Below are 56,710 nucleotides of genomic sequence, written 5' to 3'. Positions count from 1 at the left end.
GCCCGGGCCACCGCCGGGAACAGTCCCAGGGCACACAACAGGCTGACGATCAGCGTGAACGCCCGCCGGGGTTTGACGATCGCCGAAGGTGAGGACGCGACTTTCACAGGTGCTCCTTGGGTAGTGGTCACCGTTTGCTCGCGCTCCAGAGCCAGGCGAGGAGCAGTGTGACACGGCACTGTTCACGCTCACAAGCATTCGCCACGGCGCATGAAAGTTACACCTTGGCCGTGTGTTCCACGCTGGGGTTTAGCGGCGGCCACAGGTCCGGTCGGTCATGGGGGTTGACCATCGGCTCCGGCTGAGCCTAGACATGGTGTCAGTTCCGGTGATCCCAGGCGGCACTTCGTCCACCACATTGTGTTAACGCTAACTGTTTCGGAGCCGAGGAGGCTTTCCGCGATGTCCGAGTTCAGCCGTCGCACGATGCTGGGTCTGATCACGGTGAGCGGCTCGGCGGCCGCCGGTCTGCTGCGCGGCGGGACCGCCTGGGCCACCGCCGGGCCGGGCAGCTACACGCCGACCTGGTCGTCGGTCGACCAGCACCCGCCCGCGGCGGAGTGGTTCTGCGACGCCAAGTTCGGCATCTACTTCCACTGGGGCGTCTTCAGCGTCCCCGCGTTCGGCAACGAGTGGTACCCCCGCAACATGTACGTCGCTGGCTCGGCCGAGAACAACCACCACCAGGCCGTGTACGGCGACCCGTCGGCGTGGCCCTACCACAACTTCGTCAACGGGGCCCGCGACAAAGCCGGCAACTTCGTGCAGTTCGCGCCGAAGCTCAAGTCCGCGGGCGGCAACTTCGACCCGGCGGAGTGGGCGCAGCTGTTCGCCGACGCCGGGGCCAAGTTCGCCGGGCCCGTCGCCGAGCACCACGACGGCTTCTCGATGTGGAACAGCGCCGTCAACGAGTGGAACTCGGTCGCCAAGGGGCCGCGGCTGGACCTGGTGCGGCTGCACGCCGACGCGATCCGCGCCCGGGGGCTGAAGTTCATGGTGTCGCTGCACCACGCCTACCACTTCACCGGCTTCTACGACCACGTGCCGGCGCAGTCGGACGCCGGTCTGCGCAAGCTGTACGGCCAGCTGGGCTCGGCGGCGGAGAACCAGCTCTGGTACGACAAGCTGGCCGAGGTCGTCGACGGCTACCAGCCGGATCTCTTGTGGCAGGACTTCAACCTGCCCCGCGTGGACGAGTCCCGGCGGCTGAACTTCCTGTCGTACTACTACAACAAGGCCGTCGCGTGGAACAAGGACGTCGTCGCGACCTACAAGGACGGTTTCGACAACCGGGGCGAGGTCTTCGACTTCGAGCGCGGCGGACCGGGGGACATCCAGAACCCGTACTGGCTGACCGACGACAGCATCTCCAGCTCCAGCTGGTGCTACACGACCGGCATCGGCTACTACTCGATGAAGGCGATGCTGCACGCGCTGATCGACCGCGTCAGCAAGAACGGCACGATGCTGCTCAACATCGCGCCGATGGCCGACGGCACCATCCCGTCCGGGCAGCGGACGATCCTGCTCGGCATCGGCGACTACCTCGGCCGTTTCGGGGAGTCGATCTACGCCACCCGCGCCTGGTCGGCCTACGGCGAAGGCCCGACGCAGATGGGCGGCGGCTCCTTCACCACGCCGCGTGAGGGCACCAACCGCGACATCCGGTTCACCCGGAGCAAGGACAACACCGTCCTGTACGCCACGGTCCTGGGGTGGCCGGGCAGCACGCTGGACGTCGCGACGCTCGGCTCGAGCCGGATCAACCTCGGCTCGCTGAAGACCGTGCAGCTGCTCGGTGCCACGGCCGGGTCCTACACCGACCTGCCCGACCGCACCCAGGACGGCTCCGGGCTGCACGTCCGGCTGCCGTCAGTGCCGTTCAGCGCCCCGGCGTACGTGGTGAAGCTGACCTTCACCGGCCAGATCCCGGCTCCGGGGTCCGGATCGCTCCCCACCGGCTGGGTGCGGATCGCGAACGTCACGACCGGTCTCGTGCTCGACAGCGGCGGGAGCGTCGCGGCCGGGTCGGTGCTGAAGCAGTGGTCCTACGACGGCTCGGCCAATCTCCAGTGGCAGCTGGTCGACCTGGGCAACGGCTACTACCGGATCGTCAACCGCACCAACGGTATGGTCGCCGACAGCGGCGGCCGGACGGGCAACGGCGTCAACGCCGTGCAGACGTCCTGGACCGGGAGCGACAACCAGCAGTGGCGGCTGACCGGGCTCGGGAACGGGCGCTACCAGATCGTCAACCGGGGCACCGGCACCGCACTCGACGGCGCGGGCACCACCACGGCCGGCTCCACGGTCGTCCTGTGGGCGCCGAACACCAGCACCAACAACCAGTGGACCGTCACGGCCGTCTGATCCCCCCCTGCGTCGGAAGAGAGAACCGCCATGCCCGGAGCCTTGTTCCGCAGGGTGCGAACCACGATGGCCGTGGTCGTCGTCCTGGCCGCCGGCGTGGTGGCCGGGGCCGCGCCGGCCCAGGCCGCCACCTCGATCACGATCAACGGCGGATCGGCCGGCCGCACCTTCGACGGCGTCGGCGCGGTCAGCGGCGGCGGGGGCAACAGCCGCCTGCTGATCGACTACCCCGAGCCGCAGCGCGGCCAGATCCTCGACTACCTGTTCAAGCCCGGTTACGGCGCCGCGCTGCAGATCCTCAAGGTGGAGATGGGCGGGGACACCAACTCCACCAGCGGGGCGGAGCCCAGCCACGCCCACTTCCGCGGCGACCTGGACTGCAACCGCGGCTACGAGTGGTGGCTCATGGAGCAGGCCAAGGCGCGCAACCCCGGCATCAAGCTCGTGGGCCTGCCCTGGGGTGCGCCGGGCTGGATCGGCAACGGCACGTTCTTCTCCGACGACCTGACCGGCTACTACCTTTCGTGGCTCGGGTGCGCCAAGCAGCACGGGCTGACGATGGACTACCTCACGACCGTCCAGAACGAGAAGCAGTGGAGCGCCGACTGGACCGTCACCATCCGCAACGCGCTCAACGCCAACGGGTACAGCGCCGTCAAGCTCATCTCCGGTGATTCCTGGCCGGGGGACTGGGGGCCCGCGAGCGCCATCTCGACGAACACGGCGTACCGCAACGCCACCGACGTGCTCAGCGCCCACTACACCTGTGGTTACCTCAGCGCGCAGACGTCGTGCAGTGTCCCGGCCGGCGTCACCAACACCGGCAAGACGCTGTGGTCCAGCGAGAACGGGTCCCAGGACTACAACGACGGCGCCAAGCCGCTGGCCCGCGGCATCAACCGCGTCTACCTCGACGGCAAGATGACCGCCTACCTCAACTGGGACCTCATCGCCGCCACCACGCCGAACATCCCCTGGCCGACCGTCGGGCTGGCGCTGGCCAACCAGCCGTGGTCGGGCTACTACTCGATCGGCAAGGACGCCTGGGCGCTCGCGCACACCACGCAGTTCACCGCGCCCGGCTGGAAGTACCTCGACGCGTCCAGCGGCTACCTCGGCGGCAACCGCGCCAACGGCAGCTACGTCTCGCTGAAGTCGCCGAACAACACCGACTACAGCACGATCATCGAGACCATGGACGCCACCTCGGCCCAGACGCTGAACCTGAACGTCACCGGCGGGCTGTCCACCGGCCAGGTGCACGTGTGGGCGACCAACCTGAACTCGAACAACCCCGCGGACTTCTTCGGGCACACGGCCGACGTCACCCCGTCCGGCGGTGCGTTCTCCCTGACCGCCCAGCCCGGCTACCTCTACACGATCACGACCACCACCGGGCAGGGCAAGGGCACCGCGAGCAGCCCGGCGCAGGGCTCGCTGAACCTGCCCTACAGCGACGACTTCGACGGGTACGCGACGGGCAAGGAAGCCAAGTACCTGATGGACATGGAGGGCGCCTTCGAGACGTCCGCCTGCGGCGCCGGCCGTTCCGGCACGTGCGTGCGCCAGTCCGCTCCGCAGAAGGCGATCCCCTGGAAGAAGACGACCGACCCGTACGCGTTGCTGGGCAACGTGGCCTGGAGCACCTACACGGTCAACGCGGACGTGTTGCTGGAGAAGTCCGGGTACGTCCAGCTGCTCGGCCGGGCCGGCTCCCAGGACACGGGCAACCAGGGCGCGCTGAACGCCTACTACCTGCGGGTCGGTGACACCGGTGCCTGGTCGATCCAGCGCAACAACACCAGCCAGCAGGTCACGACGCTGCGCAGCGGTACGACGACCGCGTTGGGCACCAACCGCTGGCACAAGCTGTCCCTGGGCTTCTCCGGCAGCACCATCACCGCCACCGTCGACGGCGTGGTCGTCGGAACGGTCACCGATACCACCTTCCCGGCGGGCCAGGTCGGGATCGGCACGAGCCAGGGGGAGACCGCGCAGTTCGACAACCTCGCCGTGACCGGCTCGGGCGGCGGGTCGACGTCCGTGCTGCGCAACACCGGCTCGAGCCGGTGCCTCGACGTCCCGAGCGCGTCGCAGACCAACGGTACCCAGGTGACGCTGTGGGACTGCAACGGCGGCGGCAACCAGCAGTGGACCCTCACCTCCGGGAAGCAGCTCCAGGTGTACGGCACGAAGTGCCTCGACGCCGAGGGAGCGAGCACCGCGGCCGGCACCCGGGCGATCATCTGGGACTGCACGGGCGGCACCAACCAGCAGTGGAACGCCAACACCGACGGCACGATCACGGGTGTCCAGTCAGGACTGTGCCTCGGCCCGAGCGGCACCGGGAACAGCGCACCGGTGACCTTGCAGGCTTGTACGGGCAGCAACGCCCAGAAGTGGAACCGAAGCTGACCGCGGCCGGTCGTGAGTGAGAAACAGTGTTCTAACACTGTTTCTCACTCACGACCCCTGGCACGGCGAGAGCATCCCCGACCGGACAAAGGAGTTCGCTCATGACCCCACGATGGAGAAGGTTGCTGCAAACCACAGGTGCCGCGGTGGCGCTCGCCGCGGGCGCGCTGGCCGGCCCGGCCGCACCGGCGCAGGCCGCGACGCAAGGGCCGTGCGACCTCTACGCTGCCGGCGGGACGTCCTGCGTGGCCGCGCATTCCACCACCCGGGCGCTCTACGGCGCTTACAACGGTGCCCTGTACCAAGTCCGGCGGTCGTCCGACAACACGACACGGGACATCGGCGTGCTGAGCGCCGGCGGTGTCGCGAACGCCGCGGCCCAGGATTCGTTCTGCGCGAGCACGACGTGTCTCATCACCGTCATCTACGACCAGTCCGGCCGCGGCAACCACCTCACGCAGGCCCCGCCCGGCGGGTTCTCCGGCCCGGCCGCCGGCGGGTACGACAACCTGGCCAACGCCACCGCCGCCCCGATCACCATCGGCGGCCAGAAGGCCTACGGCGTGTTCGTCGCCCCCGGAACCGGCTACCGCAACAACAACACGAACGGTGTCGCGACCGGTGACCAGCCGGAAGGCATGTACGCGATCTTCGACGGTACGCACTACAACGGCGGCTGCTGCTTCGACTACGGCAACGCCGAGCGCAACAGCCGGGACAACGGCAACGGCACCATGGAGGCCATCTACTTCGGCAACATCAAGGTCTGGGGTTACGGCGCCGGACCGGGCCCCTGGGTCATGTCCGACCTCGAGAACGGCCTCTACTCCGGCGTCAACGCCGGTTACAACGCCAACGACCCCACCGTCAACCACCGCTACCTGACCGCGATCCTCAAGGGTGAGGCCAACCACTGGTCCATCCGCGGCGGCAACGCGCAGTCCGGTGGTCTGTCCACCTTCTACAACGGCTCACGCCCCAACGTGTCCGGCTACAACCCGATGCGCAAGGAAGGCGCGATCATCCTCGGCACCGGGGGCGACAACAGCATCGGCTCCGCGGGCACCTTCTACGAAGGCGTGATGACTTCCGGCTACCCGTCCGACGCCACCGAGAACGCCGTGCAGGCCAACATCACCGCCGCCGCGTACGGCACCGGCGGCAGCGGCACCAGCACCGGTCCGCTGCACGCGGTCGGCGCCGGCAAGTGCCTCGACGTCCCGGGCTCCACCACGACGTCCGGCACCCAGCTGCAGATCTACAGCTGCAGCGGCCAGGCGAACCAGACCTGGACCCGCACGTCGTCGAACCAGCTGACGGCCACCGTCGGCGGGCAGACGCTCTGCCTGGACGCCTCGGGCAACGGGACCAGCGCCGGGACGAAGGTGGTGACCTGGTCCTGCAACGGCCAGGCCAACCAGCAGTGGACCGTCAACTCCAACGGCACGGTCACCGGCGGGCAGTCCGGCCTGTGCCTGGACGTGACGGGTGCGTCGACGGCCAACGGCGCGCTGGTCGAGCTGTGGACCTGCAACGGCGGCAGCAACCAGCAGTGGACGCTGGGCTAGGACCTTCGACGAAGGAACGAGGTTGTCATGACTACCAGCCCATCCCGGTGGCGGACCGCGCTCGCCACCGCGGCGACCGCCGGACTCGCGGCGAGTGCCCTGGTGCTGTTCCCCGGCACCGCCGGCGCGGCGAGCACACTCGGCGCCGCGGCGGCGCAGAGCGGAAGGTACCTCGGCGCCGCGATCTCCACCAGTCACCTCGGCGAAGCGGCGTACGTGAACACGTGGACGTCGGAGTTCAACGGCGTCACCCCGGAAAACGAGATGAAGTGGGCGACGGTCGAGCCGAACCGCAACCAGTTCAACTTCGGGCCCGGGGAGCAGATCGTCAGCCAGGCCAGGAGCAAGGGGATGAAGATCCGCGGGCACACGCTGGTGTGGCACGGGCAGCTGGCCGGGTGGGTGAGCGGGCTGGACGCGAGCAACCTGCGGTCGGCGATGCAGAACCACATCAGCCAGGTGGCCGGTCACTGGAAGGGCCAGCTCTACGCGTGGGACGTCGTCAACGAGGCGTTCGAGGAGAACGGCACCCGCCGGCAGTCGGTGTTCCAGCAGAAGCTCGGTGACGGCTACATCGAGGACGCGTTCCGCGCGGCTCGCACGGCCGACCCGAACGCCAAGCTCTGCTACAACGACTACAACACCGACGGCGTCAACGCGAAGAGCACCGGGATCTACAACATGGTCCGGGACTTCAAGAGCCGGGGCGTGCCGATCGACTGCGTGGGCTTCCAGAGCCACCTCGGCTCGAACTCCAACCTCGGCAGCTACCAGACGAACCTGCAGCGCTTCGCCGACCTCGGCGTCGACGTGCAGATCACCGAGCTGGACGTCGGCGGCTCGGGCTCCGGTCAGGCGAACGTCTACCGGCAGGTCACCCAGGCGTGCACGGCGGTCTCCCGCTGCACCGGCATCACGGTCTGGGGCGTCACGGACAAGTACTCGTGGCGCTCAGGCGACACACCGCTGCTGTTCGACGGCAACTACGGCAAGAAGCAGGCCTACACCGCCGTTCTCGACGTGCTCAACAGCGGCGGCGGGAACGGTGGCAATGGCGCGATCCGCGCCGTGGCCGCGAACCGGTGCCTGGACGTGCCGAGCTCGTCGACCACCCCCGGCACTTCGCTGGGGATCTGGGACTGTCACGGCGGGACGAACCAGCAGTGGACCCGCACGAGCTCCGGGGCGCTGACCGTCTACTCCGGTGACGGGCAGCGGTGCCTGGACACCGCGGGCGGTGGAACCGCCGCCGGGACCGCGGCCGTGATCGCGAACTGCACCGGCGGCAACGGCCAGAAGTGGACGTCGAACTCGAACGGGACGTTCACGAACGGCCAGTCCGGACTGTGCCTGGACGTCAACGGCGCCGCGACCGCCAACGGGACCGCAGTGATCATCTGGACCTGCAACGGCGGAGCCAACCAGCAGTGGACCGGCCCGGCGACCTGATCGCGCCGAAGCCCGGACTCCACGCCTGCATGCCCGGGATGCCGGAGTTCGCTGCGGACTCCGGCACCCCGAGCGGCAACAGCCCGGCAAAGCGAAGGCGGTCGACGCCCGTCACCACCCTTGGGTCGACAACCGCCTTGTCCACAGTGGTCTCCGGTGACCTCATGATGGAGACAAGCCTGATCCGGACAGGTTATGTCCGGTATTCAGGATAGCGTCGTGATCATGACAACGAACACCGTCCAACTGGCCTCCGTCCGCGTGATCACCGACGACCTACCGCAACTCGTCCGCTTCTACGAGGTCCTCACCGGCGCCACCCCGCAGTACCTGACTGACGACTTCGTCGAGCTGGTGACACCGTCCGCGACGTTCGCGCTCAGCACGCCGGAGCGGGTCGCTTTCATCACGGACAACCCACCGCGAGCGGCCGCCAACCGCACCGCCATCGTCGAGTTCGTCGTGGAGGACGTCGAATCCCTGCTTGCCCTCATGAAGACCGAACTCGGCGATGACCTCGACATCGTGCAGGCGCCGACGATGATGCCCTGGGGCAACATGTCCGTTCTGATCCGCGACCCCGAAGGGTCACTCGTCAACCTCTACACGCCGGTCACGCCGCAGGCGCTGCGACTGCAGCAGAACCGGACACCCAAGATGCCACCGCCCACCAGCAAGGCGGACTGACCACAGACGCAGGTCGAGCACAGGTACGACGCGACCTGACGGACCTTGGACGAGGAGTCGCCACGCGTTCCTAGCCCGAGTCGCCGCCGGGTTCGACGATCGCCGCGGCGATCAGTTTCTGTCCCAGCGCGGCAACGACGCCGTGCAGAGCTTTCGGCTGCTCGATGACGAACGGCCGATCGAGAGCGGCCAATCTTCCCGCGACCCATTCCAAACGTTCCGCACGTACGAAAATTCTCAGCCAGTGACCATTTCCGGCGACGCCGGCTACCGGTTCGACCGACGCCAGCGTCTCCGGGAACAACGCTCGCACTTGCATTGCGTCAGCGTCGACGAGCACTGACACCTCGTGTCGCCCGGGACCCGCCGCGAGCGGGCCCACAACCCGCTGCACCGGGTTCAGGTCATCCGGCACCTCGAACGTGCCCTCCAGCAGGCGCAGGCCGGCGATGCGGTCCAGGCGGAACGTCCGCTCCGCCTGGCGCCCGACGTCGTGGCCGGTGAGGTAGAGCAACCCGTGCATGGCAACGATGCCGTGCGGATGAACGGTGCGTAACCGTGCACGTCCGTGCCGCGGCATGTAGTCGAAGGCAACCGGACGCCGGTCCCCCGTCGCCTGCGCCAGCCCGAGAAGCACTCTCGCGCTTGCCTCCTCGCCACCCCCGGTGTGGTCTGCCTCGCCGATCCGACCGCCGGTGAAATTCACGGTGCCGACCACTGCGTCAATCTGTCGTGCCAGGGCCGGGGGCAGTACCCGGCGCACCTTCGAGGTGGCGGCCTCCACGTCACCGATCGAGGCCGGACCAGACCCCGACCGGCCCGTCAGCAGAAGCCCCCAGACGACCGCCAGTGCTTCCTCGTCGGTGAGCATCAACGGAGGCATCCGGTAGTGGCGCGCCAATCGGTAACCGCCGTGACGACCACGCACGGAATCCACCGGAATGCCGAGGTCACGCAGGTGCTCCACGTAGCGGCGCACCGTGCGTCCATCCACGTTCAGCCGCTCGGCCAGCTCAGCAGAGGTCCGGGTGCCACCGGACTGCAACAACTCGAGCAACGTCAACACCCGAGCTGTCGGCCGTGCCACGTCACCCCACGCCATGCTCGGGCTGACGTAGTCCGGCAGGGTGCCGGTCACCGCCGCGGCGCCGTGCGGGTCGACGACGCCGCGCAGCCAGGTGAAGCGGACCACCCCGGTGACGGTGACGCCGAACGGAGCCTCCAGTCGCAGGACCCGCCGGTGCGCCCGCACCGGGCAGGGTTCCTGCGGAGTCGATCAGCACGTTGACGCCATAGCCGCCGGACGCATCCATGGGGGCCCACACCTCATCAGCGAACACCTCCGCGCGCACCATTCGCCCATCCTCGGCCCGAGAGGTCAAATAATCAGGAGACACGCCCTAGGACATCACGCGCCGCCCACCGTGACAGATCACGCGGTCGGTTCTTGCCGTCGTGACCCGCGTCGGGTGGGGGTGCGAGGATTGTCTGCAGCGCCGGACCGATGTGCCGGACGATCGCCTAGGTGTACTGACCCGTGAGGTTAGGGACGCGGGTGGCGGGTGGTTTGCCGCCGAGTGCGGTGTGGCCGCGATGGTGATTGTAGGTATGCAACCACCCCGGATAGGCATCACGTCGCTCAGCCTCTGAGCGGTAAGGGCGTGCGTATGCCCACTCGTCGAGCAGAGTGCGGTTGAACCGCTCGACCTTCCCGTTGGTCTGCGGCCGGTAAGGACGCGTGCGTTTGTGGACGATGTCCGCGCCGCGCAGCGTGTCGCGCCAGAGATGAGACTTGTAGCAGGCCCCGTTGTCGGTCAACACCCGCGCGACAGTGACCCCGGCGGCGGCGAAGAACGCCTGCGCCCGGGCCCAGAACGCGACCGCGGTTTCCTTGGTCTCATCAGGCAGGATCTCGCTGTAAGCCAGCCGGGAGTGATCGTCCACGGCGTTGTGGAGATAGCTGGACCCGATCTTCGGTGCGCCGCGGCGGGAGCGGGCCGTGGCGGTGGCCCTCTTGTTCCGCAGGCCGGTGGCGCGGTCGGTGACGCGGTGCCCTCCACCATCGGGAATGTTGCCCAGCTTTTGATGTCGACGTGCACCAGATCACCCGGGGCGGCGTGTTCGTAGCGGCGGACCGGTGTTGCGGTAGCTCGGTCGAGGTGGGTCAGCCGGGAGCATCGGTAGCGGTCAGGATCCGGTGCACCGTGGAGGGGTTTATCCCGAGCAGGTAGGCGATGCGGGCCGGTCCCCACCGGCGCAAGACCCGGACTTTGATGATCCGCCGCTCGAGCCGGGTGGGGGTCCGGTGCGGGCAGGTCCGGGGCCGTGAGGAGCGGTCGGCCAAGCCGGCTTCACCGTCGGCGCGGTAGCGGTCGACCCAGCGTTTCGCGGTGGTGACCGCGACCTGGAACCGCTCCGCGGCCCGTCTCAGCGGCCAGCCCTCCTCCACGACACAGCGGGCCAGGCGCAGCCTGCCGGTCGGGGTCAGGGGTGCGTTAGCGTGGGTCACGAGGGCCTCCGTTGCTCGGCGTAGACGTCGCAATCCACACCGAACCCGGAGGCCCTCCCTCATTTCAAGATCATCCGATCAAGTGTCGTCCCGTACCCAACCTCCGTGGTCAGTACACCTAGGTCTCCTCTTTGGCGAGTAGGGCCACTTGCACGATCTGCCGGCCGACGACGATGCCGACGAGCATCGAGGCCGCCGGAGCGGCGCGGATCCCCGGTGTCGTGACTGTCCGAAGTGGACTGCCGGGCACCTTCGGACAGGCGCGCTTCGCGGCCCGGTTCAGGGCGATGTCGAGCGCGACGCAGCCGCCGGCACCGTAGCGGCGGCGATCAACGAGTGCGTCCAGCGCCGGCCGCAGACGCGCAGGCGCGGCCGCCGGCGGTTGCGGGCAGCGGTGACGGAGCAGGGCGGGTGCCGGGGAGGTCTTTCAAGCGCGTGTTCCCCTCGAGCCATACGGCAATCGAAGACCGTCGAGGCTCAGCCCACGCGAATTTTCACTGTGTGAGGGTGTACACGTGGGCGCCAACGGCGTGGTACTCGACTGGATCACAACCGTCTTTCGTCCGCTGCATCTGGGGGCTAGCCGGATCGTCGGTACACCGGGCTCAGTCGACCAGCTTGCGCAAGGTGCGCCCGGCCAGGTCGACCACACCGGGCTGGTGTCCGTTGGCGACCAGGTTGATGATCAGGCCATCGACGCCGGGATCGAGGACCCTGGCTTTCAGGTCTGCGGCGACCTGGTCGGGATCACCGACGAACTGACGAGCCGTGACCGCCGCACGCTCTTTGTCGGTGAGCGCGTCGAGGTCGATTCCTCGGCTGCGGAGAAAGGCACGCTGCTGTTCCCTGGCCCGGTCGCCGTTCTCGTCGATCATCACGAAGCCCAGGAAGCTCGTCTCCAACTTGGACCGGTCCCGGCCCGCCTCGGCGCATCGCTGGTCGAGCGCTTCGAGTTTGCGAGGCAGTTCTGCCGGGTCGCAGATGATGTTGAGGTGCTGGGCGAACCGCGCCGCCAGTGCGAAGGTCTTCTTCTCACCGCTGCCACCGAGCATGATCGGCAGGTCGTCGCGAATCCTGGGCTCGTTGATCGCGTTCTCGGTGTGGTACCACTTGCCGTCGAAGGTCGGGCGCTGACCGCGCAGCATCGGTTCGATGATCTGCAGCGCCTCGTCGAGACGTTCAAACCGGTCGGTGAAGGTGCCGAACTCCCAGCCGAACTGCCGGTGTTCCAGTTCGAACCAGCCTGCGCCGATGCCCAGTACCGCACGTCCGCCGCTGACCACGTCCAGCGTGGTGACGTTCTTGGCCAGCATCGGCGGGTTGCGGTACGTGTTTCCGGTGACGAGCGCGGACAGCTGGATCCGCGAGGTGGCGGTGGCCAATCCGCTCAGCGCGGAGTACGCCTCCAGCATCGGTTCGTCCGGCTCGCCGATGCCGGGCAACTGGTAGAAGTGATCCATCACGAACGCGGCGTCGAAGCCGGCATCTTCCGCCTCCCGCACCTGGCGGATCACCGTGGGGAACAGGTCCGTGACCGGCGTCCCGTAGCTGAAGCTGGGAATCTGGTAACCAAGCCGAATGCTCATGGTCCCAACGCTAAACCTTGGAGTGCGCTCCAGGGCAAGCTGCAGGGCGTGGACGTCGGAGGACAGGAGCGTGGCGGCCGGGTCGGAGTGGTCGTGCCGCCGACGATCGCGAGCCGGCCCGGTGCCTTGGTATCCCGCGCGGCGGGCGTCGGCTGCCCGGATGCCGTGGATGGCCTGGTGTCCGAGATGGACTCGGCTCGCGGTCACGCCGACCCGGGCGGACCACGGCCCGAGCCGGCAAGGGCGTGTTCAGAGGGGCGAGCTCCACCCGGGCGCGTCGGCGCCGGGAGCCATGAGGCCGGGTACCTGCCCGAAGTACTCGGCCATGAACGGCTGCTGAACGTGCTTCACGAGCGAAGCTCCGTTCTCCCATTCCTCGTAGATGAGATAGGCCGAGGCGTCCTCGTGCGAGCGGTTGACCGTGTAGTGGACGTTCCCGTCCTCCTGCCGGATCTTCGGCAGGATCGAGCGGATCAGCCCTTCGAACTCGGCTTCCTTCCCCGGGAGGATCCGGGCTTGACCGACCATGGCGACCGGGCCGGTCGCGGTCGCGATCTCGACCGGCAGCGGACCTTCGGTCACGTCGGTGTCACTCATTCGGTGTGCCTTTCGCCAGTGGGCCGTGAAACCTGCTACCAAGAGCCTAACCAGCAGATCTGGGCCGAACAATGACACAATGGAGCGCTGACTTGTCCGTTTGACCCATTCCATCTAGGATGGGGAGCATGGACGTCCTGTCCGAAGTGCTCGCCGCGTCCGGCATCACGGCAAGCTCGGGACTGCGTATCGTCGCAGGCGGCGACTGGGGCATGACGCGACCCGAGTGGACGGACGCCGCGCTCTACGGTGTCGTCTCCGGAGAAGGAGTTCTCTTCACCCGGGAAGACGGCCTACGTCCGTTCGCCGCGGGCGACGTCCTGCTGCTCACCTCCGGTATCGCGCACGTCATCGCCTCCTCCCCGTCCGCCGAGGCCGCGATCTGCGATGGCCGGGCCGTCGCCGAGGCGCAGCACAGCGGTGACTTCATGAGGCTCGGTACCGGCGACGCCACCGTCCAGCTGGTCGCCGCGTCCTATTCCCGCGACATGATCGCGCCGCTGCCGTGGCTTCACCAGCTCCCCGATGTGATCCACATTCGCGCCGAAGCCACCGACGCGCGCACGGTGACGACCATGCACTTGCTCGACCTCGAGCTGACCGAGCCCGGCGCGGGTTCACGGATCATCATCGACCGGCTCGTCGACGTACTCCTGGCCTGCGCGCTGCGATCCTGGGCGAACGGCGACACGGAATGCGAATCAAGCCTGTGGCGCGCCCTCCGCGACCCCGCCGTCGTCTCTGCGGTGGCAGCGATTCACCGTGACCCGTCCCACGCCTGGACCGCCGCCACGCTCGCGAAGGAGGCAGCCGTGTCGCGCACGACGCTCAACCGGCGGTTCGAAGCCGCGACCGGCGACGGTCCCGCCACCTACCTCACGCGCTGGCGGATGCACCTCGCGGCACGCCGTCTCCGCGACAGCGACGACACTGTCGAGCACATAGCCGCCGAAAGCGGATACACGTCGGTCGCGGCCTTCAGCCGCGCGTTCCGCCGGGAACTGAACACACCGCCGGCACAGTTCCGGCGCGACTCCCGCGTCACCTGACTACCTTCTTCGGTGCCGTCGACCTCGAAGCCCGGCCGGTCGCGGTGTCGTGGCAGCCCCAGGCGGCGAGCACCTGGAGGGCGATGTGCCCCAGGCCGCCGACGCCGACCACCGGGACACCGTGGTACCCGCGCACAGCAGCGGGGCGGTTTCAGCGGACGTCAGTGCGACGGTGATCGGCGGGACGTGCCGCCAGTCGCTCGCGCGCACCTGACCGGCGAAGGTGCCACCGGTGCCCGCAGGCGTCGCGCTCCGGCTGCGATATATGGACTTGGTGTTCACGCGGCCGGACGGCAGCCCACTGCACCCGGCCGATGTGACCGACGAGTTCGCTCGGTTGATCTCGCTCGCGGGTTTGCCGCCGATCACGTTGCACGGTCTTCGGCACGGTGCTGCGACCCTGGCATTGGAGGCCGGGGTGGACATCAAGGTGATCCAGCAGTGGCTGACGATGCTGCGCGGAAGCTGGCGGGGGTGATCCCGAGGAGGGCGTTGCACCCGGCGTGCGCTCTCGGGCTCCCCTCGGGCTCCCGACCGACCACAGTGGACAGTCCAGAGGCGGATGAAAAGTTTCCGGAAAACACAAATCCCCAGGCCGAAGAGATCTTCAACCTGGGGAGTGAGGGTGCGCCATCAGGGACTCGAACCCCGAACCCGCTGGTTAAGAGCCAGCTGCTCTGCCAATTGAGCTAATGGCGCCGGTGTCTGCCGGAGGTTTCCCTCGGCGACGTGGAAAAGATTAGCACCAGCCGTCGAGCCTGTTTCAGGGGGGTCCCCTTGTGCGGGTTCGGGCGTTCCCGCCCCGGTGTCCGGGCTGGTCGGGCACACTGGAGCCGGACATGGACGACTAAACAGGCGGGTGGCATGAGGCGTTCGAGCGGCAGGTGGGCGCGGTTGCTGGTGGCCGCGGGGGTGATCGGCCTCACGGTGGCCGGGTGCAGTGGTAGTCCTTCGGGTGAGCCGCAGCAGGTGACAACGTCCGCGTCCGCGCCGAAGCCGGTGCTGAAGGCCGCCGCGCTCACGCTCACTCCGGCCACGGACGCCAGGGACGTCGCGCCCGGTGAGCCCGTGACCGTCGCCGTTGCCGACGGGAAGGTCGGGGATGTGACGCTGACCGGGGCCGACGGGAAGGCCGTCGGCGGGAAGCCTCGGGCGGACGGCGCCGGGTGGGACTCCGCCGAGCCGCTCGGGTACGGCAAGACCTACAAGCTGACCGCGACGGCCACCGGGACCGACGGGAAGCCGGTCACGGCGGAGTCGAGCTTCACGACCGTCAAGCCCGCTCGCCAGCTCGGTGTCTCGGTGAACCTCGTCGAGGGCGAGACCGTCGGCGTCGGGCTGCCGCTGATCTTCACCTTCACGGGCAACGTCGCCGACAAGGCCGCGGCCGAGAAGGCGCTCAAGGTCACCGCCGAGCCGGCCACCGAGGGCGCGTTCCGCTGGTCCGGCGACAAGCAGGTGACCTGGCGGCCGAAGGACTACTGGAAGAGCGGCACCAAGATCAAGGTCGACGCCGCCGTCTACGGCAAGCCGCTCGGCAACGGCAGCTACGGCCGCGAGGACAAGACGATCACCGGCGCCGTGGGCGACAAGCTCGTCGCGGTCGCCGACGGCGGCACCCACCAGATGACGGTCACCGTCAACGACAAGGAGGTCAAGACCATGCCGACCTCCATGGGCAAGCCGGGCCACACCACGCCGGCTGGGACCTACACCGTCATGAGCGAGCACACCGGCTACACGATGGACTCCGGCACCTACGGCGTCCCCGAGGACACCCCCGGCGGCTACCGCACCTTCGTCCAGTACGCCGTCCGCCTGTCCTACAGCGGCATCTTCTACCACTCCGCGCCGTGGTCGGTCCGGCAGCAGGGGCACAGCAACGTCAGCCACGGCTGCCTGAACCTGTCCACCGAGAACACGAAGTGGCTGATGGACACGTCCAAGAAGGGCGACGTCGTCACCGTGCAGAACAGCGGCGGCCCGAAGCTCGAACCCACCGACGGCTGGAGCGTCTGGCAGCTGTCCTGGGACGAGTGGCGGACCGCCGCGAACTAGCGGTTGTCGTACTCCTCGCGGGCCGCGTCGATGTGCGGCAGGTGTTCGATGCTCCACGCCAGCAGCGGCGCGGTGGCCTCCCGCAGGGTGCGGCCCATCGGCGTCAGCTCGTAGCTGACGTGCGGGGGCATGACGGCGACGACCGTGCGGGTCAGGATGCCGTCGCGCTCGAGGTCGCGCAGAGTCACGGTGAGCATCCGCTGGCTGATGCCCTCGACGGACCGCTTGAGCTCGGTGAACCTCCGCGGCCCGTCCTTGAGCATGCGCACGACCAGCAACGCCCACTTGTCCCCGACGATGCCGAGGACTTGCCGGGCCTTGCACGGGTCCTCCATGGTTACCTCCTGAGAACCGGGGCACCATTTAGTGCCGTATTGCCCGGTGCGCGTCGAGTGGATCACGATGGTCTCGGTTACCGAATGGTACCGAGGCACGAGGAGGAACCACTCGACCATGACGACATTTCTGCTGGTACACGGCGCTTGGCACAGCGGACGCAGCTGGGACCGCGTGGTCCCGCTGCTGGAGGCCGCCGGGCACCGGGCGTTCGCGCCGTCCCTGACCGGCTACGGCGACAAGGCGCACCTGCTGACCCCGGACGTCGGGCTCGGCACCCACGTCGACGACATCGCCGGCCTGATCGAAGACGAGCAGCTCGACGACGTCGTGCTCGTCGGCCACAGCTACGCCGGGATGGTCGTCTCGGGTGCGGCCAACCGCGTCCCGGAGCGGATCGCGCACCTGGTCTACCTCGACGCGATGGTGCCCGAAGACGGCGAAACCGCGATCGACGTGATGCCGATCAGCAAGCAGCTCGTCGACGCGGCCGTCGACGGCTGGCGCGTGCCGCCGCTGCCGGAACTGCCGCCGCCGCTCGGCCTGTTCGGGGTGACCGATCCCGACGACGTCGCCTGGCTGCGTTCGATGCTCTCGGACCAGCCGGTGCGGTGCCTGACTGAGCCGGTGCGGCTGGACGACCCGGCCGTGCGGGCGATCCCGCGCACGCACATCCACTGCGTCGCCGGCCGCCCGGAGGGCATCACCCGGCGTCCCGTCCCAGCGGGCGAGCGAGTGCGGGAGCTGCCGACCGGCCACGACTGCATGATCACCATGCCCGCCGAGCTGGCGGGCCTGCTGCTCGAAACGAGCTAGCCCGATTCCCGGACGAGCTTCCGCGCCTCGGCCTCGGTGTCGACCGCGGGGCCCGAGCCCCACAGCGGCTTGTTCGCCGTCTCGCGGCTGAAGTACACCGCGACGGCGCCGATCGCGCCGGCCGCCATCATGTACCAGGCCGGCCAGAAGTCGTGGCCGGTGGACGAGATCAGCGCCTGCATGACCAGCGGCGTCGTGCCGCCGAAGAGCGACACGGAGATGTTGAACGCGATGGACAGCGCGCCGTAGCGGATCGCGGTCGGGAACAGCGCGGGCAGCGTCGCGGGCATCGAGACCTCGAAGCAGAGCAGCAGCAGGCCGAGCCCCATCAGGCCGAGGAAGGTGACGACGAGACCGCCGTCGTGCACCAGCAGCATCAGCGGCCAGGAGAGCACGAGGAAGCCGAGGCAGCCGGCCATCATCACGGGTTTGCGGCCGATCTTGTCGGTGATCCGGCCGCCGACCAGGATGATCAGCATCATCACGACCATCACGACGATGATCAGCAGCAGGCCGTGCGTCGCGTCGAGGTGCAGCTGCTCGGACAGGTACGTCGGCATGTACGACAGCAGCATGTAGTCGGTGACGTTGAACACGAGCACCAGGCCGATGCAGATCAGCAGCGAGGGCCAGTAGTCGGTGAACATCTTCCAGAACGGCTCGCCGGAGCGGCCGCGCTTCTCGGACTCCGCGGCGTGCTTCTGGAACGCCGGGGTCTCTTCGAGCTTGAGCCGCATGTAGAGGCCGATGATGCCGAGCGGGCCGGCGACCAGGAACGGGATCCGCCAGCCCCAGTCGAGCAGCGTCTCGTGCGGGACCCAGGTCTTCATGCCGGTGACGACGGTCGCGCCGAGCACGTAGCCCGAGAGCGTGCCGAACTCGAGCCAGGAGCCCATGAAGCCGCGGCGTTTGTCGGGGGAGTACTCGGCGATGAACGTCGTCGCGCCGCCGTATTCGCCGCCGGTGGAGAAGCCCTGCACCATCCGGGCGAGCACCAGCAGGATCGGCGACCAGACGCCGATGGAGCTGTACGACGGGATCAGCCCGATGCAGAGGGTGCCGATCGCCATCATGATCATGGTGACGGCGAGGACCTTCTGCCGCCCGATCCGGTCGCCGAGCGGCCCGAACACGAGCCCGCCGAGCGGCCGCATCAGGAACGCGGCGGTGAAGGCCCCGAACGTCCCGATCAGCCGTACCCCGGGCGCCACGCTCGCCGGGAAGAACACCTCGGAGATGGTGTCGGCGATGTAGGCGTAGACACCGAAGTCGAACCACTCCATCGCGTTGCCCAGCGCGGCCGCCGCGACGGCCCGCTTGAGCAGCGACTGGTCGACCACGGTGATGTCCTCGTACCGCAGTTTCTTCTTGCGCAGCGTCACCCGTGAACGTTCCACGAGATCACCGTGCACCCCGGTCGAGAGTCCCGCACGTTGAGCCATCCGGTCGTGAGGGTTACCACTGGCAGGCGAAGGCCATCCGGGTGAACACGGATCGCTACACTGGCCGCGCGCCTCTCGCCGCAGGGCGTTTTGCCAGGTTTTCGAGGGGTGTGCTGCTGCTCGTGGTGCCCCGAGGGGGTTACCCGATGTCGACGGTCGTCGTTCCGGAAGCACCGGTCGAGCGCAGGTTGCCGGCGCCGCTCTGGTGGTCCGTGCTCTCCGGCCTGTTGCTGCTGGTGGTGTTCGCGGGCTACACGGTGTGGGCCGGGATCTGGACGTCGACCGGCATCTACCTGGAGGACTTCAAGTCCTACGTGGCCACCGGCCAGGCGGTGCGCGCGGGTGCGCCGCTGTACGAGCCGGGCGTGTCCCACCTGCCGACGATCGGCGGCACGTTCAAGTACACGCCGTTCGCGGCCGGGGTGTTCGTCGCCCTGACGCTGGTGCCGAAGCTGCTCCTGCCGATGCTGGCCCTGCTGGTGAACCTGTTCTCGCTGCTGGCGGTCGTCTGGATCTCGCTGGGGCAGCAGGGTTACGCCCGCGACCACGGCCGGGTCGCGGCGACGGCGGCACTGACGGCGTTGGCGCTGCCCCTGCAGCCGGTGCTGATGAACTTCACGGCGGGCCAGGTGAACCTGGTCCTGCTGGTACTGGTCCTGGCGGACCTCACGGGCCGCAACCGCTGGTGGACAGGCGTCGGCGTAGGAGTCGCGGCGGGCATCAAACTGATCCCAGGCATCTTCGTCATCTACCTACTGGCCACCCGCCGCTTCCGAGCAGCGGCAGTAGCAGTAGGCGCATTCGCCGTAACGGCCCTAGCAGGCTTCGTAGCCCTACCAGGCGACTCAAAAGCATTCTGGGCAGCCAACCTGGCCGACCCGTCAAGGATCACGGGCGACAGCGACGCAATGTCCCCGGAAAACCAGTCGATCCGCGGAGCACTCGCACGCCTACTGGGCATAGCGGACGTCCCAGGCCCCATCTGGATCCCAGTAGCAGGAGTAGTCGCCCTGGCGGCCCTCTGGATAGCAGTCCGAGCCCACCGCGAAGGCCGCGAGCTGCTGGCAGTGAGCGTCATAGGCGCAACAATGGTCCTGGTAACCCCCTGGACCTGGACGCACTACTGGGTCTGGTTCATCCCGTTCTTCGCAATGGCCGCCGGCGGCGCCCTACGCTCCCGCACTTGGTGGCCAGCAGCAATCTTGACACTGACATACCTGCTGACATTCGCCTGGAAGGTAGGAGCAGGACGCTCAAACGTCCCCTTGGTAGGTCTGGTAATCCTCCCGGAGAACTACCCGACAGCAGCCCAGGCGCTAGCCCACACCTTGTACGTCCTCCTGGCCCTGGCCCTACTGGCCTTGGCGGCAGCACGCCCAGCCTGGCTGAACCCGTCAAAAGAAGACTTCATACCCACAACCTGACCCCCCAGGCCAACCACACGAGATGGGGGTCCGGGGGGCACCCCCCGGCGGGGGTGTGGGGGTTCGACCCCCACAGGAAAAGGCAAAACCCCGGCTAGGGTAGGGGCCCGCAAGGGCACCGACCAAGCCGGGGCAACGGGGTGAGCGACGGGTTTCGAACCCGCGACCTCCTGGACCACAACCAGGTGCTCTACCAGCTGAGCTACGCCCACCATCTGAGGCAACCGCGTGCGATCACCTCGATGTCGTAATCGTAGCGGGTGCCCGCGCGTGGTTTTCCAGGGGGTTACCCCTGGTGCTGTTCGCGCACTTCAGCGGCGGCGGCTTTGGCTTCGTCGCTGCTGGGGCCGGGTTGGGCGACGAAGGCGACGCGCCGGTAGTAGTCGAGTTCGCCGATGGATTCCTTGATGTCGGCGAGGGCGCGGTGGGCGAGGCCCTTTTCCGGCTTGGCGTAGTAGATGCGCGGGTACCAGCGGCGGACGAGTTCCTTGATGGAGGAGACGTCGACGAGGCGGTAGTGGAGGTGCGCGTCGAGGGCCGGCATGTCGCGGGTGATGTAGCCGCGGTCGGTGGCGATGGAGTTGCCGGCCAGCGGTGCGGTGCCGGGTTCGGGGATGTACTCGCGGATGTACTCGAGGACGCGGCGCTCGGCTTCTTCGAGGGTCACCGTGGAGCGGCGCACTTCTTCGGTGAGGCCGGAGTGGGCGTGCATCTCGCGGACGATCTCGGGCATGCCGGCGAGTTTTTCCTCGTCGGCGTGGATGACGATGTCCACTCCCTCGCCGAGCACGTTGAGCTCCGCGTCGGTCACGAGGGCGGCGATTTCGATCAACGCGTCCTTGCCGAGGTCGAGCCCCGTCATCTCGCAGTCGATCCAGACTAGGCGGTCGGTCACCTGGTGACCCTAACCCGACACGGGGACAAGAGGTGCGTTACCTGCACGTACGGCGCGTTTACGCTCGCGGGGCCGCCACCGGTGTGGTGCAGGACACAGATCGGGGAGTCGCGAGTGACGGAGCAGGGGACGCCGGCGGGCGAGATCGCCGCCGGTTATGCGAGTGAGGGTGCCGCGCTGGAGCTGGGTGCGGTGGTGATCGACGGGCAGGTGGACGCGGGTGCCGCCGTGCGCCTGCCGTTGGCGACGCTGAACCGGCACGGGCTGGTCGCGGGGGCGACCGGGACGGGCAAGACGAAGACGTTGCAGCTGGTGGCGGAGCAGCTGTCGGCGGCCGGGGTGCCGGTGGTGCTCGCCGACGTGAAGGGTGACCTGTCGGGTCTCGCGGCGGCCGGCGAGGCGAACGACAAGGTGTCGAAGCGCTCGCAGGAGCTGGGTGACGACTGGGCGGGGACGGCGTTCCCGGTGCAGTTCCTGTCGCTGGGGACGGGCGGGAAGGGTGCGCCGATCCGGGCGACGATCACGAGTTTCGGGCCGGTGCTGCTGTCGAAGGTGCTGGGGCTGAACGAGACGCAGGAGTCGACGCTCGGCCTGATCTTCCACTGGGCCGATCAGCGCGGGCTGGCGTTGCTGGACACGAAGGACCTCCGGTCGGTCATCACGCACCTGACCAGCGACGAGGGCAAGGCGGACCTCAAGGGCATCGGCGGCGTCTCGGCCGCGACGGCCGGGGTGATCCTGCGTTCTTTGTCCAATCTGGAGGCCCAAGGCGGGGAGGACTTCTTCGGCGAGCCGGAGCTGGACGTCCACGACCTGATGCGCGCCCGCGACGGCAAGGGCGTCGTCACGCTGCTGGAACTGGACAACCTGCAGGCGAAGCCGGCGTTGTTCTCGACGTTCCTGATGTGGCTGCTGGCCGAGCTGTTCGAGGAGCTGCCGGAGGAGGGCGATCTCGACCAGCCGAAGCTGGTGTTCTTCTTCGACGAGGCGCACCTGCTGTTCAACGACGCGTCGAAGGCGTTCCTGGAGCGCATCGAGCAGACCGTGAAGCTGATCCGGTCGAAGGGCGTCGGCGTGTTCTTCTGCACGCAGCTGCCCACGGACATCCCGAACAACGTCCTCTCCCAGCTGGGCGCGCGGATCCAGCACGCGCTGCGGGCGTTCACCCCGGACGACCAGGCGGCGCTGGCCAAGACGGTCAAGACCTACCCGAAGACGAAGTTCTACGAGCTCGACACGGCGTTGACGTCGCTGGGCATCGGCGAGGCGATCGTCACGGTGCTGTCGGAGCGGGGCGCGCCGACGCCGGTGGCGTGGACGCGGCTGCGGGCGCCGCGGTCGAAGATGGGCTCGATCGGCGCGGAGGCCGTCGCCGCTTCGGTCGCTTCGTCGGATCTGCACGCGAAGTACGCCGAGACGATCGACCGGGAGTCGGCCTACGAGAAGCTGGCCGCGAAGGTGGCCGCGCCTGCGCCCGACGCTCCTGCGCCTGAGTCCGCGCCCGCGCCCGCTCCCAAGAAGGAGAAGGAAGAGCCGGGGTTCGTGGAATCGGCGATGAAGAACCCGGCCGTGAAGTCGTTCATGCGGTCCGCCGCCAGTGCCCTGGGCCGGGAGATCACGCGCGGGCTGTTCGGCAACCGGAAGCGCTGAGAAAACCTGACGTGTCCTGTCAGGTATCGCTGCCAAGCTGGCGCCCATCACCGACGAACAGGGGAAACCAGCCATGACCAGCACCGCCACCGCGTCGTTCGTCCTCGACAAGTGGGAGCCGCAGGCGACCGACGAGGACGCGGGCACGGAGTTCGCCCGGGTGGCGATCACCAAGACGTTCACCGGCGCGGTCGAGGGGACCAGCACGGTCGAGATGCTGACGGCGTCCAACGCGACTTCGCGCGCGTACGTCGCCTTCGAGCGTCTCGCCGTCTCGGTCGACGGCCGCAAGGGCGCGTTCGTCCTGCACCACACGGCCGACGACACCGGCCTGACGTTGAAGATCCTCACCGGCTCCGGCTCGGGTGAGCTGGCCGGGATCTCCGGCACGGCGAGCATCGAGATCGACGAGGAGAAGAACCACACCTTCACGCTCACCTACGAGCTGTAGACAGCGCGAAGGCCGTTTCGAGAGCCCCCGATTGACTCTCGAAACGGCCTTCGCCGTGTTCCCCGCTCCCCGAAGCGGGAGGGACGGGCCGCCCCGAACACGACCCGTCCACGTCTTTCAGTTGTTCACGATCTGGTCGACGATCTTCTTGGCGTCGTTGATCGGGATGGCGAAGCCGATCCCGACGCTGCCCGCGGAGCCGTTCGCCGACGCCGTCGGGCTGTAGAGCGCCGAGTTGATCCCGATCACGTTGCCGTTCGCGTCGACCAGCGCGCCGCCGGAGTTGCCCTGGTTGATCGAGGCGTCCGTCTGGATCGCGGTGTAGCTGGGCGAGTCGCTGGTCTGGTTCGAGGTGCGGTTGAACGGCGACTGCTGCTGCTCCTGCTCGCCCTGGCCGATGTCGGACAGGTTCCGGTTCAGCGCGCTGACGATGCCGGTCGTGACGGTGTTCTGCAGCCCGCCCGGCGAGCCGATCGCGATGACCTCCTGGCCGACGGCGAGCTTGCTCGAGTCCCCGAGGCTGGCGGCCGTCAGGCCGCTGGCGTTCTTCGCCTGGACCACCGCGATGTCCGCCTTGGTGTCCGCGCCGACCACACTGGCCTGGTACTTCGTGCCGTCGGACGTCGTGATGACGACGCTCTGGGCGCCGTCGACGACGTGCGCGTTGGTCAGGATCCGGCCGTCGGCGCTGAGGATGACGCCGGAGCCGATCGCCTCGCCCTGATCGGTGGTGACGTTGATCTGCACGACGCTCGGCGTCACCTTCGCCGCGACGCCGCTGACGTCACCGGACGTGCTGTTGGCGACCGTCTGCCCCGTCGCCGCCGGCGCGCTCACCGACGTCGTGCCGTCCGCCGAGGTCGCGGTCAGCCCGACGATCGCGGCGCCGCCGACGCCCCCGACCAGCGCGGCGCCGAGTGCGGTCGCGCCGACCAGCATCGCGACCCGGCCGCCCCGGCGCGGCTTCTTGAGGGCCTGCGGTGCCGGCGGCTGCGGGGTGAAGAGCGGATTCGGCGCGGCCTGCTGGGGGTAGGCGTACTGCGCGTACGGCCCGTACTGCTGGGTGTGCTGGTGCGGCTGGTGCCCACCGGGTGAGGCGGGGCCGGGCCGACTCTCGTTCTCGGTCATGAACCAAGATTCGCGCCTGTGCTTGTGAACAACCTGTGGAAATCCCTCAGGCTTTGCTGAGAAGAATCAGCTGAGAAAACTCAGGCGGTTCTCAGGCTTTCCGCGCGCCTCAGTCGAAGAACGCCGGAACGTCCAATGCACCTCCCGCCGCTTCGAACTCGTCGTGGACGGCTTTCCGCAGCTCGGCGTCGCCGAGGTAGTCCGCGGCGGTCAGGGCCAGCCCGAGCGCGCCGTCGCGGACGCCCGCGTCACCCGTCTCCGAACCGGCCGCGGCCGCGAACTCCTTGGTGTGCAACGCGACCGTCGGCCCCGAGATCCCGAGCATCGGGTGCAGCGCCGGCATCCGGTAGGAGAGGTTGCCGAGGTCGGTGGACCCGGTGAGCGACTCCGGGACGATGCCGGGTGGCAGCGGCTTGCGGCCGGTGCCGGCCTGGTTGACCGACCAGCGCCCGGCGAGCGTGGTGTTGAACCGGATCGGCAGGTAGGCGGCCTGGGCGTCCCAGATCAGCTCGACTCCGCAGCCGGTCATCGCCGCCGCGCCCTCCGCGATCGACGTCATGCGGGTGGCCAGGTCCCGCAGGGTCTCAGGGTTCTGGGAGCGCAGGTAGAACAGCAGCGCGGCGCGGGCCGGGATGACGTTCGGCCGCGCCCCGCCGTCGCTGAACACGCCGTGCACGCGATCGCTCTGCGGAAGCTGCTGCCGCAGCGCCGAGACGCCCTGGTAGGCCGCGACCGCGGCGTCGAGCGCGTTGCGGCCCATGAACGGCTGGGCCGAGGCGTGCGCGCCGACGCCGTGGAAGACCATCTCCAGCTGACGGCGGCCCAGGAACGGGTGCAGCGCGACGTCGTGGCTGAACGGGTGCAGCATGATCACCGCGTCGACGTCGTCGAAGACACCCGCGCGCGCCAGGATCTCCTTGCCACCACCGCCTTCCTCGGCCGGCGTGCCGATGAGGCTGACGCGCCCACCGAGCCTCTCGGCCACCGCTGCGGCGCCGAGGAAGCCGCCCGCGGCGGTGGTGCAGATGACGTTGTGGCCGCACGCGTGGCCGAGACCGGGCAGTGCGTCGTACTCGGCGAGGACGGCGATGTGCGGGCCGTCCCGCTCGGGCGTGCTCACGCGCAGCGCGGTGTCGAGACCGCCCACGCCGACGGTCGCTTCGTGGCCGTGGCGCGCCAGGAGGTCCGCCAGCGCGCCGACCGAGCGGTGTTCCCCGAACCCCTCCTCGGGGTGGGCGTGCAGATCTTGGCTCAACGCCACCAGATCGGGTGAACTGCGCTCGACCGCTGACGTCACCTCGGCCCGAGTCGCCTCGTCCGCGCCGGTGTGCGGCGAGGACAGCGGCTCGGCCGCCGCCACCGCGTCGGCCGTGGCTTCGACCAGGGAACGGAGGTAGCTGTCGTCGGGCGGGACGGGTTCGGCGTGGGTCATGGGGCGATGCTAACCGCCACCCCCGACAGTTCGCGGCGCTCAGCCCAGCCGGGCCGCCACGATCTGCGTGACCCCGGCGTACCGCTCGGTGGTCTCGGTGAAGCCGCGGGCGCGCAAGCTCGCCGCGATTTCGCCGCGGTCGAACATTTTCTGCCCGCTGACGATCCCGCCGACGGACTCCAGCAGCCGCGCGGGTTGCCGACCGCGGCGTGCGCTGGTGAGCAGCACGATCCGGCCGCCGGGCTTGAGCACGCGCGTGAAGGAGTCCAACGCGGTCTCCGGCTCGGCGAACATGTGGAGCGCGGCGAAGCAGCAGACGGCGTCCACAGTGGACTCTCGCAGGGGGACGCGCACCGCGTCCGCGCGCAGGTAGGCGACGCTGTCCGGGCCACCTTCGGCCACGGCCTTGGTGAGCATCGTGCGCGCGCCGTCGAGGCCGATCGCGAGCCCGGCCGGGCCGACGGCCTGACCGAAGGCGCGGGTGAACCGGCCGGTGCCGCAGGCGACGTCCAGCGCGGTCCGGCCCGGCCTCAGGTCGAGGAGTTTCGTGGCGAGCCGGACCTCGCCCGCCATGCTGGGCCCGGCCGGGCCCTTGAGCGCGCGGCCGAGCGCGGGGCGCCAGTACCGCTCGTAGACCCGCGGGAGCAGGGTGGTGCGCATCAGGCGTTGCGTGATGCCGGTGGACGGGCCGGCCTGGTCCGCCGTGCCCAGCAGGTCGAGGAAGCCGGCGCGGGTTTCCGCCGGGGCCTCCAGCAGCTTCTCGAGCCGGTCGGTGGCGGTGGTCGGCACAGGCGCTCCCGTCGTCCGGATACCGGCAGTATGCCCAAGTCGAGGTCACTCGACCGAGTGAACAACTCCGAGCGCGGGCCTTCGAGGCCCGGAAATTGTCGGTGCCCCTTCCTAACGTCGTCGGCGAGGTGGCGATCCACCGATCACCGACTCCGAGGAGGAGACATGGCGGTTTCCAAGATTTCCGCACCGAGCGGGGAGATCCCGGTCCGCGGCCCGTTCGACCTGGCCGCGGCGGCGAAGTTCCTGACCGGGTTCGCCCCCGCCGGGCGGCCGGAAGCGGACACGGAGCCCGGAGCGCTCCGCGTGGCGTTCCCGGTCGACGGCGCGTGGACGCCGGTGGGAGCGGTACTGAGACAGAGATCGCCGGGCGTGGTCGAAGTGGAGGTCCACGCCCCGGAAGAGCACACGGAAGCCGTCCTGGCGCAGGTCACGCGGATGTGTTCGCTGGACGTCGACGCCACCGGGTTCCCGGAAGCCGGCGGGCGCGATCCGGTCGTCTCGATGCTGCAAGGCCTGCACCCCGGGCTGCGGCCGGTCCTGTTCGCCTCGCCGTACGAGGCGGCGTGCTGGGCGGTGCTGAGCCACCGGATCTGGATGTCGCAAGCGGTGCGCCTGCGCCGCGGCCTCACCGAGCGCCACGGCGTGCAGGTCGACGTGGACGGGGCGAGGCTCTGGTCGTTCCCGGCGCCCGGCGAGCTGGCGAAGCTGGAGTACTTGCCGGGCGCACCGGTGCAGAAGCTGCACCGCCTGCGAGCGATCGCCGGGGCCGCGGCCGAGGGCCTGCTCGACGCGGCGACGTTGCGGGCGATGCCGGCCGACGATGCGCTCAAACAACTGCAGCTGTTGCCAGGCGTGGGCCGGTTCAGCGCGGAGCTGATCCTGATCCGCGGCGCCGGGCACCCGGACGTCTTCCCGCGCGGGGAGAGCCGCCTGCACGAGATCATGCGCGAGGCCTATCACCTCCCGGACGCGGGAGTGGCGGAGCTGACGGAGATCGCGGAGGCCTGGGCGCCGTTCCGGAGCTGGACGTCGTTCCTGTTCCGGGTGGAGGGCGAGGCCCGGATGCGGGAGTCGCGCTGAGCTGAGCCGCGGCTGTCGTGTTGTCCGCGGCACCCTGATCACCATCCCCGCCCGAGCCGAGGAAGGAGGTGCACCAACGAGCCGAACCCATACCGGAAGCCGCGGACCTCGCTCCGGTGGGGACTCACCGTAGCCAGATGTCGCCTGTGGTGAGGTGTCCGGGTGAGCTCGCCCGTTCAACTCGCGCTCGACAGCACGGCCCGTGACGTCCCGGCGGCCCTCCAGGCCGCCGCCGACCCGGCCGCGACCCTGCTGGAGCAGGCCCAGACGCCCGCCGTGATCACGCTGGTCGCCGGGGGTGTGGCGCTGCTGGTGGTGCTCGTCGGCGGCACGATGTGGCGGCGGGCACGCAACGTCGTCACCATCGTGCACGAGGCCGGCCACGGGCTGGCGGCTGTCCTGGTCGGCCGGCGTCTGCAGGGCATCAAGCTGCACTCGGACACCTCGGGCGTCACCGTCTCGCGCGGCAAGCCCGAGGGGCCGGGGATGGCGTTCACCGCGATGGCCGGGTATCTGGCGCCGTCGGTGCTGGGGCTGCTGTTCGCCAGCCTGCTGGGCAACGACCTGGTCGGTACGGTCCTCGTGCTGATCGCGCTGCTGCTGCTCGGCGTGCTGGTGATGGTGCGCAACGCCTACGGGGTGTTCACGGTCGTGGCCAGCGCGGTGGTGCTGGCGCTGGTCGCGTTCGTCGCGCCGGTCGAGGTCCAGGCCCCGTTCGGCTACCTGCTGACGTGGTTCCTGCTCTTCGGCGGCGTCCGGCCGGTGATCGAGCTGCAGACCAAGCGCCGCCGCGGCCAGGCCCGCGACTCCGACGCCGACCAGCTCGGCCGCCTCACAGCGGTCCCGCCGATCCTCTGGGTCCTGGTGTTCGCGGTGGCCACGGTCAGCTGCCTCATCGCCGGCGGCCTGTGGCTGCTGGAGCCCGTGGCCAAGTAGCCACCGGCCTGGCGTGCCGGGCACGGCACGGCGCGGCGTGCCCGGCGCAGCGGCCCAGCGCAGCGGTACGGCTGTGGCCGGTGCTGCCGTGCTCCGGTCCGCTGGGTCGTGGCGCAGTCGAACCGTGGCACGTCCGCACACTGCGCACCTGAGCCTGGCGTCCCCCACTGCGGAGCACACGAACCGTGGCGCACACAAGCCGTGGCGCGCTCGAACGCTGCGCACCTGAGCCGTGGCGCTCCCCACCGTGGCGCGCTCGGGCTGTGGTGCACTCGACCCGTGGCGCCCCCTGGCCGCCGGGCCTGGCCCATGCGGCAAACTGGACTCTCGCTGGTCAGCCGGAGGGAGCCGAACGATGGACGAGGTCGCCAAGGCCGTGGAGGAATGCGCACGGGCTGCGAAGCTGGCCGCGCCGTCGCTTGCCGCCGCCAGTGCGGAGGCCGTCGACGCCGCCCTCGCCGGGATGGCCGAGCGCCTGCTCACGCACCGCGACGAGATCCTCGAGGCGAACCAGGCCGACGTCGAGCGCTCGAAGGCCGAGGGGATGAGCGCCGGTCTGCTCGACCGGCTCACCATCACCCCGGAGCGGCTGACCGGCATGGCCGAGCAGCTGCGGCTGCTCGCCGGCGCGCCGCACCAGGAGCGCTCGGTCGAGGTGTCCACGCTGGACGGCGGGCTGCGGCTGGTCGAGCGGCGCCGTCCGGTGGGCGTGATCGGCGCGAACTACGAGGCGCGCCCGAACGTCACGGTCGACGTGGCGTCGCAGTTGGTCAAGTCGCGCAACGCCGGCGTGCTGCGCACGGGTTCGGCCGCGCTCGGCTCGGCGCAGCGGCTGCGTGAGGTGGTCATCGCGCCGGCGCTGACGGCGGCCGGCATCGACGCCGACTGCGTCCAGCTGGTGCCGCGCGTGGAGCGTGAAGCCGCGTCCGCGCTGGTGCGGCTGCCAGACCTGGTGCCGCTGGTCATCCTGCGCGGCAGCGGGGACAGCACCCGCGCCCTCGCCACCGAGGCCGCGGTCCACGGCGTGCGCACGCTCGCCCACGCCGACGGCGGCGGCGTCCTGTACGTCGACCGCGGCGCGGACGTCACCAAGGCGCGCGACCTGGTCTTCGCCAGCCTCGACCGGCTGGGCGTCTGCAACCGGCTCAACCTGCTGCTGATCCACGAGAACATCCACGACGACGTCTGGCCGGGCATCGCCGACGCGCTGGCCGAGCGCGGAGTGACGCCTTCGCTGGCCCCGCACGAGCACGCGATCGGCTACGAGTGGGCCTTGGACTCCGACCGCGAGGCGACGGTCACGGTCGCCACGGTCGGCGCCCTCGCCGACGCCGTCGAGATCGCGAACGAGCAGACATCGGGCCTGGCCGCGGGCATCGCGACCGAGGACGAGGCCGCCGCCGACGCGTTCTTCGACGGCTACACCGGCACGGGCGTGTTCTGGAACGCCCCGACCCGCCTCCTGGACGGCTTCAAGCTCCTCGCGGTCCCGGAAACGGGCATCAACTTGGACAAGGTCCCCGGCCCCCGCGGCCCGGTGACGTACACGGACCTCTACGTCCGCCAGTACGCCGTCCTGCCCGCCTGACGACGACCCAGCGAAGGACCTGCTCGGCCGCTATGGACGGCGGCCGAGCAGGAGCCCGTCCAGATCCACGGGGCGACAGCACGCGGGGCGGAACCGGAACCGGCAGATCAGAAACCGCAGGCTGACCGCTGTGCTCTTGCCACGGCCGGGATCTCCGGAGTCGGCAAGTGTGGGACCGCGGGCTGACCGTCGTGCCCTTGACCGCGGCCAGGGTCTCCGGAGTCGGCAGGTCCGGGACCGCAGGTTGACCGTCGTGCCCCTGACCACCGCCAGGATCTCGCGGCTGTCGCGCAGCGCGTCGGACTGCCGTGCCGAGGCAGCTCCCGGAGCCGGAATCCTTCGGCTCCGACGCCCGCGGGGATGATTCCGCGAGGGCCGGACAACCGCGTGCCGACACCTGCGGCGCCGGGACCTCGCGCATCGACCCCCGCAGTGCCACCCTCCCCGGCGGTTCGACCCCGTGGTACGAAACCTGTCGCGCTAGCGGCGGCGGCGCAGCTGCCGCACCGGGGCTATGCCGGTCAGTGTGTGCAGGTCGTCCGCTGTGTCGGCCGCGTTGGCGACCAGCTCCGGGCGGTCTTCCAGGTCGTGCAGGTGGCGGAAGATCGCCGTGGGGCCGTCGCCGACCGCGATGACCGCCACCAGGCGGCCCTCCGGGTCGCGGGTGAGGCCGGTCGTCACCGCTATCTCGCGGCCGACCGTGTCGAGCGTGGTGAGCGTCCGCTCTTTCTGCCAGCCTCGCGTGGTCATGTTCCCCTGCTCCGAGTTCGGGTGGTGACACGTCGTAGACGTCCCGATCGCCCGCGGTGTTACGGCCCGGCATACTGGATCGGGTGATCGACCGGCCGCACGTCCTGCTTTCCGCCGCGCAGTCCCTCGACGGCTTCCTCGACGACACCTCGCCCGAACGGCTCGTGCTGTCCACTGAGGACGACTTCGCCGTCGTCGACCGGCTGCGGGCCGAGGCCGACGCCATCCTCGTCGGGGCCGGGACCGTGCGGGCCGACAACCCGCGGCTGCTCGTCCGGTCGCCCGACCTGCGGCGGCGACGCCTGGAGCAGGGGAAGCCCGAACAGCCGGTCAAGGTCACCCTGACCACCCGCGGCCTCGATCCCGGCGCGCAGTTCTTCACCGTCGGGGACACCGAGAAGATCGTCTACGCCCCGCCCGGCGCCGCGGACCAGCTCAAGCACGTCGCCACCGTCGTCGACGCCGGCGATCCGCCCGACTTCGGCCGCGTTCTCGACGACCTCGGCGCGCGCGGCATCAAGAACCTGCTGGTCGAGGGCGGTGGCGGGATCCACACGCGGTTCCTCGCCGAAGGGCTCGCCGACGAGCTGCGGCTGGCGATCGCGCCGTTCTTCGTCGGCCAGCCGGCCGCTCCCCGGTTCGTCGGGCCCGGGCTCTACCCGCGGCCGCTGCGTCTCACCAGCGCCCGCGAGCTGACCGGCATGGCGATCCTCGAGTACCGCGCGGCCGACGAGCCGAGCGGCCGGGACGTCCAGCGGCTCCGGGAGGCCATCGCGCTCGCCGCCGAGTGCCCGCCGAGCCACACCTTCCGGGTCGGGGCCGTCGTCACCGACGTCGACGGCGAGGTCATCGCGACCGGGCACTCCGGGGAGGGCGATCCGCTCAACCACGCCGAGGAAGCGGCCCTCGCCAAGTGTGAAGGCGACCCACGGCTGGCCGGCGCGACCGTGTACAGCTCGCTCGAACCCTGCAGCAACCGCAGCTCGCACCCGCGCAGCTGCACCCAGCTCATCCTCGACGCCGGGATCCCGCGGGTCGTGTTCGCCTGGCGCGAGCCGCCGGTTTTCGTCGACGCCCAGGGCACCGAGCTGCTGCGGCAGGCCGGGCGGCACGTCGTCGAGGTGCCCGCGCTGACCCCGGAGGTCCAGCGCGAGAACACCCACCTGACCTTCTGACGAGCGAAGGCCGCCCCGGGAGAACCCGGGACGGCCTTCAGCCGAACGAGCTCAGCAGGCGCCGTTGTCGGTCCAGACGCCCCATTCGCCGGTCGTGCCCGGCTCTTCGCCCTGCGTCCACCACTTCGCGGTGAACTTGTGGCTGTTGTGCGAGACGGCGTCGTCCTTGACGTAGACCTTCGCCTTGTCCCACGCCGCCGCGGTGCAGGAGCCGCCGCCCGGGGTGGTCGGGGTGGTGGTCGTCGGCGGGGTCGGCGTCGTCTGGGGCGGGGTCGCGCCGGCGAAGCGGACGCTGAACTTCGTGAAGTCCCAGTCGTTCTGCGGCACGTTGCTGCAGACGCCGTTGTCGGTCGTGCCGACGCAGGCGCGGTCGCGGTTGACCGACCAGAACGTGAAGCGGCCCAGGCCGTGGCTGGTCGCGTAGTCGTACACGGTCTGGAAGTCCGCGGTGTAGAACATCTCCGACGCGTCCGACTTGCCGTTCATGCCGGAGAAGCCTTCGTGCGAGTACGCCGTCGCGCTGTCCCAGCCCATGTGCGACATCAGCAGGCCGTGCAGGGCCTCGAGCGCGGACACCTGCGAGGAGCCGCCGTTGAAGCCGCCGTCGAACGGCATGATCGAGAAGTTGTTGGGGGAGAAGCCGATCGACTTCGCCTGGTCGAGCAGCTGCGTGCCGAACCAGCCGGTGCCGGCCGCGGTGCCCGGCATGGTCACCGACACGAACAGGCCGGGGTTGTTGGCCTGCAACGTCTTCGCCGCGCCGAGCTCGTTCGCGATGGCCGCGGTGTTCTCGTACTCCGGCTCTTCGAGGTCGAAGTCGATCGCCTTGAGCGAGTACTTCGAGATGACCTGCTGGTACGCGGCGGCGGTCGCGGCCACGGTCCCGCAGGTCTGACCGAGCTTCGTGCCGCCGTACCCGCCGACGGACACCGAGACGTCACCGCCCGCGCCGCGAATCCGGGAGATCACGCCGGCGACGTTCGTGTCCGAGGAGACCGCGGCCGTGCCGTCCCAGGTCGGGCTGCAGCCGCCGCCGTTGGGCGCCAGGATGAACGCCAGCTGGAACGCCTTGAGCCCGGTCGCGTTCATCACGGTGACCGGGTCGGGAGGATTGTTGCTCACGGGCATCAGATACGGCGCCGCGGCGTACCAGTTGTTGCCCAACGCCGCTGTCGCGGAGGGCGCGCCGATCACGAGACTCACTGCTGTACCGATGAAGGTGGCGGCGGCGAGCCCGACGGCGGCCAGTCTGCTTCTGCGCATGATCTGTCCTCCCGGTGGGGTTCGAGGGTGGTCAGATCATTGGACTAGACCATTTCAAAGTCAAGACGAAGGCGGAGTTACGGGCGAAACCCGAGAAATGTCGCATTCCGAAGACGACGAAAGGCGGTTGCGCCACCGACGCAACCGCCTCCGTCAAAGTCATTCAGCCCAGATCACCCGAAGGCAGGCCCCCACCCTCCACTGGGGGGCGTGCCCTGCTCCAGTCTATCGGTGGGGCACGACGGGAAGCCGTGATCCGGGCGGGAAGACGAGGGTTGTCCACACCCTGATCGAGTGGGGACAACTGCGTCACTCCGACTCCAGGTCGCCCTCCAAGGACAGGTAGACCTCGCGCATTTGGGCCAGTAGCTCGGGGTCCGGCTCCTCCCACAGGCCGCGGTCCGCGGCCTCGTTCAAGCGCTCCACGATTCCGCGTAGCGCCCATGGGTTCGCCTTGCGCAGGAACTCCTGGTTCGTCTCGTCCAGGACGTACGTCTCGGTCAGCTTCTCGTACATCCAGTCGCCGACCACGCCCGCCGTTGCGTCGAAGCCGAAGAGGTAGTCGACCGTGGCCGCCAGCTCGAATGCGCCCTTGTAGCCGTGACGCCTCATGGCCGCCAGCCAGCGGGGGTTCACCACGCGGGCGCGGAACACGCGCGCCGTCTCCTCGCCCAGGGTGCGGGTGCGGACCGCGTCCGGGGTGGTGCTGTCGCCCACGTAGGACGCCGGGGCCGTTCCGGTCAGGGCGCGGACCGTGGCGATCATGCCGCCGTGGTACTGGAAGTAGTCGTCCGAGTCGGCGATGTCGTGCTCGCGGGTGTCGGTGTTCTTGGCCGCCACCACGATCCGCTTGTACGAGCTTTCCATGTCCTCGCGCGCCGGGCGGCCGTCCAGGTCGCGGCCGTACGCGAAACCGCCCCAGACCGCGTACACCTCGGCCAGGTCCTTGTCGTCGCGCCAGTTGCCGGACTCCATCAGCGGCAGCAGGCCGGCGCCGTACGCGCCCGGCTTCGAGCCGAAGATCCGGGTCGTCGCGCGCCGCGTGTCGCCGTGCGTCGCCACGTCGGCGTCGACGTGTGCTCGCACGAAGTTCTCCGCAGGGGGTTCGTCCAGGCCGGCTACCAGCCGGACCGCGTCGTCCATCATCGTGATGACGTGCGGGAACGCGTCGCGGAAGAAGCCGCTGATGCGGATCGTGACGTCGATGCGCGGGCGGCCCAGCTCGGCCAGGGGAATCGCCTCGATGCCGGTGACGCGCCGTGACGCCTCGTCCCACACCGGCTGGACGCCCAGCAGCGCCAGGACCTCCGCGGCGTCGTCGCCGGACGTGCGCATCGCCGACGTGCCCCACACCGACAGCCCGACCGAACGCGGCCAGTCGCCGGTGTCCTCGCGGTAGCGGCGCAGCAGCGAGTCGGCCAGCGCCTGGCCGGTCTCCCAGGCCAGCCGGCTCGGGATGGCCTTCGGGTCGACCGTGTAGAAGTTCCGGCCGGTCGGCAGCACGTTGACCAGCCCGCGCAACGGCGACCCGCTCGGCCCGGCCGGGATGTAGCCGCCGTCCAGCGCGTGCAGGATCGCGTCCAGCTCGCCCGCGGTCGCGGCCAGCCGCGGCACGATCTCGTTCGCCGCGAACTCCAGGATCAGCCGGACCTGCTCGTCCGGGCCGCCCAGCTTGTCGTCGATGATGCCGCGCACCGCCGTGACGTCCCAGGAGCGCCACTCCATCGCCTCGATCAGCGAGCGCGCCGTCTTCTCGATCTTGTCCACTTCGGACGTCGGCGCGTCGGAGTTCTCCTTGAGGCCCAACGCCGACCGCAGCCCGGGGATCGCGCCCTGCTTGCCGCCCCAGATCTGCTGGGCGCGCAGCATCGCGAGCACCAGGTTGACGCGCGCCTCGCCGGTGGGCGCGGCGCCGAGGATGTGCAGGCCGTCGCGGATCTGGGCGTCCTTGACCTCGCACAGCCAGCCGTCGATGTGCAGCAGGAAGTCGTCGAACTCCGCGTCGTGCGGGCGCTGCTCGACGCCGAGGTCGTGGTCCAGCTTCGCGGCCTGGATGAGCGTCCAGATCTGCGCGCGCACCGCGGGCAGCTTGGCCGGGTCCATCGCCGCGATGTTCGCGTGCTCGTCGAGCAGCTGCTCCAGTCGCGCCATGTCGCCGTACGACTCGGCGCGCGCCATCGGCGGGATCAGGTGGTCGACGATCGTCGCGTGCGCCCGCCGTTTCGCCTGCGCGCCCTCGCCCGGGTCGTTGATCAGGAACGGGTAGATCAGCGGCAGGTTCCCTAGCACGGCGTCGGGCGCGCACGACGCCGAGAGCCCGGCCGTCTTGCCCGGCAGCCATTCGAGGGACCCGTGCTTGCCCAGGTGGACGACGGCGTGCGCGCCGAACTCCTCCTCCAGCCAGCGGTAGGCGGCCAGGTAGTGGTGGCTCGGCGGCAGGTCCGGGTTGTGGTAGATCGCGACGGGGTTCTCGCCGAACCCGCGCGGCGGCTGGATCATGATGATGACGTTGCCGCTCTGCAGCGACGCCAGCACGATGTCGCCGTTGTCGACGTACAGCTCGCCGGGCGCCGGACCCCAGTGCCCTTCGACGCCTTCGCGCAGCTCCGCGGGCAGCGCGTCGAACCACTCCTGGTAGCGCGCGGCGGGCACCCGGATCGGGTTGCCGGCCAGCTGCTCCTCGGTGAGCCACTCCGGGTCCTGGCCGCCGGCGGCGATCAGCGCGTGGATCAGGGCGTCACCGTCGGGCTGGTCGGTGCCGGTGGGCTCGACGCCCGGGAACGCGTCCGCGCCCAGGTCGTAGCCCAGATCGCGCATCCGCCGCAGCAGCTCGATGACCGACGCGGGCGTGTCCAGCCCGACCGCGTTGCCGACGCGGGAGTGCTTCGTCGGGTACGCGGACAGCATCAGCGCAATGCGCCGCTCCGGAGCGGGCGTGTGCCGGAGACGCGCGTGCGCCAGGGCGATCTTCGCGACGCGGGACGCGCGCTCGGCGTCCGGGATGTACCGCGGCAGCCCGTCTTCGTCGAGCTCCTTGAACGAGAACGGCACGGTGATCAGCCGGCCGTCGAACTCCGGGACGGCCATCTGGTTGCCCGCGTCCAGCGGGGAGAGGCCTTCGTCGCTCGCCGCCCACGTCTCGCGGTCGCTGGTCAGGCACAGCGCCTGCAGGATCGGGACGTCGAGCGCGGCCATCTCGGCGACGTCCCACGCCTCGTCGTCGCCCCCGGCGCCGACCTCGGACGGCTTCGTGCCGCCCGCCGCGAGCACCGTGACCAGCAGCGCGTCGACCTTGCCCAGCTCGGTCATCATCGCCGGCTCGCGCGTCCGCAGCGACGCCGTGTAGACCGGCAGCGCGCGCCCGCCCGCGGCCTCGATCCGGTCGGCGAGGGTGTGCACGAACGCCGTGTTCCCGGACAGGTGGTGCGCGCGGTAGTAGAGGATCCCGATGACCGGGCCGTCCGTGTGCGAAGGAGGCCGCTCGAGGATGCCCCAGCCGGGCTGCACGGCGGGCGGCTCGAAGCCGTCGCCGGTCAGCAGGAGCGTGTCGGAGAGGAACCGGTGCAGCTGCGTGAGGTTCGCCGGGCCGCCCTGCGCGAGGTAGGCGTGAGCCTCGGCGGCGATGCCCGCCGGGACGTTCGAGAGCTTCATCAGCTCGGCGTCCGGCGTCTGCTCCCCGCCCAGGACGACGACGTGCGCGCCCGAGGAGAGCAGCGTGTCGAGGCCCTCCTGCCAGCTCCGCGGGGTGCCGAGGATGCGGACGACCACGATGCGCACGCCGTCGAGCAGGCCCGGCAGCTCGGCGACGTCGAGCCGCGAGGGGTTCGCCAGCCGGAACTCGCCTTCGCACGAACGCGCGCTGAGCAGATCGGTGTCCGAAGTGGACAGAAGCAGGATCACGAGGTTCCTCCTCGGGGTCCGCGCCCCGGGTAGACGGGCGCGCCGGCCGGAGTTCCTGGCTTCCCGGAGAGCGGGCTCTCCGGTGACAGTGGCGGGACCGCCCCGGACTCTCACCGGGTTCCTCCACCTGCCGACGCGTGGGTATCGGACTCACTCTCCGGTGCGCCCGGGCGTGGCGTCAAGGTGACGTGCACGGCTACCGGGTCGGTAGCCTGGTGGCCGGGCTACAGGATCGGGGTAGGGCCACGGTGGATTCCTTCCTCCACGACTTCACCGACGCGCAGTCGAGCCGCCACCCGTACCGCGTGCCGACCGCGGCGGAACTCCGGACCGCCGAAACGGGGTTCGCCGCGTTCCTCGACCGGCGGCCGCACAACCTCGCCGAGCTGGGATTTTCCGTCGAGGACGACACCCTGGTCGTGCAGGAGCCCGGCACCGAACGCGCGTGGGGGCTCTACGTCGTCGACCGGTCCGCGCCGCCCTCGCTGGTCGTCGAGGTACCGCACGCCTCCTCCGACCTGCGGACCGAACGGCTCGGCCTGGCCCTCTTCCGGGAGACGCCCGGGGCCGTGCTCGTGGTCGGGGGCGCGCACCGCCGCCGGGAGGACCCCGCGCACGAGACCCGCAGCGTCTTCCACGTCGTGACGACGCTGCTCGCCCGGCGCGGCCTGCCGCAGGTGCAGCTCCACGGCTTCGGCGACGCCACCCTGACCTCGGCCGACGTCGTGCTCTCGGCCGGCGCGGCCGAGGCCGGCGACGCGGCCCGCCGGGCGGCGGACCGGCTCACCGCCGACGGCTTCCGCGTCTGCCGGGCCTGGGCCGAGCCCTGCCGGGGCCTGGCCGGCACCACGAACGTGCAGAGCCAGGCCGCCGCGGGCACGCCGTTCCTGCACGTCGAGCTCAGCCGCACGGTCCGCGAGACCCGCCGCGCCGACGTCGTCCGCGCGCTGGTGGACGCCGACCTCCGCAAGCCTTAGGCGGACCGCTCTCCCAGCCGCGGGAACGGCTTCGTCGAGAACAGGACCTCGACGTTGACCTCGAAGAAGTCCGCGATCCGCAGGGCCAGGTAGAGGCTCGGGCTGTACTCGCCGCGCTCGAGGTAGCCGATCGTCTGGTAGTGCACGCCCAGCGCGTCGGCCAGCTCGCGGCGCGAGATCGACCGCTCCGCGCGCAGCATCGCGATCCGGTTGTAGACGACCTCGCTCATGACTCACCCCACACGCTGCATGGCCTTCTCCCGCCTTTCGGCCACCGACGAACCCGACTCGCGCCGCGCCATGCGGCGGAGCAGGACCGGGGCCAGGGCCAATCCGATCACGGACCACGCGACGAGCACGGCGAGGGTCGGCAGCGGCCGCCACGAATGGCCGATCTCGGCGACGACCGCGCTGTCCGGCAGCAACGCCGAGCGCATGCCGAGCCCCAGCCAGTACATCGGGAACACCTGCGCGATGCCCTGGACCCAGACCGGCAGCGCGATCACCGGGTAGAAGATCCCGGAGATCGCGCCCAGCCCCATGACCGGCAGCACGATCAGCCCCGTCGACCGCGGGCTGCTGATCAGCGAACCCAGCGCCGCCCCGATCGGCAGGGTCGCGAACAGCCCGAGCACCAGCACGCCCAGCAGGTGCAGGTAGGACCAGAGGCCGTCGGGCGCCAGCGACGGGTACAGGAACAGGCACGGGATCAGGACCACCAGCAGCGACGCCCCCTGCCCGAGCGACAGCGTCGTGGTCTTCCCGATCAGGTAGCCGAGCATGCCGTTCGGTGTCGCCTTCGCCCGCAGCAGCGTGCCGTCCTCGCGGTCGATGACCAGGTAGCTCGCCGCGCCGGTGAGCCCGGTGAACACGATCCCGGCGCCGAGCACGCCGGGCACGGTCGCCGCGCCGAGGGAGAACCCGGTGCCGGGCACCGTGGCGTCGCGCATGAAGAACACCACGCCGAGGAAGAGCGCGGCGAAGACGATCTGGCCGAAGACGTCCTCGCGGTTGGTCCAGGTCTGCTTGAACTCGATCCAGCCGCGGGCCAGCCCGGCCCGCACCGCGACGGTGTTCATCGCGCACCCGCTTCCTGGAGGCCGAGTTCCGTCTCGCCGTCGGTTTCGGCGCGGTGGACGAGTGTCATGTAGGTGTCCTCCAGCGACGCGCGGCGGACTTCGAGGTCCGCCACCGCCTCGCCGTGCTGCTTGAACAGGTCGTGGACGTACTTCGTGGCCTCGGTCGTCGAGTGGACGAAGTGCCGGCCGTCGATCGTCCAGCGGACCTCGGCCTCGCCGGCGATCTGCCGGCTCAGCGCGTCGGCCGAGCCGTCGGCGATGATCCGGCCGCCGTTGAGGATGAGGATCCGGTCGGCCAGCTTCTCGGCTTCGTCGAGGTCGTGCGTGGTCAGCAGGATCGTGGTGTCGAGCTCGTCGGACAGCCGGTGCACCAGGTCGTGGAACTCGCGCCGGGCCTCCGGGTCGAAGCCCGCGGTGGGCTCGTCGAGGAAGAGCAGCTCCGGACGGCCGACGATGCCGATCGCGACGTCGAGCCGCCGCCGCTGGCCACCCGAGAGGCTCTTGATCTTCTTGTGCGCGTGGTCGGTGAGCCCGACCGCCGCGATCAGCTCGTCGGCGTCCCACGGCCGCGTGCACGCCGGTGTCGAGTACGGCGCGTAGTACCGGCCGAGGTGGGCGAGCAGTTCGCGGACGCGCCACTTCCCGTGGTCGCGCCAGGACTGGAGCACGACCCCCAGGCGTGCCCGCCAGTCCTCGCCGCCGTGGGCCGGGTCGACGCCCAGCACGCTCACCTCGCCGGCCGACCGCATCCGGAAGCCCTCGAGGATCTCGATCGTCGTGGTCTTGCCCGCGCCGTTCGGCCCGAGCAGGCACACGACCTCGCCCCGGTACGCCTCGAACCCGACGCCGTGCAGGACGTCGTTCGCGCCGTAGCGCATCCGCAGCCCGCTCGCGCGGACCACGGGATCCGCTGGATCTCTCATGACCTGACCCCCATCCGACTGATGCGATCGAATGTAGCACACCTGCTACATTCGGTCGGACTTGTGGGGTATCCGGAACTTGACCGGCGGTCATCCGGTTCGCGGTGCATGGGAACTTGGCTGGGGCTGGCCCTTCCGGGCGGCGTGGTGATCCTGCTGGTCATGGCCGCGATCGAGCTGCGGCCGCGCAAGAGCGGCTCGCGGTTCAAGGCGCGGCTGTCCGCGACCTACGTCGAAGAGACCACCGCGTTCCTCTACGGCACCAAGCGGCGTGAGCTGGAACACCGGGAAACGATGTCCATGCTCGTCGAGCAGGACGCCGACGGCGCGCCTCCCCGGCGTGACGTGGACCTGGACGCCGGAACGGCCGTGCTGCGCCCGCGTCCGGCCGCGGAGGAGCCCGCGAACCGCGAGTTACAGTGACCTCATGCCGACCCCCGCGCGTGTGCGAGCCGACGCGTGCCCCGGTGTTTTCGCCACCCACGACGCCGCGGACGGCCCGTTGGCGCGGGTCCGGCTGCCCGGGGGTGCGGTTTCCGCCGTGCAGCTGCGGGCGCTGGCCGACTGCGCCGAAGCGTGCGGCGACGGCGACCTCCACCTCACCTCGCGCGGCAACGTCCAGCTGCGCGGGGTGACCCGGCCCGGCCTCGCGGGCCGGCTGGCCGACGCGGGCCTGCTGCCGTCGCCGTCGCACGAGCGGGTCCGGAACGTCCTGGCCTCGCCGCTGAGCGGCCTGACCGGCGGGCTCGCCGACGTCCGCGGGCTGGCGGCCGCGCTCGACGCCGTCCTGTGCGCGACGCCGGAGCTGGCGTCGCTGCCCGGGCGGTTCCTCTTCGCGTTCGACGACGGACGCGGTGACGTCGCCGGCGAAGGCGCCGACGTCTGCTGGCGCGCGACCGGCCCCTCCGAAGGAACCCTGCTGCTCGCGGGCGGCGACACCGGGCGTCGGGTGACTCGCGCTGACGCCGTCTCGACGCTGATCGACGTCGCGCTGGAGTTCCTCCGGGTGCGCGGATCCGCCTGGCGCGTCGCCGAGCTCGACGACCCGGCGTGGCGCGGGGCGCCGGTGCCGCCGGTGCCGCGGGTCGACGTCCAGGTCCCGGTCGGGATGCTCTCCGCGTCCGCCGCGGGGGTGGTCCCGCGGTTCGGGCAGCTGTCGGCCGCGCAGGCCCGCGCGCTGGCTTCCTGCGGGCAGGCACTGGTCACGCCGTGGAAGTCCGTGGTGCTGCCGGACGCGCCCGCCGACGTCTTCGAACGGCTCGGCTTCGGCGGCGAGCCGCTGGGCACGAGCGCGTGCATCGGCCGTCCGGGCTGCGCGAAGTCGCGCGCCGACGTCCGCGCCGACGCCGTGTTCCGGCCCGGGCTGCGCGCGCACTTCTCGGGTTGTGAGCGGCGGTGCGGGAAGCCGTCGCAGTCCACTGTGGACGTTGTCGCCGAAGCGGGCGGCTACCGGGTCGACGGCCGGTGGGTGCCGTTCGAAGAGCTGAAAGGAACGCTGTGATCGACTACCTGCGGGACGGTGCCGAAATCTACCGGCACTCGTTCGCCACGATCCGCGAGGAAGCGGACCTGGCGATCCTGCCCGACGACGTGGCCGGCCTGGCGGTCCGGATGATCCACGCCTGCGGCATGGTCGATCTGGTCGACGACGTGCGGTACACCCTCGACGTCGTCGAGTCCGGCCGCGCCGCGCTGGAGGCGGGCGCGCCGATCCTGTGCGACGCGCAGATGATCGCCAGCGGCGTCACCCGGCGTCGCCTCCCCGCGGGCAACGAAGTCGTCTGCACGCTGTCGGACCCCAGCGTGCCCGGCCTCGCCGAGCGGATGGGTACGACGCGCTCGGCCGCGGCGCTGGAACTGTGGCGCGACAGGCTGCCGGGTTCGGTCGTGGCGATCGGCAACGCGCCGACCGCGCTGTTCCGCCTGCTGGAGATCCTGGACGAAGGCGTCGGCGCGCCCGCGGCGATCATCGGCGTGCCGGTCGGGTTCGTCGGCGCGGCGGAGTCCAAAGTGGAGCTGGCGAAGCGGGCACCCGCGCCGTACCTGGTGGTGCACGGACGGCGTGGCGGCAGCGCGATGGCCGTCGCCGCGATCAACGCGTTGGCGAGCACCGAAGAATGACCGGCACGCTGTACGGCGTCGGGCTCGGTCCCGGCGACCCGGAACTCATGACGGTCAAGGCCGCGCGGCTGATCTCGGAAGCCGCGGTGATCGCCTACCACAGCGCGCGGCACGGCCGGAGCATCGCGCGGTCGGTGGCCGAGCCGTACTTGCGTGAGGGACAGATCGAGGAGAAGCTCGTCTACCCGGTCACGACCGAGACCACGGACCATCCCGGCGGCTACGAAGGCGCGATCGCGGACTTCTACGAGCTGAGCGCGAAGCGGCTCGCCGAGCACCTGGACGCGGGCCGCGACGTCGTCGTGCTCTGCGAAGGCGACCCGTTCTTCTACGGCTCGTACATGTACATGCACGAACGGCTTTCCGGCCGGTTCGCCGCTGTGGTCGTGCCGGGGGTGACGTCGGTGAGCGCGGCGTCGTCGGTGCTCGGCCGCCCGCTGGTCCAGCGCGACGAGGTCCTGACGATCCTGCCGGGCACGCTGCCCGCGCCGGAACTGGCCCGGCGTCTCGCGGACACCGACGCGGCGGCGGTGGTGAAGCTGGGACGCACGTTCGGTTCGGTGCGGGAGGCGCTGGCGGAGGCCGGGAAGCTCGACGACGCGTTCTACATCGAGCGCGCGACGTGGGGGGAGCAGCGGATTTCGCCGTTGGCGGACGTCGATCCTTCGACGGTGCCGTACTTCTCGCTGGCGTTGCTGCCTTCGCCGGCTTACGCGTCTCGGCAGGCTCCTGCGGTTTCGCCGGTTCCTTCGACGGCCGCCGGTGAGGTCGTCGTGGTCGGTCTGGGTCCCGCCGGTCCGGAGTGGCTGACGCCGGAGGCCTTGGCCGAGCTGGAGGCGGCGGAACACATCGTCGGGTACGGCCCGTACGTCGCGCGGGTGCCGCAGAAGGCCGGGCAGCAGCGGCACGCTTCCGGCAACCGGGTCGAGGCGGACCGGGCGGTCGAGGCGTTGTCGTTGGCCGCTTCCGGCGCGCGCGTGGCCGTGGTTTCCTCGGGTGACCCGGGGGTGTTCGCGATGGCGTCGGCGGTGCTGGAGCAGGTGTCTTCGGGCCACGGCGCGGGCGTCCGGGTCCGGATCGTCCCGGGCGTGACGGCGGCCCAGGCGGCGGCGTCCCGGGTCGGCGCGCCGCTGGGGCACGACTACTGCGTGCTCTCGCTGTCGGATCGGTTGAAGCCGTGGGAGATCATCGAGAAGCGCTTGGACGCGGCGGGTGCGGCGGATCTGGTGCTGGCGCTGTACAACCCGGCTTCGCGCACCCGGACGACCCAGCTCGCGGACGCCCGCTCTGTCTTGCTGCGGCACCGCTCGCCGTCGACTCCGGTGGTGGTGGCCCGCGACGTCGGCGGTCCGGAGGAAGACGTCCGCATCACGACGCTGGGTGACCTGAATCCGTCCACTGTGGACATGCGCTGCCTGCTGATCGTCGGCTCCTCCCGCACCCGAGCGGAGAACGGCATCGTCTGGACGCCGCGCAGCTACTGAAGTCCGTGAATGCCACATTGAGAGACCTAGTGTCCCTCGATGTGGCATTCACGGACAACGTCAGCGGGTGGGGTCCTTGCCGTTCGGCTGGCTCGGGCCTGGGCCCGGGGACCACCAGCCGGGGACGGTTTTCTCGCCGTGGATCACCGTCGGGGCGATGCCTTCGGTGAACGGCTCGATCTGCAGCAGCTGGCCCCACGACTGGCTCGGCTGGCCGATCAGGTAGCTGGGGACCTCCGGCTCTTCGGCCAGCTCCTCGAGCCAGCCGATCGGGCCGCCGTTGGTCGAGGACGCCCACTCCGCCTCGTCCGCCAGGCCGCCCGCCGTGATGCGGTACTCCGGGACCTGCGAGATCCCGTCGTGGGACATCACCGGCTGGGCGCACGGGTACACGAACGACGCCGGCCAGTCGATGTACACCGGCTTCGAGCCGATCTTGTCCGTCAACGTCGTGAACGTCGGGACGCGCGGGGCCGACGCCGCGATCCAGCCGTCCTCCGTGAGGTCGTTGTCGACGATGTTGATGCGCAGCGCGTTCGTCTCCTGCGGGAGGTCGCGCAGGTTGATGCGGGTGTCGTTCCAGCCACCCGTGCCCCCGCCCGGCGGGAGCACGAACTGGCTGCGCAGGATCTTCACGCCCTCGGGGGTGTTGACGCCGTAGTCGAGGCTGACCGACGTCGGCCGGCGGGACGCGCCCGCCGTCGCCACCACGACCTGGCCGTCCGCGGGTTTCTCCGTCAGCGCGTACCAGTCGCTGCGCAGGCGGCCCGCGCGCGTCTCGGGGTCGAGGTAGCTCGACCACATCGGCACGTTCTCCGGCGTGAACCCGTGCGGCGGCTCCGCCAGGGGGTCCTTGTCGTCGACCGAGCGGGTGTGGAAGCCGGTCTGGACGCGGCCGTTGTCGCGGTCGGGGTTGGGCAGCGGCGAGTTCTCCGGCGGCTTGGTCTCGTCGGGGACCGTCCGCTGCTCGGACTGCGGGTGCAGGATGCTCGTCGCCGCGTCGCGCTCCACCATGACGTGGTCGGAGAGGTTGCAGCTCTTGCCGAACAGGTGCCCGACGTTCGCCGCGCCCAGGCTGTAGCTGCCGGCCTGGTTGTGGATCGCCCACGCCATCGTGACGAACTCGCCGCCCGCCACCAGGCCGCAGACCACCACCAGCGACAGCGAGCCGAGCCGCAGCGCGCGCAACCGGCCCTCCTGCACCGGTGGCGCGGCGGTGGGCCGGTGCGCGCGGACGTTTTCGACGAACGCGTATATCCCCGCGATCGCGGCCGCCACCAGCAGGATCGTGGACAGCGGGATGCCGCCGATCGACGGCGCCACGTTCGTCCACTGGACGCCGAGGCGCGAGACGAACCAGTACGTGTTCGGCCCGGTCGCGGCCAGCGCGCCGACGACCAGCAGCCCGGCCAGGAACGCGGCGCGGTTGCGTTTGGACCGCAGCACGGTCGAACTGGTCGCGAGCGCCGTCAACGCCGCCATCGACGCTCCGACCGCCGCGAACGCGCCGAAGTGGTGGGTCCACTTCGTCGGCGTCAGGGCCAGGAGCAGGAAGAACAGCGCCGTCGTGCCGATCAGGCGGCGCGCGGGGCCGAGCGACGCGCCCTGGATGCGGCCGCGGCGCAGCAGCATCACCAGGCAGGTGGCGGTGCACAGCACGATCAGCAGCACCGGGAACCGGCGTGGCGCCGAGCCGTCCGGCAGGTCGGCGAACAGCAGCTGGTAGCGCGCGAGCTCCTGGAACCACGACAGGTTCGGGCCGACCTGGGTGCGGATCCGGGTCGCCTCCTGGACCGTCGCGAACGTCTGGTCGGCGAACACCACGACCAGCACCAGCAGCCCCGCCGCGGCGACCGGCGCGAGCACCGGCAGCCAGCCGTTCTCGTTGGCGCGCTGGCGGATCAGCTTGAACAGCGGACGCGCGGCGACCAGGTACGGCGCCACCGCGATCAGCCCGGTCGGCGTCGCGGCCAGGGTGAACCCGGCCGCGGTCAGGCCGAGGCACAGCGGCAGCAGCCGCCGCGTCACCAGGGTGCGTTCGACGGCGCAGATCGCCAGCAGCGAGCCGAGCGCGGCGACCGGTTCGGGCCGGACGCCGTTGTTGTAGGGCATCCACCAGACCAGGAACACCGTCGCCGCGGCCCAGCTGGCCGGGCGGCTGGTGCGGACCTGGGCGCCCAGGCGCGGCATGACCTCGCGGCTGATCAGCAGCCAGCACAGCACGCCGAGCAGGAACGACGGCAGCCGGATCCACGGCGGCACCACGCTGACGTGCGCCATCAGCTCGAACACGTGGTAGAACCAGCCGAACGGCGCCTCGGCGACGCCGAACCAGCGGTGGTAGTTCGTCAGGAACCCGGTCTGCTCGGTGACCCGGGCCATGGTCAGGATGTAGCCGTCGTCCGAGGTCACGGGCCCGATGAAGACCCACGCGCCGAGCGCGGCGATCACCGTGGCGTCCCGCATCGTCAGCCGCCACCAGCCGACCGGCGCCCAGCGCGGGGCGCGGCGGGCGAAGCCCGAGTCGCGGCGCCAGACCGCGATCATGCAGCCGATCAGCGACAGCACGGCCAGCACGCCGACGGTGATCTTCAGCGCGGTCGGCGACGTCTGGTACCGCGTGTCCGGCACGACCGAGACGTGCAGCCCGGCGATCGGGTCCTTGCTCGAGTTGATCGAGGAGTAGATGCCGACCACGCGCGGGCGGACGTCGCCGTCGGCGTGGAACACCGGCGTCCCGGCGACGGCCAAGGTCATCTGCTTCGCGTCGACGTCCAGCTCGACGTCGCACTTCTCGGCCGGCAGCGGTTGCTGGGCGATCTGCTGGCCCTGGCTGGAGGCGATCAGCACCCCGTTGTCGACGCGCAGCTGCATCCCGACGCCCTTGCCGGACTTCGGGTCGGTGCGGCCGTCGGGCACGGTGGCGAACAGGAGGCCGGGGCCGTTCGTGCGGGCGTCGACCGAACGGACGGCCGCGCACGGCAGCTCGGCGCGCAGGTCCTGGGCCCAATACCCGGTCAAGGGCGCGTTGACGGAGCGGGTGTCGCTGCCGGTCGGCCAGACGACCTCCGCCGTGTCCTGCACCACCGGCAGGAAGGGGAAAGCCAGCGCGCACAGGGCCGAGAGCAACCCCAGCGCTACGGCAATCAGACGCATCGGCGCAACGCTAACGGGTCAGACCGAGGCGGTTCACCCAGACCCCGGGTCACGCGGCGTGAACCGCCCGTGGTGTATCGCCCCGGCCAGGGGACGGCGGCTGCGCCACCCGTGGCGTTCCAGGTCGGGCACGGTTTCGAGCCGGCTGACCGGGCCGGTGCACAGCCACGCGACGGGCCGCACGCCGTCCGGGATGCCGAGCAGTTCGCGCAGGAACGGCTCGCGGTAGAAGCTCACCCAGCCGACGCCGAGACCTTCGGCGGTCGCGGCCAGCCAGAGGTTCTGGATGGCCAGACAGACCGAGTACAGGCCGGCGTCGGCGATGGCGTGCCGGCCGAGCACGTCGGGCGCGCCGCGCGCGGCGTCGTAGGTGACGACGATGCCGAGGCTCGACTCGAGGATGCCCTCGACCTTGATGTTCGCGAAGGTGCCGGCGCGCCCTTCGCTGAGCTGTCCGGCGAAGACGTCCCGCTCCTCGTGGACGTGCTTCGCGAACCGCTCGCGGGTCGCGTGGTCGTCGACCAGCACGAAGTCCCACGGCTGGCTGAGCCCGACGCTGGGCGCGGAGTGCGCGGCTTCGAGGATCCGCATCAGCGTCGCCTCGGGGATCGGCTCGCCGGTGAACTCGCCGCGGACGTCGCGGCGCTTGCGCAGGACTTCGTAGAACTCTTCGATCATCGGTTCAGCACCCATTCGACGGCCTCGGGCCCGGTCTCGGCGGTCTCGGTCACCGGCCTCGGCGGTCGCCGGACCAGCAGCACGGGCACGCCAAGCTCGCGGGCGGCTGTGAGTTTGGCACTGGTCAGGTCGCCACCGGAATCCTTCGTGACGAGGACGTCAACACTGTGGCGGGCGAGCAGTTCGCGCTCGCTGTCCACTTCGTACGGTCCGCGCGCGAGGAGCAGTTCGTGGTGCCGGGGCAGCGGCGGTTCGGGCGGGTCGACGCAGCGGATCAGGAACCAGAGGTCGTCGAGGTGTGCGAAGGCGGGCAGTCCTTGGCGGCCGCTGGTGAGGAAGACGCGTTTCCCCAGTTCAGGGAGTTTCCTGGCGGCGTCGGGGAGGTCGTCCGCCCAGTGCCAGACGTCGTTTTCACCGGCTTCCCAGCCGGGCCGGGCGAGCCGCAGCAGCGGGATCTTCGTGAGTTCGGCCGCCTTCGCCGCGTTGGCACCGATGCGCTCGGCGAAGGGGTGCGTCGCGTCCACGACAGCGCGTACGTCGTTCTCGCGCAGCCAGACCGCGAGACCCTCCGCGCCGCCGAAGCCGCCTACGCGCACTTCGCCGACCGGGAGCCGTGGCCGCGCGACGCGTCCCGCCAGGGAAGACACGACGCGCACTCCGCGGTCTGTCAGGTCCGAAGCGAGCTTCCGCGCTTCGCCTGTCCCGCCGAGGATGAGGATCACGAAGGACGTCCGTAGCCGACGGCTTCCCGCCAGCGGTCGAGCGTCCGCATGTTGGCCAGCGTCTCCGCCCAGGTCAGCTCGGGCGCCTGCCGGTCACCGACGTGCGCGGCGACGTGATCCGCTTCGCGTGCGAAGAGCCCCTGACTCGCTTCGATCTCGATGAACTGGGGTTCTCCGCTGAGCGGGGTGAGGACGATCTGCGACGTCACGGGCTTGCGCAGCGCGTGGATCCACGCCGGCCGCGGCACGTGCAGCTGTCCTCGGCTGCCGTAGACGTGGATGCCGTCCTCCTGCGCGAGCCGGAACCCGCACGAGAGCCGCGCGAGGATGTCGCCGGGCAGCCGTAGGAGGCCGGTCGCGTACTCGTCGACGCCGGTCGCGGACAGCTTCGCCATCCCCGTCACCTCTTCCGGCTCCACGACGTCGACGCCGAGCGCCGCCTGCGCGACCAGCCGCGCCAGCGACGTGCAGTAGCAGCCGACGTCGAGGATCCCGCCGCCGCCGAGCGCGAGGTCGCCGAGCCGGGCCACCTCGCCGCCTTCACCGTCTTCGCTGGCGTAGCTGAAGGTGACGTCGACCGCGCGCACCTCACCGATCGCGCCGGACGAGATCAGCTCGGCCAGCCGCCGCGTCTGCGGGTGCAGCCGGTACATGAACGCCTCCATCAGGAAGACGTCCTGCCTGCGGGCCGCGGCGATGACGTCCTCGGCGTCGGCGGCGGTGACGGTCAGGGGTTTCTCGCACAGCACGTGCTTGCCCGCTTCGGCCGCCGCGATCGCCCATTCCCGGTGCATCGGGTGCGGCGTCGAGACGTACACCGCGTCGACCTCCGGGTCGGCGAGGAGGTCTTGGTAGCTGCCGTAGGCCTTCGGGATCTCGAAGCGCGTCGCGAACTCGCGCGCCCGGTCGGCGGACCGCGCGGCGACGGCGGTCAGCACGCCGTGCTTGCTCTCGTCGACGCCCGCGGCGAACTCGGCGGCGATGGTCCCGGCGGCCAGCAGGCCCCAGCGCAGGTGCGTCACAACGACTCCGGTTGGTTCGCCCGGTCGCGGGCACTGGAATAGAGGAAGCTGTCCGGAAACCCGGCCGCGGCGAGCACCCGGCCGACGAAGATGGTCGCCGCCCGCGTCATCCCGGCCGCGCGGACCAGCTGCGGGAGTTCGCCGAGCACCCCGCGCACGACGGTTTCGCCGGGCTGGCTCGCGAGCGCCACGACGGCGACCGGGCAGTCGGCGCCGTAGTGCGGGGCGAGTTCGCCGGTGACCCGTTCGACGTGGTTGATCGCCAGGTGCAGCGCGAGGGTCGCCCCGGTGGCGGCGAACGCGGCCAGCGTCTCGCCCGGCGGCATCGCGGTCGAGCGGGCCTGCACGCGTGTGATGATCAGGCTCTGCCCGACCTCCGGCACGGTCAGCTCCCGCCCGAGCACCGCAGCCGACGCGGCGAAGGCGGGCACGCCGGGCACGATCTCGTACGGCACGCCGGCGGCGTCGAGGCGCCGTGCTTGCTCGGCGACGGCGCTGTAGAGCGACGGGTCGCCGGAGCACAACCGGACGACATCGTGCCCGGCCCGGTGCCCTTGGACCAGCTTCTCGACGATCTCCGCCAGGCTGAGGTTCGCCGTGTCCACCAGCTCCGCGGACGGCGGGCAGTACGCGAGCAGGTCGGTGGGCGTCATGCTGCCGGGGTAGAGGCAGCCGCCGCAGCGAGCCAGCAGGTCACGCCCGCGCACGGTGATCAGGTCCGCGGCCCCGGGCCCGGCACCGACGAAGTACACGGTCATCGGCTGCTCTCCAGAGTGCGGGCCGCGGTGGCGTGGCCGGACGGTCGCCGTGCGCCGCAGGTGCGGACCGAGGCGGCGTGGCCCGACGGTCGCCATGCGCTGTGGGCACGGACCGAGGCGCCGCGGCCGGACGGTCGCAGTGCGCCGTGGGCACGGACCGAGATGGCTTGGCCGGTCGGTTGCCGTCGCCCGCGGCTGCGGGTCGCGACGGCGTGGCCGGTCGGTTGCCATGCGCCGTGGGCACGGGCCGCGGTGGCGTGGCCAGACGTTCGCCGTGCGCCGCGGGTGCGGGCCACGGCCGCGGCTGCCGCCGTGGCACGGCCGGTCATCGGCTGCTCCACTGCGTCACGGTCCGCGCCGGCGTCCAGCCGGTGAACCCGCCCAGCGGGGCAGCCCGCTCGACCGCGATCCGCAGCAGCTCACCACCGTGCTGCTCGTACGCCCGGGCCAGGACCTGCTCGGCCTCCAGGGTGACTCCGTGCGCCACCACTCGCGCGCCCGTGGTCAGGCACGCGTCCAGTACACCCGGCACCGTGACGCCGCCTCCGATGAAGACGGCGTCCGGCGCGGGCAGCGCGCTCAGCGCGTCGGGTGCTTCTCCGGTCACCACCTCCAGTTCCGGTACTCCCAGGTCGACCGCGTTGCGGCCGATCCGCTCGGCGCGTTCGGGATCACGCTCGATCGCGATCGAGCGGTTCATCGCGTGCATCCGCGACCATTCGATGCCGACGCTGCCCGCGCCCGCCCCGACGTCCCACAGCAGGTCGCCGGGGCTCGGGGCGAGGCGGGCCAGCGCCGAGACCCGCAGGTCGCGCTTCGTCAGCTGGCCGTCGTGGGCGTACACGTCGTCCGGGATGCCGATCAGGGGCAGCGCCGGGCCGGTGCACTCCAGCGCGAACACCGTCAGCGGACCGGGATCGCCGGTCCAGCCGTCGGAGATGCGCTCTTCGGGCCCGCCCAGGTTCTCCAGCGCGAACAGCTCGCTCTCGCCATAACCCCGCACGGTGAGCAGGGAGCGCAGAGCCGCCGCGTCGGCGCCCAGGACGAGCACCCGCCGGCGCGGCGCGAGCACCCGGGCCGCGCGCGCCGACGATCGGCCGACGAGGGTCACCACCTCGGTCTCCTCGGCGGACCAGCCCAGCCGGGCCCGGGCCAGTGTCACCGACGAGAGCGCGGGCAGCGCCTCGACCTCGTATCCATGAGCCACCAGAGTAGAACCCACCCCCGACAAAAACGGATCTCCGCTGGCCAGGACGCACACGCGGTGGCCGTCGTGCTCGGCGAGCAGCGCGTCCAGGCCGGGCAGCAACGGCGAAGGCCACGGCACCGCCGGCACCTCCGCGGGCAAGTACCCCAGCTGCCGCGGCGCGCCGATGACGACGTCGGCGCCGAGGACCAGGGCCTGGGCTTGTTCCGAGAGCCCGGGCCAGCCGTCGGCGCCGATCCCGACCACCGTCAGGCGTCGTGGGCTCCGCGGTGGGACGTCGTCGGAATCCCCGGGTCCCGTTGCAGGTCGACGTGATTTTTCGCGCACGATTTCCCACCCTAAGCGAGGCGGGCGCTGTGCGATGATCGGCCGGTCGCCGACCTCCGCCGCTGAAGGAGTGCTGTTGAAGCCGTACCCGTTCACCGCCGTCGTCGGGATGCCGGACCTGCGCCTGGCGCTGATCCTGTCCTCGATCTCGCCCGCCGTGGGCGGGGTGCTGGTGCGGGGTGAGAAGGGCACCGCGAAGTCGACCATGGTCCGCGCGCTCGCGGGCCTGCTGCCCGGCGTGGACGTCGTCGACGGCTGCCGCTTTTCGTGTGATCCCGCGGCTCCCGACCCGGTCTGCCCGGACGGCCCGCACGACGGCGCGAGCAGCCACCGGCGCCCGGCGCGGCTGGTCGAGCTGCCCGTCGGCGCGGCCGAGGACCGGGTCGTCGGCTCGCTGAACCTGGAACGTGCGCTCGCCGAGGGCGTCACGGACTACCAGCCCGGCCTGCTCGCCGCCGCGCACCGCGGGCTGCTGTACGTCGATGAGGTCAACCTGCTGCACGACCACCTCGTCGACACGCTGCTCGACGCCGCCGCGATGGGCCGCGCGACCGTCGAGCGCGAGGGCGTCTCCGTGTCGCACGCGGCGCGGTTCGTGCTGATCGGCACCATGAACCCCGAGGAAGGCGAGCTGCGCCCGCAGCTGCTGGACCGGTTCGGCCTGACCGTCGAGGTCGCCTCCAGCCGCGATCCCGAGCAGCGCGTCGAGGTCGTCCGCCGTCGCCTGGCCTACGAAGCCGATCCCGACGCCTTCGCCGCCGGGTACACCGACGAAGACACCCGCCTCGCCGAGGAGATCGAGTCGGCGCAACGGCTTCTGCCCGCGGTCAAGCTGCCCGACGACGCGCTGCGGCAGATCGCCGAGATCTGCGCGTCGTTCGAGGTCGACGGCATGCGCGCGGACATCGTCACCGCGCGCGCCGCGGTCGCGCACGCCGCCTGGGCCGGCCGCGACGAGGTGACCACCGAAGACGTCCGCGTCGCCGCGCGGCTCGCGCTGCCGCACCGGCGCCGCCGCAACCCGTTCGACGCGCCCGGGATCTCGGAGGAGCAGCTGGAGCAGGCCCTTCAGGACGCCCAGCCGCCGGAACCCGGCCCCGAGGACGACGGCCCGGGCAGCGGTTCGACGCCGGAGGACGCGCCGCAAGACGTTCCGCCGGACGTTCCTCAGGGAGGAGACGCGCCGCAGGGCCAGCCCCAGCAGCAGGGCGGGCAGCAGAAGACCGTCGGCGCCGGCGAGACGTTCAAGGCCCGCGTGTTCCGCGTCAAGGGCATGGGCGAGGGCGAGCGCGGCCGCCGGTCGCGCGCGATCACCGACAGCGGACGCACCATCGGCGTCCAGCCCCCGAGCGTCCGGGACGGGCGGCCGCACCTGGTCGCGACCGTCAAAGCCGCGGCGCCGCACCAGAAAGCCCGCGGCCGCGAGGGTGCCGGGCTGAAGATGCGGCGCCAGGACCTGCGGTTCGCGCTGCGCGAAGGCCGCGAGGGCAACCTCGTCCTGTTCTGTGTCGACGCGTCGGGCTCGATGGGCGCGAAGGCCCGCATGCGCGAGGTCAAGTCCGCGGTGCTGTCGCTGCTGCTCGACGCCTACCAGCGCCGCGACAAGGTCGGGCTCGTCACTTTTCGCGGTGACAGCGCGGAACTCGCGCTGCCGCCGACGATCAGCGTCGACGCGGCCGCGTCCCGCCTCGAAGGCCTGCCGACCGGTGGCCGGACGCCACTGGCCGAAGGCCTCCTGGAAGCCGCGCGCGTGCTGCGCGTCGAAGAGATCCGCGATCCGCGACGCCGTCCGCTGCTGGTCGTCGTCACCGACGGCCGCGCCACCAGCGGCGCGAACGCCGTCGCGCGCGCCCAGGCCGCGGCCGGGCTGCTCACCGGCGTCACGGCCGTGGTGATGGACTGCGAGAGCGGCAAGATGCGGCTCGGTCTCGCCGCGGATCTGGCCGTCCGCCTGGGCGGCGAGCACGTGCCGCTGTCCGACGTCGCCGCGGAGTCGCTCGCCGACGCCGTCCGCGCGCGCACCGCGGGGCGGGCCGCCTGATGCCGCAGGGGAAACCGGAAGTCGTCCCGAAGGACGGGCTGACCACCCGCCAGCGCCGCAACCGGCCGCTGCTCGCCGTGCACACCGGCGAGATGAAGGGCAAGTCGACCGCGGCCTTCGGGATGGCCCTGCGCGCCTGGAACCAGGGCTGGTCGATCGGCGTGTTCCAGTTCGTCAAGTCGGCGAAGTGGCGCGTCGGCGAGGAAGCCGCGTTCCGCGCGCTGGGCAAGCTGCACGACGACACCGGCGAGGGCGGGCCGGTCGAGTGGCACAAGATGGGTGAGGGCTGGAGCTGGGCGCGCAAGTCCGGCACCGACGAGGACCACGCGTCGAACGCCCGTGAAGGCTGGGCGGAGATCAAGCGGCGGCTCGCCGCCGAGACGCACGACTTCTACGTCCTCGACGAGTTCTCCTACCTGCTCAAGTGGGGCTGGCTCGAAGTCGACGACGTAGTGTCCACTTTGGTCGACCGGCCGGGGCACCAGCACGTCGTCATCACCGGCCGGTACGCGCCGCCGGAACTGATCGACGCCGCCGACCTCGTCACCGAGATGACCAAGGTCAAGCACCCGATGGACGCCGGCCAGAAGGGCCAGCGGGGGATCGAGTGGTAGCGCGCGTGGTCATCGCCGCGCCCGGCTCCGGGCACGGCAAGACCACCATCGCCGCCGGCCTGATGGCGGCCCTGCGCACGGCCGGGCACCGGGTGTCGGGGCACAAGGTCGGCCCGGACTTCATCGACCCGAGCTACCACGCGCTGGCGACTGGCCGGCCGGCCCGCAACCTCGACCCGTTCCTGCAGGGTGAGGACACGCTGATCCCGTTGCTGCGCTACGGTTCCACGGGCGCGGACATCGCCGTGATCGAGGGCGTGATGGGCCTGTTCGACGGCGCGCTGGGCACCGAGGGTTACGCCTCGACCGCGCACGTCGCCCGGCTGATCGACGCGCCGGTGGTCCTGGTGGTGGACGCGTCGGCGGCTTCGCGCAGCGTCGCGGCGACGGTGCTGGGGTTCGCTTCCTACGACACGCGGGTGCGGCTCGCCGGCGTCATCCTGAACAAGCTGGGCTCGCAACGGCACCTCGACGAGATCGCGTCCGCGCTGGAAGCGACCGGCGTCCCGCTGCTGGGTGCGTTGTACCGCAACGAAGAGATCCACGCGCCGAGCCGGCACCTCGGCCTGGTGCCCGCCGCGGAACGGTCCGCGGAAGCCGAGCGCGTGCTGCCTTCGCTCGCCGCGTGGGTCACCGACGGCGTCGACCTGGAAGCGATCGTCCGGATCGCTTCGGGGGCGTCCCGGCTTTCGGCTCCGATGTGGACACCGTCCGGTGTGGACGGTCCACGTGCGACGGTCGCCGCCGCGGGCGGGCCGGCGTTCACCTTCCGCTACACCGAGAACATCGAGCTGCTCGCGGCGTGCGGGATCGACGTCGTGGACGTCGATCCGTTGCGGGACAAGACGTTGCCCGACGGGTGCGCCGGGTTGTACTTCGGCGGCGGGTTCCCTGAGGTGCACGCGGCCGAGCTGTCGGCGAACACGGCGTTGCGCGCTGAGGTGGCGAAGGCGGTCGACCGCGGGATGCCGGTCAGCGCGGAATGCGCCGGGCTGCTGTACCTGTGCCAGTCGCTGGACGGCGTGCCGATGGTCGGCGCGGTGCCGGCGGACGCCAAGATGACCGCGCGGGGCAAGCTCGGTTACCGGCGCGCGGTCGCCCTCGGGGACAACGTGCTGGCCGCGGCCGGGCAGCGCGTCACCGGGCACGAGTTCCACCGCACCGAGGTCACGCCGTCGCACGGCGCGTCGGCGGCCTGGGGCTGGGATCGGCAGCTGGACGGCTTCGCGTCGCCGACGCTGCACGCGTCCTACCTGCACGTCCACTGGGCCGGGTATCCCGAGCTGGCGCAGCGGTTCGCCGGCCACGTCCGGGCCTTCGCCCATGGGTGAGTACGACCTGCACCACCACGGCGACCGCGAAGTCGGGCCGGGGCTGGTGGATCTCGCGGTGAACGTCCGGCTGCCGCGGCCGCCGGCGTGGCTGCGGGCCGAACTGGCGTCCGCTTTGGACACTCTCGCGGCTTATCCCTCTGCCGTTGAAGCAACTGCTGCCGTGGCGGCGCGACACGGCCGTTCTCCTGCGGACGTGCTGGTCACTGCCGGTGCCGCGGAGGCGTTCACCCTCCTGGCGTCGGCGCTGCGGCCGCGGCGCGCGGTGGTCGTGCACCCGCAGTTCACCGAGCCGGAGGCGGCGCTGCGAGCGGCGGGGCACCAGGTTTCGCGTGTGATCCTGTCCGAAGTGGACGGATTCGTGCTGGACCCGGCCGCGGTGCCTGGCGACGCGGATCTGGTGTTCGTCGGCAACCCGACGAACCCGACGTCGGTGCTGCACCCGGCGTCTTCGCTGCGTGCGTTGGCCCGGCCCGGGCGGCTGCTGGTCGTCGACGAGGCCTTTCTGGACGCTGTTCCCGGGGAGGTCGAGAGCCTAGCTCACGGCGTTCCTGGCGTCGTTGTGCTGCGCAGCCTGACGAAGACGTGGGGCCTGGCCGGGCTACGGGCGGGTTATGTGCTCGCCGAACCTTCCGTGATCGAGCGGCTGCGTGCGGTCCAGGTCCCGTGGTCGGTGTCCACTTTGGCCGGTGTGGCGACGGTGGCGTGCTGCCGTCCGTCCGCTGTGGAGGAAGCCGAAAAGCTTGCGGTGGCGGCGGAATCGGACCGCGAGTACCTGGTGTCGGGCCTGACCGCGGTGGGCGTTCGCGTGCTCGGCGAGCCGCGCGGCCCGTTCGTGCTGATCCGCGTCCCCGGCGGCGCCGACGTCCGCCTGCGGCTGCGTGAAGCGGGCTACGCGGTCCGCCGCGGCGACACGTTCCCCGG

48 protein-coding genes, 2 tRNA genes, 1 pseudogene and 1 riboswitch (2 of these 52 only partly in view) are annotated in these 56,710 nt (G+C 70.7%); of the genes and pseudogenes, 26 read left to right on the top strand and 25 right to left on the bottom strand.

What is annotated here, in order from left to right; translation table 11 throughout:
- Positions 1–107 carry the 5' portion of a glycoside hydrolase family 43 protein gene (locus tag OHS58_RS26675; RefSeq protein ID WP_328644384.1) on the bottom strand. The gene continues 1,282 nt to the left of window position 1, outside the view, so only the first 107 of its 1,389 coding nucleotides appear in the window; its start codon is at positions 105–107; its stop codon lies beyond the left edge, outside the window.
- 295 nt (positions 108–402) lie between these two features.
- Between OHS58_RS26675 and OHS58_RS26670 the strand changes: the two genes are divergently transcribed.
- The 5 genes from OHS58_RS26670 (at position 403) to OHS58_RS26650 (ending at position 8,489) form a co-directional block, all read left to right on the top strand.
- Positions 403–2,370: an alpha-L-fucosidase gene (locus OHS58_RS26670; protein WP_328644383.1), complete on the top strand. Its 1,968-nt coding sequence runs from the start codon at positions 403–405 to the stop codon at positions 2,368–2,370.
- 66 nt (positions 2,371–2,436) lie between these two features.
- Positions 2,437–4,785, top strand: a complete 2,349-nt coding sequence (locus OHS58_RS26665; protein WP_328644382.1) for a ricin-type beta-trefoil lectin domain protein — start codon at positions 2,437–2,439, stop codon at positions 4,783–4,785.
- Between the two features lie 101 nt (positions 4,786–4,886).
- Positions 4,887–6,353, top strand: coding sequence for an arabinofuranosidase catalytic domain-containing protein (locus tag OHS58_RS26660; RefSeq protein WP_328644381.1), 1,467 nt, complete (start codon positions 4,887–4,889; stop codon positions 6,351–6,353).
- Positions 6,354–6,380: 27 nt separating this feature from the next.
- A complete protein-coding gene (locus OHS58_RS26655; RefSeq protein WP_328644380.1) occupies positions 6,381–7,802 on the top strand; it encodes an endo-1,4-beta-xylanase in 1,422 nt (473 codons plus the stop codon).
- Between the two features lie 195 nt (positions 7,803–7,997).
- Positions 7,998–8,489 (top strand): VOC family protein, encoded by a 492-nt coding sequence (locus OHS58_RS26650; RefSeq protein WP_328644379.1) that lies wholly within the window; start codon positions 7,998–8,000, stop codon positions 8,487–8,489.
- A gap of 70 nt (positions 8,490–8,559) precedes the next feature.
- On the opposite strand, the gene OHS58_RS26645 is transcribed toward OHS58_RS26650, so the two are convergent.
- From OHS58_RS26645 to OHS58_RS26630, 4 genes and pseudogenes are all read right to left on the bottom strand, one after another.
- Positions 8,560–9,681, bottom strand: a complete 1,122-nt coding sequence (locus tag OHS58_RS26645; RefSeq protein ID WP_328644378.1) for a helix-turn-helix transcriptional regulator — start codon at positions 9,679–9,681, stop codon at positions 8,560–8,562.
- Positions 9,682–10,010: 329 nt separating this feature from the next.
- Positions 10,011–10,998, bottom strand: a pseudogene (locus tag OHS58_RS26640) (IS481 family transposase).
- Positions 10,999–11,603: 605 nt separating this feature from the next.
- Positions 11,604–12,584, bottom strand: a complete 981-nt coding sequence (locus OHS58_RS26635; protein ID WP_328644377.1) for an LLM class F420-dependent oxidoreductase — start codon at positions 12,582–12,584, stop codon at positions 11,604–11,606.
- A 249-nt stretch (positions 12,585–12,833) separates the two neighbouring features.
- Positions 12,834–13,181, bottom strand: a complete 348-nt coding sequence (locus OHS58_RS26630) for a putative quinol monooxygenase (protein WP_326943749.1) — start codon at positions 13,179–13,181, stop codon at positions 12,834–12,836.
- 128 nt (positions 13,182–13,309) lie between these two features.
- Here OHS58_RS26630 and OHS58_RS26625 point away from each other — a divergent pair, with 128 nt between their 5' ends.
- From OHS58_RS26625 to OHS58_RS26615, 3 genes are read left to right on the top strand one after another with little or no spacing between them, the layout of a single operon-like run.
- Positions 13,310–14,230 carry an AraC family transcriptional regulator gene (locus tag OHS58_RS26625; protein ID WP_328644376.1) on the top strand — a complete coding sequence of 307 codons (921 nt, stop codon included), beginning with the start codon at positions 13,310–13,312 and terminating at the stop codon, positions 14,228–14,230.
- Positions 14,231–14,279: 49 nt separating this feature from the next.
- Positions 14,280–14,444 carry a hypothetical protein gene (locus tag OHS58_RS26620; RefSeq protein WP_328644375.1) on the top strand — a complete coding sequence of 55 codons (165 nt, stop codon included), beginning with the start codon at positions 14,280–14,282 and terminating at the stop codon, positions 14,442–14,444.
- A gap of 18 nt (positions 14,445–14,462) precedes the next feature.
- Positions 14,463–14,708: a tyrosine-type recombinase/integrase gene (locus OHS58_RS26615; RefSeq protein ID WP_328644374.1), complete on the top strand. Its 246-nt coding sequence runs from the start codon at positions 14,463–14,465 to the stop codon at positions 14,706–14,708.
- Between the two features lie 148 nt (positions 14,709–14,856).
- Here the strand turns inward: OHS58_RS26615 and OHS58_RS26610 are convergent.
- Positions 14,857–14,929, bottom strand: a tRNA-Lys gene (locus tag OHS58_RS26610).
- Between the two features lie 165 nt (positions 14,930–15,094).
- On the opposite strand from OHS58_RS26610, the gene OHS58_RS26605 reads away from it, so the two are divergent.
- Positions 15,095–16,288: a L,D-transpeptidase gene (locus tag OHS58_RS26605; RefSeq protein WP_328644373.1), complete on the top strand. Its 1,194-nt coding sequence runs from the start codon at positions 15,095–15,097 to the stop codon at positions 16,286–16,288.
- Here OHS58_RS26605 and OHS58_RS26600 read toward each other — a convergent pair.
- Positions 16,285–16,623 (bottom strand): winged helix-turn-helix transcriptional regulator, encoded by a 339-nt coding sequence (locus OHS58_RS26600; protein ID WP_247055967.1) that lies wholly within the window; start codon positions 16,621–16,623, stop codon positions 16,285–16,287. The two genes, OHS58_RS26605 and OHS58_RS26600, sit on opposite strands and share 4 nt — an antisense overlap.
- 118 nt (positions 16,624–16,741) lie before the next feature.
- Between OHS58_RS26600 and OHS58_RS26595 the strand changes: the two genes are divergently transcribed.
- On the top strand, positions 16,742–17,440 hold the full coding sequence (locus OHS58_RS26595) for an alpha/beta fold hydrolase (RefSeq protein ID WP_328644372.1): 699 nt from the start codon (positions 16,742–16,744) through the stop codon (positions 17,438–17,440).
- On the opposite strand, the gene proP is transcribed toward OHS58_RS26595, so the two are convergent.
- Entirely contained in the window at positions 17,437–18,882 is a 1,446-nt protein-coding gene (proP, locus tag OHS58_RS26590) for a glycine betaine/L-proline transporter ProP (RefSeq protein WP_326958893.1), read from the bottom strand. The genes OHS58_RS26595 and proP overlap by 4 nt on opposite strands.
- A gap of 146 nt (positions 18,883–19,028) precedes the next feature.
- Between proP and OHS58_RS26585 the strand changes: the two genes are divergently transcribed.
- A complete protein-coding gene (locus OHS58_RS26585; RefSeq protein ID WP_328644371.1) occupies positions 19,029–20,306 on the top strand; it encodes a glycosyltransferase 87 family protein in 1,278 nt (425 codons plus the stop codon).
- A 139-nt stretch (positions 20,307–20,445) separates the two neighbouring features.
- On the opposite strand, the gene OHS58_RS26580 is transcribed toward OHS58_RS26585, so the two are convergent.
- Together OHS58_RS26580 and orn are read right to left on the bottom strand one after the other, a co-directional pair.
- A tRNA-His gene (locus OHS58_RS26580) sits at positions 20,446–20,518 on the bottom strand.
- A 74-nt stretch (positions 20,519–20,592) separates the two neighbouring features.
- Positions 20,593–21,201: an oligoribonuclease gene (orn, locus tag OHS58_RS26575; RefSeq protein WP_247055958.1), complete on the bottom strand. Its 609-nt coding sequence runs from the start codon at positions 21,199–21,201 to the stop codon at positions 20,593–20,595.
- Between the two features lie 114 nt (positions 21,202–21,315).
- On the opposite strand from orn, the gene OHS58_RS26570 reads away from it, so the two are divergent.
- Together OHS58_RS26570 and OHS58_RS26565 are read left to right on the top strand one after the other, a co-directional pair.
- Complete coding sequence (locus tag OHS58_RS26570; protein ID WP_328644370.1) at positions 21,316–22,851, top strand: helicase HerA-like domain-containing protein; 1,536 nt, start codon at positions 21,316–21,318, stop codon at positions 22,849–22,851.
- Positions 22,852–22,924: 73 nt separating this feature from the next.
- Entirely contained in the window at positions 22,925–23,302 is a 378-nt protein-coding gene (locus OHS58_RS26565) for a DUF3224 domain-containing protein (protein ID WP_328644369.1), read from the top strand.
- 117 nt (positions 23,303–23,419) lie between these two features.
- On the opposite strand, the gene OHS58_RS26560 is transcribed toward OHS58_RS26565, so the two are convergent.
- From OHS58_RS26560 to OHS58_RS26550, 3 genes are all read right to left on the bottom strand, one after another.
- Positions 23,420–24,430 carry a S1C family serine protease gene (locus OHS58_RS26560; RefSeq protein ID WP_328644368.1) on the bottom strand — a complete coding sequence of 337 codons (1,011 nt, stop codon included), beginning with the start codon at positions 24,428–24,430 and terminating at the stop codon, positions 23,420–23,422.
- A 109-nt stretch (positions 24,431–24,539) separates the two neighbouring features.
- A complete protein-coding gene (locus OHS58_RS26555) occupies positions 24,540–25,862 on the bottom strand; it encodes a M20 family metallopeptidase (RefSeq protein WP_328644367.1) in 1,323 nt (440 codons plus the stop codon).
- Positions 25,863–25,901: 39 nt separating this feature from the next.
- Positions 25,902–26,651 carry a class I SAM-dependent methyltransferase gene (locus OHS58_RS26550; RefSeq protein WP_328644366.1) on the bottom strand — a complete coding sequence of 250 codons (750 nt, stop codon included), beginning with the start codon at positions 26,649–26,651 and terminating at the stop codon, positions 25,902–25,904.
- A 165-nt stretch (positions 26,652–26,816) separates the two neighbouring features.
- On the opposite strand from OHS58_RS26550, the gene OHS58_RS26545 reads away from it, so the two are divergent.
- The 3 genes from OHS58_RS26545 (at position 26,817) to OHS58_RS26535 (ending at position 30,258) form a co-directional block, all read left to right on the top strand.
- Positions 26,817–27,734 carry a DNA-3-methyladenine glycosylase family protein gene (locus tag OHS58_RS26545; protein ID WP_328644365.1) on the top strand — a complete coding sequence of 306 codons (918 nt, stop codon included), beginning with the start codon at positions 26,817–26,819 and terminating at the stop codon, positions 27,732–27,734.
- 162 nt (positions 27,735–27,896) lie between these two features.
- Positions 27,897–28,670 carry a M50 family metallopeptidase gene (locus OHS58_RS26540; protein WP_326943660.1) on the top strand — a complete coding sequence of 258 codons (774 nt, stop codon included), beginning with the start codon at positions 27,897–27,899 and terminating at the stop codon, positions 28,668–28,670.
- Positions 28,671–29,025: 355 nt separating this feature from the next.
- The gene (locus tag OHS58_RS26535) at positions 29,026–30,258 is read left to right on the top strand and encodes an aldehyde dehydrogenase family protein (RefSeq protein ID WP_247055942.1); all 1,233 of its coding nucleotides are present in this window, start codon (positions 29,026–29,028) and stop codon (positions 30,256–30,258) included.
- Positions 30,259–30,738: 480 nt separating this feature from the next.
- Here OHS58_RS26535 and OHS58_RS26530 read toward each other — a convergent pair whose 3' ends face one another.
- The gene (locus OHS58_RS26530) at positions 30,739–31,008 is read right to left on the bottom strand and encodes a hypothetical protein (RefSeq protein WP_247055940.1); all 270 of its coding nucleotides are present in this window, start codon (positions 31,006–31,008) and stop codon (positions 30,739–30,741) included.
- Positions 31,009–31,091: 83 nt separating this feature from the next.
- Here OHS58_RS26530 and OHS58_RS26525 point away from each other — a divergent pair, with 83 nt between their 5' ends.
- Positions 31,092–32,183, top strand: coding sequence for a dihydrofolate reductase family protein (locus tag OHS58_RS26525; RefSeq protein WP_328644364.1), 1,092 nt, complete (start codon positions 31,092–31,094; stop codon positions 32,181–32,183).
- Positions 32,184–32,234: 51 nt separating this feature from the next.
- Here OHS58_RS26525 and OHS58_RS26520 read toward each other — a convergent pair whose 3' ends face one another.
- Both OHS58_RS26520 and cobN read right to left on the bottom strand, forming a co-directional pair.
- Positions 32,235–33,446, bottom strand: a complete 1,212-nt coding sequence (locus OHS58_RS26520) for a chitinase (protein ID WP_326958912.1) — start codon at positions 33,444–33,446, stop codon at positions 32,235–32,237.
- A 309-nt stretch (positions 33,447–33,755) separates the two neighbouring features.
- Positions 33,756–37,346, bottom strand: a complete 3,591-nt coding sequence (gene cobN / locus OHS58_RS26515) for a cobaltochelatase subunit CobN (RefSeq protein ID WP_328644363.1) — start codon at positions 37,344–37,346, stop codon at positions 33,756–33,758.
- A gap of 49 nt (positions 37,347–37,395) precedes the next feature.
- Positions 37,396–37,470, bottom strand: a riboswitch (cobalamin riboswitch).
- A 124-nt stretch (positions 37,471–37,594) separates the two neighbouring features.
- Between cobN and OHS58_RS26510 the strand changes: the two genes are divergently transcribed.
- A complete protein-coding gene (locus OHS58_RS26510; RefSeq protein WP_328644362.1) occupies positions 37,595–38,323 on the top strand; it encodes a hypothetical protein in 729 nt (242 codons plus the stop codon).
- Here the strand turns inward: OHS58_RS26510 and OHS58_RS26505 are convergent.
- The 3 genes from OHS58_RS26505 to OHS58_RS26495 are packed head-to-tail and all read right to left on the bottom strand — an operon-like array spanning position 38,320 to position 40,325.
- Entirely contained in the window at positions 38,320–38,553 is a 234-nt protein-coding gene (locus OHS58_RS26505) for a helix-turn-helix transcriptional regulator (RefSeq protein ID WP_326943654.1), read from the bottom strand. The genes OHS58_RS26510 and OHS58_RS26505 overlap by 4 nt on opposite strands.
- Positions 38,554–38,556: 3 nt before the next feature.
- Positions 38,557–39,402, bottom strand: a complete 846-nt coding sequence (locus OHS58_RS26500) for an ABC transporter permease (RefSeq protein WP_328644361.1) — start codon at positions 39,400–39,402, stop codon at positions 38,557–38,559.
- The gene (locus tag OHS58_RS26495) at positions 39,399–40,325 is read right to left on the bottom strand and encodes an ABC transporter ATP-binding protein (RefSeq protein WP_328644360.1); all 927 of its coding nucleotides are present in this window, start codon (positions 40,323–40,325) and stop codon (positions 39,399–39,401) included. The genes OHS58_RS26500 and OHS58_RS26495 overlap by 4 nt, the downstream gene beginning before the upstream one ends.
- Before the next feature lie 108 nt (positions 40,326–40,433).
- Here OHS58_RS26495 and OHS58_RS26490 point away from each other — a divergent pair, with 108 nt between their 5' ends.
- From OHS58_RS26490 to OHS58_RS26475, 4 genes are read left to right on the top strand one after another with little or no spacing between them, the layout of a single operon-like run.
- Positions 40,434–40,748, top strand: a complete 315-nt coding sequence (locus tag OHS58_RS26490; RefSeq protein WP_328644359.1) for a DUF6191 domain-containing protein — start codon at positions 40,434–40,436, stop codon at positions 40,746–40,748.
- 4 nt (positions 40,749–40,752) lie between these two features.
- The gene (locus OHS58_RS26485) at positions 40,753–41,826 is read left to right on the top strand and encodes a precorrin-3B synthase (protein ID WP_328644358.1); all 1,074 of its coding nucleotides are present in this window, start codon (positions 40,753–40,755) and stop codon (positions 41,824–41,826) included.
- Complete coding sequence (locus OHS58_RS26480) at positions 41,823–42,446, top strand: precorrin-8X methylmutase (protein ID WP_328644357.1); 624 nt, start codon at positions 41,823–41,825, stop codon at positions 42,444–42,446. Before OHS58_RS26485 ends, OHS58_RS26480 begins: the two co-directional genes overlap by 4 nt.
- Positions 42,443–43,930, top strand: a complete 1,488-nt coding sequence (locus OHS58_RS26475; RefSeq protein WP_328644356.1) for a precorrin-2 C(20)-methyltransferase — start codon at positions 42,443–42,445, stop codon at positions 43,928–43,930. The genes OHS58_RS26480 and OHS58_RS26475 overlap by 4 nt, the downstream gene beginning before the upstream one ends.
- Before the next feature lie 60 nt (positions 43,931–43,990).
- Here the strand turns inward: OHS58_RS26475 and OHS58_RS26470 are convergent, their stop codons facing one another.
- The 6 genes from OHS58_RS26470 to cbiE form a co-directional block, all read right to left on the bottom strand.
- Positions 43,991–47,086 (bottom strand): arabinosyltransferase domain-containing protein, encoded by a 3,096-nt coding sequence (locus OHS58_RS26470; protein WP_326943647.1) that lies wholly within the window; start codon positions 47,084–47,086, stop codon positions 43,991–43,993.
- A 33-nt stretch (positions 47,087–47,119) separates the two neighbouring features.
- A complete protein-coding gene (gene bluB / locus OHS58_RS26465) occupies positions 47,120–47,764 on the bottom strand; it encodes a 5,6-dimethylbenzimidazole synthase (RefSeq protein WP_328644355.1) in 645 nt (214 codons plus the stop codon).
- Positions 47,761–48,486, bottom strand: coding sequence for a cobalt-precorrin-6A reductase (locus OHS58_RS26460; protein WP_328644354.1), 726 nt, complete (start codon positions 48,484–48,486; stop codon positions 47,761–47,763). The genes bluB and OHS58_RS26460 overlap by 4 nt, the downstream gene beginning before the upstream one ends.
- On the bottom strand, positions 48,483–49,508 hold the full coding sequence (locus tag OHS58_RS26455; protein ID WP_328644353.1) for a Gfo/Idh/MocA family protein: 1,026 nt from the start codon (positions 49,506–49,508) through the stop codon (positions 48,483–48,485). Before OHS58_RS26455 ends, OHS58_RS26460 begins: the two co-directional genes overlap by 4 nt.
- A complete protein-coding gene (gene cobM / locus OHS58_RS26450; protein ID WP_328644352.1) occupies positions 49,505–50,266 on the bottom strand; it encodes a precorrin-4 C(11)-methyltransferase in 762 nt (253 codons plus the stop codon). Before cobM ends, OHS58_RS26455 begins: the two co-directional genes overlap by 4 nt.
- Before the next feature lie 325 nt (positions 50,267–50,591).
- Complete coding sequence (cbiE, locus tag OHS58_RS26445; RefSeq protein WP_442875470.1) at positions 50,592–51,800, bottom strand: precorrin-6y C5,15-methyltransferase (decarboxylating) subunit CbiE; 1,209 nt, start codon at positions 51,798–51,800, stop codon at positions 50,592–50,594.
- A gap of 76 nt (positions 51,801–51,876) precedes the next feature.
- On the opposite strand from cbiE, the gene OHS58_RS26440 reads away from it, so the two are divergent.
- The 4 genes in view from OHS58_RS26440 to cobC are tightly spaced (each overlapping or abutting the next) and all read left to right on the top strand, a layout consistent with a single transcriptional unit that may run on beyond the window.
- Positions 51,877–53,841, top strand: coding sequence for a putative cobaltochelatase (locus tag OHS58_RS26440; RefSeq protein WP_328644351.1), 1,965 nt, complete (start codon positions 51,877–51,879; stop codon positions 53,839–53,841).
- Positions 53,841–54,455: a cob(I)yrinic acid a,c-diamide adenosyltransferase gene (gene cobO / locus OHS58_RS26435; RefSeq protein ID WP_326958938.1), complete on the top strand. Its 615-nt coding sequence runs from the start codon at positions 53,841–53,843 to the stop codon at positions 54,453–54,455. The genes OHS58_RS26440 and cobO overlap by 1 nt, the downstream gene beginning before the upstream one ends.
- Positions 54,449–55,786: a cobyrinate a,c-diamide synthase gene (locus OHS58_RS26430; RefSeq protein WP_328644350.1), complete on the top strand. Its 1,338-nt coding sequence runs from the start codon at positions 54,449–54,451 to the stop codon at positions 55,784–55,786. Before cobO ends, OHS58_RS26430 begins: the two co-directional genes overlap by 7 nt.
- Positions 55,779–56,710, top strand: the 5' portion of a protein-coding gene (gene cobC / locus OHS58_RS26425) for an Rv2231c family pyridoxal phosphate-dependent protein CobC (RefSeq protein ID WP_328644349.1). 85 nt of this gene lie beyond the right edge of the window; the window shows 932 of its 1,017 coding nt (coding positions 1–932); it begins with the start codon at positions 55,779–55,781; the stop codon falls past the right edge of the window. Before OHS58_RS26430 ends, cobC begins: the two co-directional genes overlap by 8 nt.

Origin of the sequence: Amycolatopsis sp. NBC_00348 (genome assembly GCF_036114655.1) — a bacterium.
Lineage (GTDB): Bacteria > Actinomycetota > Actinomycetes > Mycobacteriales > Pseudonocardiaceae > Amycolatopsis.
Note: the sequence above shows the minus strand (reverse complement) of the source record. Positions and strands in the feature narration are given on the sequence as shown.

What these genes read in the sequence shown, in the direction of transcription:
- OHS58_RS26670 (WP_328644383.1), top strand. Translation starts at nt 403, where the DNA reads ATGTCCGAGTTCAGCCGTCGCACGATGCTGGGTCTGATCACGGTGAGC.
- OHS58_RS26665 (WP_328644382.1), top strand. Translation starts at nt 2,437, where the DNA reads ATGGCCGTGGTCGTCGTCCTGGCCGCCGGCGTGGTGGCCGGGGCCGCG.
- OHS58_RS26660 (WP_328644381.1), top strand. Translation starts at nt 4,887, where the DNA reads ATGACCCCACGATGGAGAAGGTTGCTGCAAACCACAGGTGCCGCGGTG.
- OHS58_RS26655 (WP_328644380.1), top strand. Translation starts at nt 6,381, where the DNA reads ATGACTACCAGCCCATCCCGGTGGCGGACCGCGCTCGCCACCGCGGCG.
- OHS58_RS26650 (WP_328644379.1), top strand. Translation starts at nt 7,998, where the DNA reads ATGTCCGGTATTCAGGATAGCGTCGTGATCATGACAACGAACACCGTC.
- OHS58_RS26635 (WP_328644377.1), bottom strand. Translation starts at nt 12,584, where the DNA reads ATGAGCATTCGGCTTGGTTACCAGATTCCCAGCTTCAGCTACGGGACG.
- OHS58_RS26630 (WP_326943749.1), bottom strand. Translation starts at nt 13,181, where the DNA reads ATGAGTGACACCGACGTGACCGAAGGTCCGCTGCCGGTCGAGATCGCG.
- OHS58_RS26625 (WP_328644376.1), top strand. Translation starts at nt 13,310, where the DNA reads ATGGACGTCCTGTCCGAAGTGCTCGCCGCGTCCGGCATCACGGCAAGC.
- OHS58_RS26605 (WP_328644373.1), top strand. Translation starts at nt 15,095, where the DNA reads ATGAGGCGTTCGAGCGGCAGGTGGGCGCGGTTGCTGGTGGCCGCGGGG.
- OHS58_RS26600 (WP_247055967.1), bottom strand. Translation starts at nt 16,623, where the DNA reads ATGGAGGACCCGTGCAAGGCCCGGCAAGTCCTCGGCATCGTCGGGGAC.
- OHS58_RS26595 (WP_328644372.1), top strand. Translation starts at nt 16,742, where the DNA reads ATGACGACATTTCTGCTGGTACACGGCGCTTGGCACAGCGGACGCAGC.
- proP (WP_326958893.1), bottom strand. Translation starts at nt 18,882, where the DNA reads ATGGCTCAACGTGCGGGACTCTCGACCGGGGTGCACGGTGATCTCGTG.
- OHS58_RS26585 (WP_328644371.1), top strand. Translation starts at nt 19,029, where the DNA reads ATGTCGACGGTCGTCGTTCCGGAAGCACCGGTCGAGCGCAGGTTGCCG.
- OHS58_RS26565 (WP_328644369.1), top strand. Translation starts at nt 22,925, where the DNA reads ATGACCAGCACCGCCACCGCGTCGTTCGTCCTCGACAAGTGGGAGCCG.
- OHS58_RS26560 (WP_328644368.1), bottom strand. Translation starts at nt 24,430, where the DNA reads ATGACCGAGAACGAGAGTCGGCCCGGCCCCGCCTCACCCGGTGGGCAC.
- OHS58_RS26555 (WP_328644367.1), bottom strand. Translation starts at nt 25,862, where the DNA reads ATGACCCACGCCGAACCCGTCCCGCCCGACGACAGCTACCTCCGTTCC.
- OHS58_RS26545 (WP_328644365.1), top strand. Translation starts at nt 26,817, where the DNA reads ATGGCGGTTTCCAAGATTTCCGCACCGAGCGGGGAGATCCCGGTCCGC.
- OHS58_RS26535 (WP_247055942.1), top strand. Translation starts at nt 29,026, where the DNA reads ATGGACGAGGTCGCCAAGGCCGTGGAGGAATGCGCACGGGCTGCGAAG.
- OHS58_RS26530 (WP_247055940.1), bottom strand. Translation starts at nt 31,008, where the DNA reads ATGACCACGCGAGGCTGGCAGAAAGAGCGGACGCTCACCACGCTCGAC.
- OHS58_RS26520 (WP_326958912.1), bottom strand. Translation starts at nt 33,446, where the DNA reads ATGCGCAGAAGCAGACTGGCCGCCGTCGGGCTCGCCGCCGCCACCTTC.
- OHS58_RS26505 (WP_326943654.1), bottom strand. Translation starts at nt 38,553, where the DNA reads ATGAGCGAGGTCGTCTACAACCGGATCGCGATGCTGCGCGCGGAGCGG.
- OHS58_RS26500 (WP_328644361.1), bottom strand. Translation starts at nt 39,402, where the DNA reads ATGAACACCGTCGCGGTGCGGGCCGGGCTGGCCCGCGGCTGGATCGAG.
- OHS58_RS26495 (WP_328644360.1), bottom strand. Translation starts at nt 40,325, where the DNA reads ATGAGAGATCCAGCGGATCCCGTGGTCCGCGCGAGCGGGCTGCGGATG.
- OHS58_RS26490 (WP_328644359.1), top strand. Translation starts at nt 40,434, where the DNA reads ATGGGAACTTGGCTGGGGCTGGCCCTTCCGGGCGGCGTGGTGATCCTG.
- OHS58_RS26485 (WP_328644358.1), top strand. Translation starts at nt 40,753, where the DNA reads ATGCCGACCCCCGCGCGTGTGCGAGCCGACGCGTGCCCCGGTGTTTTC.
- OHS58_RS26475 (WP_328644356.1), top strand. Translation starts at nt 42,443, where the DNA reads ATGACCGGCACGCTGTACGGCGTCGGGCTCGGTCCCGGCGACCCGGAA.
- OHS58_RS26470 (WP_326943647.1), bottom strand. Translation starts at nt 47,086, where the DNA reads ATGCGTCTGATTGCCGTAGCGCTGGGGTTGCTCTCGGCCCTGTGCGCG.
- bluB (WP_328644355.1), bottom strand. Translation starts at nt 47,764, where the DNA reads ATGATCGAAGAGTTCTACGAAGTCCTGCGCAAGCGCCGCGACGTCCGC.
- cobM (WP_328644352.1), bottom strand. Translation starts at nt 50,266, where the DNA reads ATGACCGTGTACTTCGTCGGTGCCGGGCCCGGGGCCGCGGACCTGATC.
- cobO (WP_326958938.1), top strand. Translation starts at nt 53,841, where the DNA reads ATGCCGCAGGGGAAACCGGAAGTCGTCCCGAAGGACGGGCTGACCACC.